Here is a 57351-nt window from a genome sequence, read left to right as displayed (position 1 = left end):
AACCTCGGGCTGAACCCCGAGGCTTGCCGCTCAATCTGGGTCAAACACATTCGCCGCACAACCGGCGCCAGCGCGCGCGCCATGAGCCGACAATCACGCCATGGCACGCACACCCTCCCGCACATCATCGCCGCTTTCCGGCACGCCCGATACCCCAATCCTCCACGACACCAGCGAACCCGACACCCCCCTGCGCGGCCCACGCGGCATCCAGAGCGTGGAAGTCGGCGGCCAGCTGCTCAAGGCCTTGGCCCACCACGGCCGCCCAATGGCATTGAAAGACCTGGCCCGCGCCGCCGACATGACCCCCGCCAAGGCGCACCCCTACCTGGTCAGCTTCGGCAAGATCGGGCTGGTGGCGCAGGACGACGCCAGCGGCCATTACGGCCTGGGGCCACTGGCCATGCAACTGGGCCTCATCAGCCTGCAACAGCAAGACCCGATCCGGCTGGCCATTGCCCAGCTGCCGCTGCTCGCCTTGCACGCCAACGCCACGGTGGCCATCTCGGTCTGGGGCACGCGCGGCCCTACCATTGTGCGGGTGGAGGACGGCCCCACCGACGTGCACGTGGCCATGCGCCACGGCACCAACGCCTCGGTGCGCCACACCGCCTCGGGCAAGGTGTTTGCAGCCTTCATGCCCACGCTGCAAGTGCAGCCCATGCTGGCCGCCGAAGGTCACCCCCACGCGCTGGACGACCCCACCCTGCAGGCCGAACTTGCCGCCATCCGGCGCGATCACTTCAGCGTGGTCGAAGGCGGGCTGGTGCCCGGCATCAGCGCGATTGCGGTGCCGGTGTTCGACGGCTTTGGCCGCCTGGTGCTCAGCCTGTCGGCCATCGGCCCCAGCGCCGCCATGGACACCCGCCCCCACGGCACCGCAGGCACCGCCCTGCGCCAATGCGCCCAGACCCTGGCTGGGCAACTGGGCGCCACGCCAACCAGCGGCTTTCAGCCACCCGAAAAATAACGCAATACCCCCTGCCCCGCTACGCGTCCACTGGCCAGGCACGCCGTGAGCAAATAGCCGCCCGTGGGGGCTTCCCAGTCCAGCATCTCGCCGGCACAGAACACACCGGGCAAGGTGTGCAGCATCAGGTCGTTGGTCAGGACTTCCAGCGCCACGCCACCGGCACTGCTGATGGCCTCGTCCAGCGGGCGCGCTGCCGCCAGCGTGATGGGCAAGGCCTGGATGGACTGCGCCAGCCGCAGCGGGTCGTGCAGCGCGTCCTTGTCCAGCAATTCGTGCAACAGGCCCACCTGCACCGGCGTCAGGCCGACCCGACCCTTGAGCACGCTGGACAAGCTGCGACCAGCGCGTGGGCGCTGCAACTCGGCCAGCAGGCGCTCGGCGCTCCAGTCCGGCTTCAGGTTGAGCTGCAGGGTGGCACTGCCGCTGCGCTCAATCTCATCGCGCAGCAGCGCCGACACCGCGTACACCACGCTGCCTTCCAGCCCGGTGGCGGTCAGCACACACTCGCCCTTGCGCTCGAACACCGTGCCATCGGGGCCAGCGCAGCGCAACACCACGCCCTTGAGCGGCTGCCCGGCGCAGCGGCTGGCCAGATGCTCGCTCCAGCCACGGCGGCCCTGCACCTGCACCTCAAAACCGCAGTTGGCGGGCCGCAGCGCACGCACCGCCACCCCTTGCTGCTGCAACCACGGCTGCCACGCACCATCCGACCCCAACTTGGCCCAGCTGCCGCCGCCCAGCGCCAGCACCACCGCCTGCGCCTGCACCACTTGCGGGCCGTATGGGGTATCAAACGTCAGGGTATGCACCACCGCGCCTGACGGGATCGCCACGTTCGTATCGGTAGCAACTTGCCAGCACCCGTTCCAGCGGTGCCGCATGTGGAACATCACCGGCACCGCCCCGGCCTGCACCGGGTGGCGCAAACGCTGCAGCCAGGCACGCAACAGCGGCGCGGCCTTCATGTCGGTCGGGAACACCCGCTGCGAGCTGCCCACAAACGTCTCCACCCCCAGGCCAGCGGCCCAGTCGCGCACCGCCTGCGGCCCCATCGCCTGCAGCCAACGCTCGCACTCGGTGGCGCGTTCGGCGTAGCGCGTCACAAACCGCTCGGGCGCTTCGGCGTGGGTCAGGTTCAGGCCACCAATGCCCGCCAGCAAGAACTTGCGCCCCGCCGTGGGCATGGCATCGAACACATGCACCGCCACCCCGGCGGCGCTCAACACCTCCGCCGCCATCAGACCCGCCGGGCCTGCGCCCACCACGGCCACCGGACACACCAGCGGCGCGTTGCCGTTTTCAGATTCCAAGGCTGGCTGCATGGCCACGCTTCCTGTTCAAACCCATGAAAAAAGCCATGCAGACAACTGCATGGCTTTTGGAACATTCAAACAACAGCGGTCAAACGACCGCAGTCATTAGAAAGTGTGCTTCACGCCCACGGCGAAACGGCTTTCCGGCACGTTAGCACGGTTGGCAACAGCTTTCTTGTCAGCGTCAAAGTAACCGCCGTACACGGTGGTGCGCTTGGACAGCAGGTAAGCGGCGCCAAAGGAGAAGGCGTCGGAAGAATCGGTCTCGTAGTCGGCTTCAGAAGAAGCGTAACCGGCCGACAGGATCAGGTTCGGGGCCAGGGTGTAATCCACGCCGATGTGGTACTCGTCCACGTCGTTGTTCTTGACACCCGAGTTCACGTTGCCATAACCGGCCTTCAGCTTGAAGGCGCCAAAGGTGTAGGCACCGTTCAGGCGGGTGTACTTGACATCGGCGGCATCACCTTCGTCTTGGAAGGCCAGGTCGGCGTAGAACGGACCACCTTCGTACACCACGTTGAACGCGGTCACGTTGTCGCTCACGCCTTTTTGCTCGTCAAAATTGGTGGTGACGGCAGCACGGAAACCAGCGAAGGACGGGGTGGTGTAGCCAATGCTGTTGTTCGGGCGGGCGGTGTGGTTGCCGCTTTCGAACACCAGGGTCGGGGACAGCACGGAGTCAAACACAGCGTAGGTGTTGCCAGAGATCTGCTCGTAGGCGCTCTCGAAGCGGCCCAGCTTGACGGCACCGAAGCCACCCGAGAAACCCACGCTGGTTTCGCGGCTGAAAGCGGCAGAAGTATCGTTACCATTGCTGTCCTTGATTTGACCGGCAGCGCCAGTGTCAATCTCCAGACCTTGTTCCAGCACGAAGTGGGCCTTCAGACCACCGCCCAGATCTTCGGTACCCTTGAAGCCGATGCGGCTGGAGTCCACGGCGCCATCGATCATGGCGGCGTCAGCGTTTTTGTCTTTGTGGATAGCAGCGTCAACGATACCGTAGATGCTAACGCTGGATTGGGCCATAGCGGCACCCGAGGCAGCCAGCACGGCCAGAGCAATCAGAGTCTTTTTCATGACATACATCCTTGAAAAAAGTGGCCGCACAGATTGCGCAACCACGGTGTTAAACCAGAACAGGTTTAATCCTAGCGCCGATTGGGGCCAAACTCTAGGGATAACCCGCAAATAGCGCGCTCAGGCCGGGCAGGTGTCGGATTCATACAACAACCGCAAAACGACACAGCCACCGGCAAAGCGGTGGCTGTGGGGGGCGGGCCAACCGGTGCGCACCGGCTGGCCTCAGCGTACGGTGAACACCGATCAGAACATGTGCTTCACGCCAAATTCGTAACCGGTCTTGTCGGCATCGCCAGCGGTCTTCTTGCTGTCGCGGGCAAAGCTGGTGTACAGGTCGGTACGCTTGCTCAGAGCGTAGCGGGCACCCAAGCCCAGTTGGGAAATGGTGGTGGTCTTGCCACCCACAACCACCTTGGCAGCGTTGATGCGCTCTTGCTTCAACTGTGCGTACGACGCTTTGAAAGTCCATGGCCCCATAGGTGCCGTCAGGCCCAACACGGTGGCACTGGAGTCGCGGCCATTGGCGTCCACCTCACTCGTGGAAACTGCCAAATTGGCACGCAAGAAGCCAAAGTTGTAGGCAAAATCGGCAATGGCAAAAGAGTCATCCGCTTGGGTTCTCAAGCCAGCCACGCTGACACTGAACGGACCCGTGGTGTAGTTCAACTGCGCGGAGACCGGCGCCTTGGCACCAGCAGCACCACTTTCTTCGGCAGAAACCGACACGCGAGCCGAGAAACCGCTCCAGTTCGGGCTGGTGTAGAAAATACCGTTTTCAAAGCGACCCACGCCAAAGTGATTCGGATCGGTGGCCTTAGCGCCTGTGGCATTGCTGGGCAACACGGCATTGGCGCTGCTCGAAGTGCCAATGCTCAAACCTGCGGTGGTGGTCAGGTGGTTGCTGGCAATGCCATCATAGGAAAACACGTCGGCGCCGCCAGCGGTGTAGTAGGCCGCCGGGAAAGCGCGACCGAACTCGACCGTACCCAATGCTGCACTGCTCAGACCCACGGTGCTGTTGCCGTGCCAGAAGGCGGTCGGGTGAGATTGGGCGCCAGTGTCGGGCTTGAAGCGGTGCTCCAGACGGAAGACAGCCTTGAGGCCACCGCCCAAGTCTTCGGTGCCACGGAAACCAAGGCGGCTGGCAGCGGCTTCGTTGATACCAGTCTGTGCATCGGTAGCACCACCGATGGCGTTGGAAATACCGGCATCCACAATGCCGTAAATGGCCACGGAAGACTGGGCGAAAGCACCGGTGGTGGCGGCCACGGCGGCCAAGGCAATCAAGGTTTTTTTCATAGGGTTATCTCCTGGGGTCTGGACAATTTCTTGGCAACCAGCACACGCTGGCTGAGTTCCTTGACGGAAGCTGACGCTATTGCAACAGAGCGCCACAGGGGCGTAAAGTTTTTCCGTGTCCGGACTGCGTTTTCAGGGCCTTTTTGTTGTTGTCATACAACGCACTTTTAGGATTATTGGGGTAAACCCTTATCAGTTTGAAAAAAGTGTGACGGGCAAAATTTGCACGTGGCCGCCCCTTGAAAACCCCACCCCCCGCCCTTATGATTAGCACTCGACGGGGTTGAGTGCCAACAGCGCCGCCCCCCGCTTCCCCTTTTTTTGTGTTGTTCCTTTCCTTTTTTCAGGAGTGCTCCTCATGAACCTTCGTCCCCTCGCCGATCGCGTGATCGTCAAGCGTCTGGAAAATGAAACCAAAACCGCTTCGGGCATCGTGATCCCCGACAACGCCGCCGAAAAGCCTGATCAAGGTGAAGTGCTGGCCGTCGGCCCGGGCAAGACGAACGACAAGGGCGAAACCAAGGCCCTGAGCGTGCAAGTGGGCGACCGCGTGCTGTTTGGCAAGTACAGCGGCCAGACCGTCAAGGTCGATGGCAACGAACTGCTGGTGATGAAAGAAGACGACCTGTTTGCGGTCATCGTCAAGTAATCCGGCCCGGCCCCCTCTTTTTACTGAACTGAATCTGGAGTTAATCACATGGCAGCAAAAGACGTAGTGTTTGGCGGCGAAGCGCGCGCCCGCATGGTGGAAGGCGTGAACATCCTGGCCAACGCGGTCAAGGTGACCCTGGGCCCCAAGGGCCGCAACGTGGTGCTGGAGCGCTCCTTCGGCGCCCCGACCGTGACCAAGGACGGTGTGTCCGTGGCCAAGGAAATCGAACTCAAGGACAAGCTGCAGAACATGGGTGCGCAGATGGTCAAGGAAGTGGCTTCCAAGACCTCCGACAACGCTGGCGACGGCACCACCACCGCCACCGTGCTGGCCCAGGCCATCGTGCGCGAAGGCATGAAGTACGTGGCCGCCGGCATGAACCCGATGGACCTCAAGCGCGGTATCGACAAGGCCGTCGAAGCCCTGATCGCCGAGCTGAAGAAGGCCTCCAAGCCGACCACCACCAGCAAGGAAATCGCCCAAGTGGGTTCGATTTCCGCCAACTCCGACTCCAGCATTGGCGAAATCATCGCCACTGCGATGGACAAAGTCGGCAAAGAAGGCGTGATCACCGTGGAAGACGGCAAGAGCCTGCAAAACGAACTGGATGTCGTGGAAGGCATGCAGTTTGACCGTGGCTACCTGTCGCCCTACTTCATCAACAACCCGGAAAAGCAAGCCGCGATCCTGGACAACCCGTTCGTGCTGCTGTTCGACAAGAAGATCAGCAACATCCGCGACCTGCTGCCCACGCTGGAAGCCGTGGCCAAGGCCGGCCGTCCGCTGCTGATCATTGCCGAGGACGTGGAAGGCGAAGCCCTGGCCACCCTGGTGGTCAACACCATCCGTGGCATCCTGAAGGTGGTGGCCGTCAAGGCCCCGGGCTTTGGCGACCGCCGCAAGGCCATGCTGGAAGACATCGCCATCCTGACCGGTGGCAAGGTCATCGCCGAGGAAGTGGGCCTGGCACTGGACAAGGTGACGCTGGCCGACCTGGGCCAGGCCAAGCGCATCGAGATCGGCAAGGAAAACACCACCATCATCGACGGTGCCGGTGCCGAAGCCGACATTGAAGCCCGCGTCAAGCAAATCCGCATCCAGATCGAGGAAGCCACCAGCGACTACGACCGCGAGAAGCTGCAAGAGCGCGTGGCCAAGCTGGCCGGCGGCGTGGCCGTCATCAAGGTGGGGGCTGCCACCGAAGTCGAGATGAAGGAAAAGAAAGCCCGCGTGGAAGATGCCCTGCACGCCACCCGCGCTGCGGTGGAAGAAGGCATTGTGGCCGGTGGTGGCGTGGCGCTGCTGCGTGCGCGTCAGGCCGCTGGCACCATCAAGGGCGACAACCCCGACCAAGACCACGGCATTGCGCTGGTGCTCAAGGCGATTGAAGCCCCGCTGCGCGAGATCGTGTCCAACGCCGGTGGCGAGCCGAGCGTGGTGGTCAACGCCATCCTGGCGGGCAACGGCAACTTCGGTTTCAACGCCGCCAACGACACCTACGGCGACATGATCGAGATGGGCATCCTGGATCCGACCAAGGTGACCCGCACCGCGCTGCAAAACGCCGCCTCCGTGGCCAGCCTGATGCTGACCACCGAGTGCATGGTGGCCGACAGCCCGAAGTCTGAATCCGCCCCGGCCATGCCCGATATGGGCGGCATGGGTGGTATGGGCGGCATGGGCATGTAATACGCCCACGCGGCTGACTCCACAGCCCGTACAAGGCAAAAGCCCGCTGGCACTGCGCCCGCGGGCTTTTTTGTTTTGGCATCACAATACGTCTGTTTTTTCACCATTTTCACGTTCAGCCTGCGATGCACAATCCCCAATCCGACCGTATTCTGGCCATGCTGGCATGGACGCTGCTGGGGTTGGGGTGTCTGCTGGTGCTGCGCCCGTTCCTGACGGCGCTGGTGTGGGCCGCGATCCTGGTCTCGACCAGTTGGCCTGCGTTTGTGCGGCTGGACCGGCTGGTGCAGCGGCGGCGGCTGGTATCGGCCAGCTTGATGACATTGCTGGTCACGTTGGTGCTGATTGGCCCGATTGTGGCGGTGGCGCTGATGCTGGCCGAGGACGTGGCCGCCCTGGGCGCAGCGACGCAGAACCTGTTCCGCCACGGGTTGCCCGATGCGCCCGCCTGGTTGGGCAACGTGCCGCTGATCGGGCAATGGCTGCTGGACTACTGGCAACGCTTCACGCACAACGGCCAGAACCTGCTGCTGGAGCTGCAACGGCTGGCCGAACCGGCGCAGGCCTTGGCCCTGACGTGGGGCCGGGTGCTGGGCCAGGGCGCGGTGGACATGGCGGTGGCGGTGTTCCTGGCGTTCTTCTTTTTTGCCAATGGCGAGGTGCTGGCGCTGCGCCTGCGCGTGGGGCTGGAGCGGCTGGCTGGCGAGCGCGGCATCTTTTTGCTGACGGTGGCGCAGAGCACGGTCAGCGGCGTGATCTACGGCATTCTCGGCACTGCGCTGGCGCAGGGCATTCTGGCCGCCATCGGCTTTGGCATTGCGGGGGTGCCGGGTGCGGTGCTGCTGGGCATGGTGACGTTCTTTTTCTCGGTGATTCCGGTGGGGCCGCCGCTGATCTGGGGTGGCGCCGCGCTGTGGCTGTTCCAGCAGGGCGAGGCGGGATGGGCCGTCTTCGTGGCGGCATGGGGCTTCTTCCTCGTCAGCACGGTGGACAACGTGATCAAGCCCTTCATCATCAGCCGGGGCGCCAGTTTGCCGTTCGTGGTGGTGTTCCTGGCCGTGCTGGGCGGCGTGCTGGCGTTTGGCGTGATTGGCGCCTTTCTGGGCCCGACGCTGCTGGCGGTGGGCTACCGGCTGCTGGGGGAATGGACGCACCCCTACGTGCGCCGCTGACGGACAGCCAGGAGGCCCGTGATGCCCCACCACCCCGCCCCACCCCACCCACAGGCCAGCGCCACGCCGCTGCGGTGGCTGTTTGTGGCCGTGGTCGCGCTGCACGCCGTGTACGCGCTGCTGGCACAACGGCTGCAATGGCCCACCGCTCTGGTGTGGCTGGTGCCGCTGCTGCTGCAACTGGGCCACGCTGCGGCAAGCGGTGGGTTGTACCGCGACGCGGGCATGGTTGTGCTCGGGCGCACGGGCGCGCAGCTGGGCGTGGTGCTGGCCTTGAGCACACTGGCGGCCAGCGCACTCACTGGTGCTGGCGCGGCGGCAGAGGTAACGCCCCACCCGGTGCCTGCCTGGGGGCTGGCCGCCCTGCAAGCGGCGCTGGGCGTGGCCACACAGGCGCTGTGGGCCGGTTTTGAGGCCGACACCACTTCTTCCTTGCCTATGGCAGCATCTGGCCCCGATGCCCATGCCGACACGCCCCCCATTGCAGCGGCGGCACAAGCCCTGACACAGGCCCTGCAGAGCTGGGCCACGCAGCCCCCGGTCTGGCTGAATGACGCCAGCGCCGCCGTGCAGCCGCTACAACGCGAACTCCAGACCCTGACGCGCGCCCTGGCCGCGCACAACGCCGCCACCGCTACAGCCAGCGACGTCAGCCCCAACGCTCACGCGGCATCGCACTGGCAAGCCACCGCCGCCCCGCTGACCGAAGCCCTGCAACGCCTGCACGACCAGGCACGCAGCCACACCCACGGGCTGGAGGCACTGCCGCAACTGGCGCAACACCAGCAAGCCCTGCTGCACCTGGCCCAGCAGCAGCTCAAAACCCTGGACGCCCTGGGCGGTACGCTGGCGCGGCTGGATGCCACATTGCAACGCCCCTCCGCCGGTGACACGCCGCAGCGCCCCGTTACCGAACTGCCACCCGAACTGCAAGCCCTGCTGGCCGACAGGGCACAGACCCGCATGCAGCTGGACATCGCCCTGACCGATCTGGCACACAAACTGGAGGCCAACACCCTGGCCACGCGCGTGGCCGCCACCACGCTGGGCCACAAGCTCGACGCCAGCGCGCAAAGCACCGCCCACATCAGCCAGAAACTGCACGACGCGGCCACCGCCAGCGCGCTGGTGGCCCACAAGCTCAACGCGGTGGCGCTGGCCGATATTGAGGCCGCCAGCACGCTGCACGCGCTGGGCCAGCACGCCAGCGACGGCCTGGGCAAGCTCGACCACACGCTGGATCTGATGCAGGTGGTGGTGCAGCAGCTCACCGGGCTGGACCGCGCCCTGCGCGCACAAAGCGCCCAGCTGACGCAAGTGGCGCAGCGCATCCAGGATGTGAAAGTGGTGGTGGAATCGCCCAGCGCCACACCGCCCGTGACGCGCATCCACCACCTGCACGACGAGCCGGTGCTGGCAGCGGCAGCGGCAGCCGCGATCCACCCGGCCCCGCCCGCAGCGCCCCACGGCCAGGCGCACGCGACCACGGACGCCGTGCCGACACGGGTCTGGACGGTGCCGACCACCTCACTGTCCACGGCGGCGGTGCGCCAGCCGCCCACGGAGGCACCCGCACCCGACGCTACGGCTTGACCCACAACAAGATGCCCGGTGAACAGCAGGGCTTCCTGCGCAAACTGGGACACGCGTGTGCCACTGCCTCGCGGTAGCTGCACCCGGCAAACAGACAACAAAAAAGCACTTAGGCCTACGCGCTAAGTGCTTGGTATTTTTGGTGGCCTGGGGCGGAATCGAACCACCGACACGCGGATTTTCAATCCGCTGCTCTACCGACTGAGCTACCAGGCCAACAGGATGAATTGTAGCAGAGAAACCGTCGATTATGGCCCATGACGCTTGCTGCGCGACAAATCCACCCCCAGCTGCTTGAGCTTGCGGTAGAGGTGGGTGCGCTCGAGGCCGGTTTTTTCGGCCACGCGGGTCATGGAGCCGTTTTCCTGCGCCAGGTGGAACTCGAAGTAGGCTTTCTCGAACGCATCGCGCGCCTCGCGCAGCGGCACGTCGAGCATGAACACGCGCTGGGCGGGCGGCAGGTCGTGGCCAGGGGGCAGCGGCTCGGCCATGGCCAGCGCAGCACCAGAGGCCGACGCAGCGCCTACCGGCGACAACATTGCGCCATCCACCGCCTGCAACGACGGCATCGGTGTGACAGCGGCGGTATCGCGCGGGCTGCTGCGGGCCGTGTCGGGCGGCATGGCCATGGCGCGGGCCAGGCCCTTGTCCACCGCCTGCAGCAGTTTTTGCAGGGTGATGGGTTTTTCCAGGAACGCCATCGCGCCGATGCGGGTGGCCTCGACTGCGGTGTCGATGGTGGCGTGGCCGCTCATCATGATGACGGGCATGGTCAGCAGCCCGTTGGCCGACCATTCCTTGAGCAGGGTCACGCCGTCGGTGTCGGGCATCCAGATGTCAAGCAGCACCAGGTCGGGCCGGTAGCTGGCGCGCAGGGCGCGGGCCCGGGCGGCGTTTTCGGCCAGTTCGACCGCGTGGCCTTCGTCGTTCAGGATTTCGGACAACAGGTCGCGGATGCCCAGTTCGTCGTCAACCACCAGTATGTTTGCCATGGTGTGGTGCCAAAACTTTCACTGCTCGGAGTTGTTGTGTTGCGAATTTGCAACCCTGAATGATAGCGAGACTTGCGCGCCCAGCACGCGCTCGTCCTCGCGGCGGTGCGTGATTTCGATGCGGCCGCCGTGCTCGTCCATGATTTTCTTGACCACGGCCAGCCCCAGGCCGGTGCCTTTGGCCTTGGTGGTGACGTAGGGCTCGAAGGCGCGCTTGAGGATGTGCTCGGCAAAGCCGGGGCCGCAGTCTTGCACCAGCAGGCGCACGCGCTGGCCGTCGTCGCTGGTGCGGCTTTGCAGCAGCACGGGGCCGGCACCCGCGGGGGTGGCGTCCTGGGCGTTCTGCACGAGGTTGTGGACGACCTGGCGGATTTGCTGTGCGTCGGCCTGCACCGGCGGGCATGCGGGGTCGAGCTCCAGCCGCACAGGCACGGTGGAGGCGTCGTACAGGGGCACGATGTCCTTGAGCAGGGCGTTGAGATCCAGCGGCGCCAGCTGGGCGGCGGGCAGGCGGGCGTAGTCGCGGAATTCGTTGACCAGGCGCTTCATGGCATCGACCTGGTCGACGATGGTCTTGACGGACTTGTGCAGCAGCGCCTGTTCGGTCGGCTGGAGCTTGTCGTCGAGCTTCATGGCCAGGCGTTCGGCGGAAAGCTGGATGGGGGTGAGCGGGTTCTTGATTTCGTGCGCCAGACGGCGCGCCACTTCGCCCCAGGCCTGGGCGCGCTGGGCCGAGATCATGTCGGACACGTCGTCGAGCACCAGCAGGCGTTCGTGGTCGGGCAGCAGGGCGCCGCGCACCATGAGGGTGACGGCGCGCGCTTCGGCCCCGTGGCCGCTGGCGGCGCCAGGCACCTCGTGCCATTCGAACGCCTGTTGCCAGTGGTCGTCGTCGTGGTGCTGCTGGTCGACCAGGAAGGCGTCGAACTGCCGCTGCACCCAGCGCGCCAGTTCGGCCGCACCCGGCACGGTGTGCAGCGGGTGGCCCAGGTGCGCATCCAGCGGCGAGCGCAACACGCGCGCAGCACCGGGGTTGGCACTGAGCAGGCGCATCTGGCCATCCAGCGCCACCACGCCGGCGGTGAGGTTGTCGAGGATGGTTTGCAGGTTGGCGCGCGCGCCATCGACCTGGGCCATGCTGTGCTGCACCGCCTGGCGCGCGTCGGCCAGCTCCTGCGTCATGTGGGCGAAGGTGCGGGTCAGGCCAGCCAGTTCGTCCTTGGCGGGCAGGGCGAGCTTGGGCGTGAGGTCGCCGCGGGCCACGTCGCGCATGCCTTCGGCCAGCACCAGCAGCGGCTGCATGAGCTGGTTGCCCAGCAGCACGGCCAGCAGCACAGCGCCAAACACGGCCAGGAACAGGGTCAGCGTCAGGGTGCCGATGTACATGCGGCGCAGGCCTTCGCGGCCCAGCGCGCGTTCCTGGTATTCGCGGTAGGCCTGCTGCACCGCCAGCGCATCGGCCACCAGCGCGGCGGGCAGCGGCGCCGTCACCTGCAAGTAGCGCGACTCACCACCGAACTGGAAGTGGGTGGCAGTGACCAGCGCCAGCACGCGGATGCGCGGTGCAGCGGTGGCTACCACGGCGCTGCTGGCCGCCGGGGCGGGACGGGCGGTGGTGCCGCCCTCTTCTTCCAGCCCTTCGATGGTGGTGAGCACCTGGCCGTTGCGCGCCTGGCGCAGCTGGGCCGCGCTGGGGCGCTCGGGCGTGAGGTTGAAGCGCGATTCGCCCGCGCTGGCCAGCGCCTGGCCCTGTTCGTTCCACAGCACCACGTCGCTGGCCACCAGCTGGTCGCGCAGGCGCTCCACCGCCAGCCCGGCCCCGGCCTGGCTCGTGGCGGACAGGCTGTTGGCGGCGGCGCGGGTCTTGGCCGCCAGGTCGGCGCTGAGGGCATCGAGCGTGGTGCGGCCCAGGTTGAGCCCGGCGCTGAGGGCGGATTCGACCCGCACGTCGAACCAGGTCTCGATGGAGCGCGACACGAACTGGTACGACACGGTGTAGATCAGCACCCCCGGCAGCAGGCCCACCAGCGCAAAGATGGCCGCCAGCTTGACCAGCAGGCGGCTACCAAACCGCTGGCGGCGCCAGCGCGACACCAGGCGCCACAGCAGCAGGCCGATCAGCAGCAGCAGCACCAGCGCCACCGCACCGTTGATGAGCACCAAGCGCTGGAAGTGGCTGTCGTCGAAATAGCTGTGGCGGGTGGACAGGGTCAACAACAGCAGCAGCACGACCGTGACGCCCGAGACAAACACCGCACCCAGCCCCAGCGCCCAGGGCCGGGAGATGCGCAGGCGCAGGGGCCGCATGTGGGGCGGCCACCAGGGGTGGGGGTCGTGGTTCATGGGGCGCTGCGCCCGGTGGGGGCCGGATTGGAGGTGGTGTCGGCGTTGAGGGTCTGGACGGTGGCGTCGCGCGCGGGCTGGCCCAGCTCGCTGGTGCCGCCCAGCGGCGGCAGCAACAGGGTCTGGCTCAGGGCCAGGCCCCAGTCCTGGGTCGGCAGCAGGCCGATTTGCAGTGGGCCGGGCAAGGCCGCCACCTCGAGCCGGAAGCCCACCTGCACCCGGTAGTCGTCGTCCGGCGCGAGCCGGGCCGCATCGGCCAGCTTCCAACCCGCCACACGGCTCACGCTGGGCCAGGCGTGGGCCAGGCTGTCAAAATTCTGGTGCAACGCGCTGGCGGCAGCGCCGTTGGGCAGGCCGTCGGTCACGCTCACGCGCCAGCGGCGGGTCAGGGGCTGGTAGGCCAGGCGCACCGTGCGGGCGGCGCGCAGGACGACCTTGTCGCGCCAGTACCAGCGGCGGCGCAGCAACGTGCTGTCCCACACAAAATGCAGCGGCACGCCCTTGTGCAGGGCTTCTTCCAGCGCCGGGGTCAGGGTGAACGGGGCGCGGGCCGACAGCAACACCCCGTCGGCGGAGTGCTGCACCGTCACGGGCCAGGCGGGAGGCGCGGCCTCGGCGGCGTACAACCGGCCACTGGTGGCACCGAGCAGCAGGGTTGCCCACAGCAGCGCCCAGCCCCCGCACAGGCGGCACACAGCCCACAGGCCCGGCCAATCGTCCGGGCGCAGGCACACAACCCACTCAAGCCAGCGGGGCTTTTTGCAGCAAAGCGTAGAAGAATCCATCCAGTCCCCCTGCCGCATTGTCGTTGATGCCATCTAGCGGCACCGCCCCGCCCGGCAGCAAATGCCCTGGCGCTGGCAGCACCTTGGCCTCGGCGGCGTGGCGCGCCACAAAGGCTGCGACTTGCTGCTCGCCTTCGGCCTTGAACACGGAGCAGGTGCAGTACAGCAAGCGGCCACCGGGCTTGAGCAGCGGCCACAGGGCTTGGAGCAAACGTGCCTGCTGTGCCGCCAGTTGGGCGATGTCGTCGGGGCGGCGCAGCCAGCGCACGTCCGGGTGGCGCCGCACAATGCCCGAGGCGGTACACGGCGCGTCCAGCAAGATGGCGTCAAACGCGCGCCCGTCCCACCACTGCGCGGGCAGGGCGGCGTCGGCGGCACGCACCTGGGCCTGCAGGCCCAGGCGCTGCAGGTTGTCGTGGATGCGGGTGCAGCGCACCGGGTCCACGTCCAGCGCCAGCACGTCCAGGTCGGCGTATTCCAGCAGGTGCGCGGTCTTGCCGCCGGGAGCGGCGCAGGCGTCCAGCACGCGGGCGCGGGCGGGTAACGCGGCGCCTTGCAACAGCAGCGGGGCCGCCAGTTGCGCGGCAGCGTCCTGCACCGAGGCATGGCCCTGCGCCCAACCGGGCAGGCGCTCCACCGGCACGGCGCGCGCCAGCACCACGCCGTCCTCGCCCACCGGAGTGGCGGTGTAGCCTTCGGCCTGCAGCTGCGCCAGGTAGGCGTCGCGCGCCACGTGGCGCCGGTTTACGCGCAGCGTCATGGGTGCGGCCTGGTTGTTGGCCGCCAGCACCGCTTGCCAGTGCTGCGGGTGGTCGCGCCGCACACGCTGCACCCACCAGAACGGGTGGTTCCAGCGCGCCACGGCGTCCTGGGCCGCCTGCGCCTCCAGCTCAGGCCGCTCGCGCAAGAAACGGCGCAAACAGCCGTTGACAAACCCGGCTTGCGCGCGTGGCACTTTCAACGCCGCCAGCGCGGCCACGGCCTGGTCTACCACGGTGTGCGGGGCGTAGTCGGGCTGCGCACCGGGGGTGGCAGGCGTACACAGCAGCGTCAGCGCCACGCCCAGCAAGGCGCGCACCAGCAGCGGCGGCGCACGCTGCGCCAGCAGCTGGAGCACCACCGTGGCCTGGCCCCAGTGGCGCAGGGCGTGGAAGGTGAGCGCCTGCACACCCGGACGCAGCGCGGCGGGCACCGTGGGCAGGGCATCGGCCAGCGAACGGCCCTGCTCCACCGCGTGCAGCATGCGCGCCGTCCAGGCCAGTTGTTGCGACAGGGCCACCGTGTTCTTGGCGGGGGTAGAAGTCATGAGAGCGGGCAACCTTTCAACAAAAAACCCCAGCCAACTTGCGCCGGCTGGGGTGGATCGGGCACAGGCCCTAACGGGCCTGTGGGCGCTGGCGTGTGCTTATTCGGCGGCCACGTCGGCGCTGGCGCTGGCTTCGGCCTGGTCGGCGGCCAGGGCCACCGCATCGGCTTCGGCGATGGCGCGACGCTCTTCGTCGTCCATATCTTCCTTGGCGCGGCGGGCGTCGTGGAAGGCCATGCCGGTACCGGCCGGAATCAGGCGGCCCACGATCACGTTTTCCTTCAGGCCACGCAGCTCGTCGCGCTTGCCCATGATGGCCGCTTCGGTCAGCACGCGGGTGGTTTCCTGGAAGGAAGCCGCCGAGATGAACGAGTCGGTGGACAGCGAGGCCTTGGTGATGCCCAGCAGGATGTTGCTGTAGGTGGCCGGGATCTTGCCTTCGGCGCGCAGCGCGTCGTTGGTGTTGAGGATCTCGGAACGCTCGATCTGCTCGCCGTTGATGTAGGTCGAATCGCCCGCGTTCTCCACCACCACGCGGCGCAGCATCTGGCGCACGATCACTTCAATGTGCTTGTCGTTGATCTTCACGCCCTGGAGTCGGTACACGTCCTGCACCTCGTCCACGATGTAGCGTGCCAGCTCTTCCATGCCCAGCAGGCGCAGGATGTCTTGCGGGTCGGCCGGGCCGTCCACAATGCTCTCGCCCTTGTTGACCACCTGGCCTTCGTGCACCAGGATGTTCTTTTCCTTGGGGATGAGCTCGTCCCACACCTTGCCGTCCGGGTCGGTGATTTGCAAGCGCACTTTGCCTTTGGTTTCCTTGCCAAACGACACTGTACCGGTCATCTCGGCCAGCATGCCCTTGTCCTTGGGGCTGCGGGCCTCAAACAGCTCGGCCACACGCGGCAGACCGCCGGTAATGTCGCGCGTCTTCTGACCTTCGACCGGGATACGGGCCAGCACCTCGCCGGGGCCCACGTCCTGGCCGTCGCGCACCTGGATCAGCGCGCCGACCTGGAAGCCAATCGTCACCGAATGGTCGGTGCCGGGAATCTTGACTTCTTGGCCATTGGCGTCGATCAGCTTGACCTGCGGACGCACCACCTTGGCAGCGCCACGGCGTTTCGGGTCGATCACCACCAGCGTGCTCAAGCCGGTCACATCATCGACCTGCTTGGCCACGGTCAGACCTTCTTCCACGTTCTCGAACTTGGCCACACCGGCAAATTCGGTGATGATGGGACGGGTCAGCGGATCCCAGTTGGCCAGAATGGTGCCAGCCTTGATGGTCTGGTCGGGCTTGATCGACAAGATCGCACCGTACGGCACCTTGTGACGCTCACGCTCACGGCCCAGGTCGTCCTGGATGATGATTTCGCCGGAACGGGAAATCACCACCAGCTCGCCCTTGGTGTTGGTCACGTAACGCATGGTGGCGTTGAACGCAATGTTGCCGCTGGACTTGGCTTCCACGCTGGAAGCCACCGCCGCACGCGACGCCGCACCCCCGATGTGGAAGGTACGCATGGTCAGCTGGGTACCCGGCTCACCGATCGACTGCGCTGCAATCACGCCCACCGCTTCGCCCACGTTCACCAAACCGCCACGGCCCAGATCACGCCCGTAGCACTTGGCGCACAGGCCAAAACGGGTTTCGCAGGTCAGCGCGGTGCGCACCTTGACTTCATCGACGCCAGCGGCCTCGATTTCGTCAATCGCGTCCTCGTCCAGCATCTTGCCGGCCGGGAAGATCAGCTGCTGGTTCTCGGGGTTGAGCACCTCGTCGGCGGTGGTGCGGCCCAGAATGCGCTCGCGCAGCGACTCGATCACTTCACCGCCTTCGACGATGGCGCGCATCAGCGTGCCGTTGTCGGTGCCGCAATCGTCCTCGGTCACCACCAGGTCCTGCGTCACGTCCACCAGACGGCGGGTCAGGTAGCCCGAGTTGGCGGTCTTCAACGCCGTGTCGGCCAGGCCCTTACGCGCACCGTGGGTGGAGATGAAGTACTGCAACACGTTCAGCCCTTCACGGAAGTTCGCCGTGATGGGGGTCTCAATGATGGAGCCGTCCGGCTTGGCCATCAGGCCGCGCATGCCCGAGAGCTGGCGGATCTGGGCCGCGGAACCCCGCGCGCCCGAGTCGGCCATCATGTAGATCGAGTTGAACGATTCCTGGTCAACTTCGTTGCCCGCGCGGTCGATGGTCTTTTCCTTCTTCAGGTTGTCCATCATGACGCGCGAGATGTCGTCACCGGCCTTGCCCCAGATGTCCACCACCTTGTTGTAGCGTTCACCAGCGGTCACCAGGCCCGAGGAATACTGCTGGGCAATTTCCTTCACCTCGGCTTCGGCGCGCTCGATGATGGTCTGCTTTTCCTTGGGCACCAGCATGTCGTCCACCGCAATGGAGATGCCGGCGCGCGTGGCCAGACGGAAGCCGTTTTGCAGCAGCTTGTCGGCAAACACCACGGTGTCTTTCAGGCCACACTTGCGGAAGGAGGTGTTGATCAGCTTGCTGATTTCCTTCTTCTTGAGCGCCTTGTTGATGTTCTCGAACGCCAGGCCCTTGGGCAGGATTTCGCTCAGCAACGCACGGCCCACGGTGGTTTCCACACGCTTGGTCACCTGGGTGAACTCGCCGCTGTCCTTGTCCTTGACGTACTCGGTCAGGCGCACGCTGATCTTCGCGGTCAGCTCCACCACACCGGCGTCCAGCGCGCGCTGCACTTCGGCCACATCGGCAAAGTACATGCCTTCGCCCTTGCCGTTGGTGCGCTCGCGGGTGGTGTAGTACAGGCCCAGCACCACGTCTTGCGACGGCACGATCGACGGCTCGCCCGAGGCCGGGAACAGCACGTTGTTGGAGGCCAGCATCAGCGTGCGGGCTTCCATCTGCGCTTCCACCGACAACGGCACGTGCACGGCCATCTGGTCGCCGTCAAAGTCGGCGTTGAAGGCGGAACACACCAGCGGGTGCAGCTGGATCGCCTTGCCTTCGATCAGGATGGGTTCGAACGCCTGGATGCCCAGGCGGTGCAGCGTAGGGGCGCGGTTGAGCAGCACCGGGTGTTCGCGGATCACCTCTTCCAGGATGTCCCACACCACGGGCGTACCGGCTTCCACTTCCTTCTTGGCCGCCTTGATGGTGGTGGCAATGCCCATTTGCTCCAAACGGGCAAAGATGAAGGGCTTGAACAGCTCCAGCGCCATCAGCTTGGGCAGGCCGCACTGGTGCAGCTTGAGGGTCGGGCCCACGGTGATCACGGAACGGCCCGAGTAGTCCACGCGCTTGCCCAGCAAGTTCTGGCGGAAGCGGCCGCTCTTGCCCTTGATCATGTCGGCCAGCGACTTGAGCGCGCGCTTGTTGGCGCCGGTCATGGCCTTGCCACGGCGGCCGTTGTCCAGCAGGCTGTCCACGGCTTCCTGCAGCATGCGCTTCTCATTGCGCGCAATAATTTCCGGGGCCTTGAGCTCCAGCAAACGGCGCAGACGGCTGTTGCGGTTGATGACGCGGCGGTACAGGTCGTTCAGATCGGACGTGGCGAAGCGGCCACCGTCCAGCGGCACCAGCGGGCGCAAGTCCGGCGGCAGCACCGGCAGCACCTCCAGCACCATCCACTCGGGCTTGATGCCGGATTTCTTGAACGCTTCCAGCACCTTGAGGCGCTTGGCGTTCTTCTTGACCTTGAGCTCGGAGCCGGTCAGGTCGCCGCGCAGGCGCTCGATCTCGGACTCGATGTCGATCGACTCCAGCAGATCCTTGATGCCCTCGGCGCCCATCTTGGCGATGAACTCGTCGCCGTACTCGGTGAGCTTGGCTTCGTAGTCGTCCTCGGTCATGATGCTGAACTTCTTCAGCGGGGTCATGCCCGGGTCCACCACCACGTAGGCTTCAAAGTACAGCACGCGTTCGATGTCGCGCAGCGTCATGTCCAGCACCATGCCCAGGCGCGACGGCAAGGACTTGAGGAACCAGATGTGGGCGCACGGCGCGGCCAGATCGATGTGGCCCATGCGCTCGCGGCGCACCTTGGTCTGGGTCACTTCCACGCCGCACTTTTCGCAAATCACGCCACGGTGCTTGAGGCGCTTGTACTTGCCGCACAGGCACTCGTAGTCCTTGATCGGGCCAAAGATCTTGGCGCAGAACAGGCCGTCGCGCTCGGGCTTGAAGGTGCGGTAGTTGATGGTCTCGGGCTTCTTGACCTCACCGAACGACCAGGAACGGATCTTCTCGGGCGACGCCAGGCCGATGCGGATGGCATCGAAGTGTTCGTCGGGCGTGAACTGCTTGAACAGGTCGAGCAAAGATTTCATGTGACTCTTTCCTTTTCAACGAATTAAGAGCGTTCCAGTTCGATATCGATACCGAGCGAACGGATTTCCTTGACCAGCACGTTGAACGATTCTGGCATGCCGGCGTTGATGGCGTGTTCGCCCTTGACGATGGACTCGTAGACCTTGGTGCGGCCCTGCACGTCGTCGGACTTGACGGTGAGCATTTCCTGCAGGATGTAGGAAGCGCCGTAGGCTTCGAGCGCCCATACTTCCATCTCCCCGAAACGCTGGCCACCGAACTGCGCCTTGCCGCCCAGCGGCTGCTGCGTCACCAGCGAGTACGGGCCGGTGGAGCGCGCGTGCATCTTGTCGTCCACCAAGTGGTGCAGCTTGAGGTAGTGCATGTAGCCCACGGTGGTCATGCGCTCGAACGGGTCGCCCGTGCGGCCATCGTGCAGCTGCGCCTGGGTGCGGGTCGCGCTCAGGCCCTTGGCCTGGGCCACGTCGTCCGGGTAGGCCAGCTTGAGCATGTCCATGATTTCCTGCTCGGAGGCACCATCGAACACCGGCGAGGCAAACGGCACGCCCTTGGTCAGCTCCTGCGCCATGGCGCGGATTTCGCCGTCGTTCAACTGCGACAGGTCTTCCTTGCGGCCCGCGCGGTTGTAGATCTGGTCCAGGAACTCGCGCAGCTCGGCGGTGGCGGCTTCGCGCTGCAGCATGTCGCCAATGCGCTGGCCCAGGCCCTTGCCGGCCCAGCCCAGGTGGACTTCCAGCACCTGCCCGATGTTCATGCGCGACGGCACGCCCAGCGGGTTGAGCACGATGTCCACCGGCGTACCGTCGGCCAGGTAGGGCATGTCTTCCACCGGGGTGATCTTGGAGACCACACCCTTGTTGCCGTGGCGGCCGGCCATCTTGTCGCCCGGTTGCAGGCGGCGCTTGACGGCCAGGTACACCTTGACCATCTTGAGCACGCCCGCCGGCAGCTCATCGCCTTGCGTGAGCTTCTTGCGCTTTTCCTCGAAGGCCAGGTCGAAGCTGTGGCGGGTCTGCTCCATCGCGTTTTTCATCGATTCGAGCTGGGCGGCCACGTTCTCGTCCGCCGGGCGGATGTCGAACCAGTGGAACTTCTCGACCTCGGCCAGGTAGGCCTCGTCGATGGTGGTGCCCTTGGCCAGCTTCTTGGGGCCGCCGTTGGCGGCCTTGCCGACCAGCAGCTTCTTGATGCGGTCGAAGGCGTCGGATTCCACCAGACGCAGCTGGTCGTTCAAGTCCAGACGGAAACGCTTCAATTCATCGTCGATGATCTGCTGCGCACGCTTGTCGCGCTGGATGCCTTCGCGGGTGAACACCTGGACGTCGATCACGGTGCCGCTCGAGCCCTGGTCCACGCGCAGCGAGGTGTCCTTCACGTCGGACGCCTTCTCGCCAAAGATGGCGCGCAGCAGCTTCTCTTCCGGCGTCAGCGTGGTCTCGCCCTTGGGCGTGACCTTGCCCACCAGCACATCGCCCGGCAGCACTTCGGCGCCGACGTAGATGATGCCGGACTCGTCCAGGCGGTTGAGCTGCTGCTCGGCCAGATTCGGGATGTCGCGGGTGATTTCCTCGGCACCGAGCTTGGTGTCGCGCGCCATCACCACCAGCTCCTCGATGTGGATCGAGGTGTAGCGGTCTTCCGACACCACGCGCTCGCTGATCAGGATCGAATCCTCGAAGTTGTAGCCGTTCCACGGCATGAACGCGATCAGCATGTTCTGGCCGATCGAGATCTCGCCCAAATCGGTCGAGGCGCCGTCGGCCAACACCTCACCCTTGGCCAACTGGTCGCCCTTCTTGACGATGGGGCGCTGGTGGATGTTGGTGTTCTGGTTGGAACGCTGGTACTTGATCAGGTTGTAGATGTCCACACCCACTTCACCGGCCACGGCTTCCTCGTCATTGACGCGGATCACGATGCGGGTCGCGTCCACGTAATCGACCACGCCGCCACGGCGCGCCGTCACCACGGTACCGGAGTCCACCGCCGCCACACGCTCGATGCCCGTGCCGACCATCGGCTTCTCGGGGCGCAGCACCGGCACCGCCTGACGCGACATGTTGGCACCCATCAACGCGCGGTTCGCGTCATCGTGTTCCAAGAATGGCACCAGCGAGGCCGCCACCGACACGATCTGCGCCGGCGACACGTCCATGTACTGCACCGTTTCGGGCGGGGTCAGGATGGATTCGCCCTTTTCACGCGCCGACACCAGCTCGCCCGTCAGGCGGCCTTCGGCATCCAGCATGGCGTTGGCCTGCGCAATGACGTACTTGCCTTCCTCGATCGCCGACAGGTAGTCGATCTCGCTCGTGACCTTGCCATCCACCACGCGGCGGTACGGGGTCTCGATGAAGCCGTACTCGTTCAGGCGCGCGTACAGGGCCAGCGAGTTGATCAGGCCGATGTTCGGGCCTTCCGGCGTCTCGATCGGGCACACGCGGCCATAGTGGGTCACGTGCACGTCGCGCACTTCGAAGCCAGCGCGCTCGCGGGTCAAACCGCCCGGGCCCAGGGCCGACACGCGGCGCTTGTGGGTGATCTCGGCCAGTGGGTTGGTCTGGTCCATGAACTGCGACAACTGCGACGCACCAAAAAACTCCTTCAGCGCCGCAGAAATCGGCTTGGAGTTGATCAGGTCGTGCGGCATCAGCGGCTCTTGTTCAGCTTGGCCCAGACGCTCCTTCACGGCCTTCTCGATCCGCGCCAGACCGGTGCGGTACTGGTTTTCGGCCAGCTCGCCCACGCAACGCACACGGCGGTTGCCCAGGTGGTCGATGTCGTCCACCTCGCCCTTGCCGTTGCGCAGATCCACCAGGATCTTGACCACAGCCAGAATGTCTTCGTTCGACAACACCATCGGGCCGGTCGATTCGTCGCGGCCCACGCGGGCGTTGAACTTCATGCGGCCCACGCGCGACATGTCGTAGGTGTCGGGGTTGTAGAACAGGCGGTGGAACAGCGCCTGCACCGCGTCCTCGGTCGGCGGCTCGCCGGGGCGCATCATGCGGTAGATGGCCACGCGCGCGGCAAACTCGTCGGCGGTCTCGTCGGTGCGCAGCGTCTGGCTGATGTAGGCGCCCTGGTCGAGCTCGTTGGTGTACAGGCAGGCCAGATCCTGGATGCCCGCGCTGCGCAGCTTCTTGAGCAGCGTCTCGGTCAGTTCCTCGTTGGCCTTGGCGATGATCTCGCCGGTGTCCGGGTCGATGATGTTCTTGGCCACCACGCGGCCCAGCAGGAAGTCTTCCGGCACGCTGATGTGCGTGGTGCCCGAGTGCTCCAGCTCGCGGGTGTGGCGCGCGGTGATGCGCTTGTCTTTCTCCACCACCACCTTGCCCGACTTGTCGGTGATGTCAAAGCGGGCCACCTCACCACGCAGGCGCTCCGACACGTAGGCCATCTGCGCGCCGCTGTCCATCAGGCGGAAGTGGTCGTTGACAAAGAAGTTGGCCAGGATGGTTTCCGGCGTCAGGCCAATGGCCTTGAGCAGGATCGTGACCGGCATCTTGCGGCGGCGGTCGACACGGAAATACAGCAGATCCTTGGGGTCGAACTCGAAGTCCAGCCACGAGCCGCGGTACGGGATGATGCGGGCGCTGAACAGCAGCTTGCCCGAGCTGTGCGTCTTGCCCTTGTCGTGCTCGAAGAACACGCCCGGCGAGCGGTGCAGCTGCGACACGATCACGCGCTCGGTGCCGTTGATGATGAAGGAGCCCTTGTCCGTCATCAGGGGCACTTCGCCCATGTAGACTTCCTGCTCCTTGACTTCCTTGATGACCTTGGACTGCGAGGTCGAGGACTCGCGGTCGTAGATGATGAGCTGCACGCGCGCGCGCACCGCCGAGGAGAACGTCAGGCCCCGGGTCTGGCACTCGCGGACGTCGAAGGCGGGCTTGGCGAGGTTGTACTCGACAAACTTCATCTCGACGAAGCCGTTGTGCGACACAATCGGGAAGGCCGACTCGAACGCCGCTTGCAAGCCCTCGGGTGCGCGTTTTTTGGGGGGCACATCGGCTTGCAGAAACGCTGTGTAAGCGTCCTTTTGCATCTGCAGCAGGTAAGGAATTTCCAGCACGTTTTCGCGGCTGCCAAAACTCTTGCGGATGCGCTTGCGTTCGGTGAATGAATATTGAGCCATGAGATCTCCGGGCTTGAGGTCTGCGGCGACTGTCGTGTGCAATGTCCACGCAGGTTGTGCGTGCCATTTCAATCTTGGTGACTGGCCTCTACCAGTCTGTGGCGGACGGCGGGTGTGCAACACAACCCACCCGAACCAAGTGGTTTTCTGCAGTCGGGGTCAGAAAACGCGGCAAAGCAAACTGGCGCCAGTTTGCTTTGCGGCATTGTCTCAAGAAAACGCCAAAAGGCTGGTCTTGCAACCAGCCTTGGAGCGTAATTCTGCGGGGGCTTGGCACCCCCGGCACGAATTACTTGATTTCAGCCTTGGCGCCAGCTTCAACCAGCTTCTTGACAGCGGCTTCAGCGTCAGCCTTCGGCAGGGCTTCCTTGACGGTCTTGGGAGCGCCGTCGACCAGGTCCTTGGCTTCCTTCAGGCCCAGACCGGTGATTTCACGCACAGCCTTGATGACGCCAACCTTCTGGGCGCCAGCGTCGAGCAGCACGACGTTGAATTCAGTCTTCTCTTCAGCGGCAGCGGCGGCACCACCACCAGCAGCAGCCGGAGCGGCCATGGCGGCAGCGGACACGCCGAACTTCTCTTCGATGGCCTTGACCAGGTCGTTGAGTTCCATGACAGACATGCTGTCCAGGGCGGTCAGGAATGCGTCTTTATCGAATGCCATTTTGATTTCCTAAAACTTGGGGTTGGTTTCCAGCACGCCTCAGGCGGGCTGCGCCTCGGCGGCCTCGGCCTCTGCGGGCTGAGCGCCACCGCGCTGCTCGGCCAGAGCGGCCAGCACACGGGCGGTGCGAGAGATCGGGGATTGCATCAAGCCCAGCAATTGGGCCAGCAGCACTTCCTTGGTGGGGATGCTGGCCAGTTGCTTCACGCCGTTCGCGTCCAGGGCCTTGCCGGCATAGACACCACCGCGAATCACCATCTTGTCGTTGGTTTTCGCGAAGTCGGCCACCACCTTGGCGGCAGCGACGGCGTCTTCCGAGAAGCCGTAGATCAGCGGACCGGTCATCTGGTCAACTGCCGCCTCGAAGCCGGTACCGGCCACAGCACGGCGGGCCAGGGTGTTCTTCAGAACACTCAGGCTCACACCTTGACTGCGGGCGGCAACGCGCAACTGGGTCAGGGCAGCGACCGTGATGCCGCGGTATTCCGCCATCACGAGCGTTTGAGCTTTAGCTGCGAGTGCCGACACCTCATCGATGACGACTTGCTTCTCACTGCGATTCAGACTCAAGGTCTACTCCTTAAAAAGCACGGTTGGCGGATTGCCGTCCATGCACCTGTTTGCAGCGATCAACCGTTTCAGGAAACAACCTGTTGCGGTGGGATCGCCATCTGCGCTGGCGAAAACGCTTTAAGTGCATTGCGTCGGACGCAAGCCACACCAGCGGTCTTGGATGGCCCCGGGCAGCGCATGCCGCCTGGGCCCACCACTTTCAGGCACCGGGGTGCCCAAAGATTCTTGTGACTGCGGTATCAGACCGCGATCGACTGCACGTCCACGCGCACGCCCACACCCATGGTGGACGACACGGCGACCTTGCGCAGGTACTGGCCCTTGGACGAAGCCGGCTTGGCCTTGTTCAGGGCGTCCAGCAGTGCGGACAAGTTGCCTTGCAGCTTGTCGCTGTCGAACGAGCGGCGACCGATGGTGCCGTGCACGATACCGGCCTTGTCAACGCGGAACTGGACCTGGCCAGCCTTGGCGTTCTTGACAGCGGTGGCGACGTCCGGGGTCACGGTACCGACCTTGGGGTTGGGCATCAGGCCGCGCGGGCCCAGCACCTGACCCAGGGTACCGACGATGCGCATCGCGTCCGGCGAAGCAATCACGACGTCGAAGTCCATCTTGCCAGCCTTGATATCGGCGGCCAGGTCGTCGAAACCAACGATGTCGGCGCCAGCGGCCTTGGCTTCCTCAGCCTTGGCACCCTGGGCGAACACGGCCACGCGCTTGGTCTTGCCGGTGCCGTTGGGCAGCACCACGGCGCCACGCACCACCTGGTCCGACTTCTTGGCGTCCACGCCCAGCTGCACGGCCACGTCGATGGATTCATCGAACTTGGCATTGGCGAATTCCTTCACCAGGGTCAGCGCGTCGGCGATGGGGTACAGCTTGGTCGATTCGATCTTGCCTTGCTGCGCTTTTTGTTTCTTGGTCAATTTGGCCATGTCACACGCCCTCCACAATCACGCCCATGGAACGGGCAGAGCCAGCCAGGGTCTTGATCGCGCCTTCGATGTCGGCGGCGTTCATGTCCTTGAGCTTGGTCTTGGCGATTTCTTCCAGCTGGGCGCGGGTGATCTTGCCCACCTTTTGCTTGTTCGGCACCGAAGAGCCCTTGTCCAGCTTGATCGCTTTCTTGATCAGCGTGGTGGCCGGGGGGGTCTTGATGATGAAGGTGAAGCTCTTGTCCGCGTAGGCGGTGATGACCACCGGCAGCGGCAGGCCCGGCTCAACGCCTTGGGTCTGGGCGTTGAACGCCTTGCAGAATTCCATGATGTTCAGACCGCGCTGACCCAGCGCCGGACCGATCGGGGGAGAGGGGTTGGCCTTGCCAGCTGGGACTTGCAGCTTGACGAAGCCGACGATTTTTTTCGCCATATTGATGCTCCTGCGAGTTGTAGCGGCGGCCGCAGCTGCCTCCTCGCGGTTGATGACCCAAAATGTACACAGACATCGGCACAGGGTCTGACACTGCCGACGTCAACAACACAAAAGCGCCGACGGCATCGGCGCTCAAGGCAAGTCTTTGATTCTAACTTTTGTGCAGCGGAAATGCAAGCCTCAGGTCTTCTCGACCTGATTGAATTCCAGCTCCACCGGCGTGGCGCGACCAAAGATGGTGACGGAGACGCGCAGCTTGCTCTTCTCGTAGTTGACCTCTTCCACCGTGCCATTGAAGTCGGTGAAGGGGCCTTCCTTGACGCGCACATACTCGCCAGTAACAAACTCGACCTTGTGGCGCGGCTTGTCGAAGCCTTCCTGCATCTGGCTGACGATTTTCTGCACCTCGGCCTCGGAGATGGGGGCCGGGCGGTTCTTGGCGCCGCCCACAAAACCGGTGACCTTGCTGGTGTTCTTCACCAGGTGCCAGGTCTCGTCGTCCATCGCCATTTCCACGAACACGTAGCCCGGGAAGAACTTGCGCTCGGTGGTGCGCTTCTGGCCGTTCTTGATCTCCACCACCTCTTCGGTGGGCACCAGCACGCGGCCAAACTTGTGCTGCATGCCAGCGCGCTGCACGCGCTCGGCGATGTTGCGCTCGGCGGCTTTTTCCATGCCCGAGTAGGCGTGCACCACATACCAGCGCATACCTTCGGCAGGCGCGGCGCTCATGGCCACTGCGGCCTCAACGTGTTCGGTCATTTTTATCTCCAACCCAGCAAGACACCGTACAACAGCCACTCCAGGGTTTTGTCGGTGAGCCACAAAAAGAGCGCCATCAGCACCACGAACGCAAAGACGTAGCCTGTCATCTGCGTGGCTTCACGCCGAGATGGCCAGACCACTCTCTGGACTTCCTTCCAGGAATCGCGGCCATAGGCCTGCAGTTGCCGCCCGGTATCGGACAGCGCAAACAGCACCACCGCACCCACCACCGCCAGCAGCAACACCGCCCACTGCACCCACGGCCCTTGGGCCGCCAACGTGTAGAACGCGACAAAACCCGCCAGCACCAGCGCACTGGCCATGGCCAGCTTGGCTTTGTTGGCACCTGTGCCTACGGTCTCGATTTCGGATGTTGCCATGGGATCGCTTGGGCTCGTTCAACACGCTTACAAGAAACATAAACCCACCGAAAGCCTTGCGACTTTGGCGGGTCTATCAAACCACTTAGTATTTAAGTGGCAGGGGCAGTAGGAATCGAACCTACAACCTTCGGTTTTGGAGACCGACGCTCTGCCAATTGAGCTATACCCCTACACGAACTGATCAGTCCAGAATCTTGGCCACCACGCCGGCGCCGACGGTACGGCCGCCTTCACGGATGGCGAAACGCAGACCTTCTTCCATGGCGATCGGGGCGATCAGCTTGACGGTGATCGACACGTTGTCGCCCGGCATGACCATTTCCTTGCCTTCGGGCAGCTCGATGGAGCCGGTCACGTCGGTGGTGCGGAAGTAGAACTGCGGACGGTAGTTGTTGAAGAACGGGGTGTGACGGCCGCCTTCGTCCTTGGACAGCACGTACACTTCGCCGGTGAAGTGGGTGTGCGGCTTGATGGAGCCGGGCTTGCACAGCACCTGGCCGCGCTGCACGTCTTCGCGCTTGGTGCCGCGCAGCAGGATGCCGACGTTGTCGCCAGCTTGGCCTTGGTCCAGCAGCTTGCGGAACATTTCCACGCCGGTGCAGGTGGTCTTCTGGGTGTTGGAGATACCGACGATTTCGATTTCTTCACCGACCTTGACGATACCGCGCTCGATACGGCCCGTCACTACGGTACCACGACCGGAGATGGAGAACACGTCTTCCACGGGCATCAGGAAGGCACCGTCCACGGCGCGCTCAGGGGTGGGGATGTAGCTGTCCAGCGCGTCGGCCAGGGCCATGATGGCTTGCTCGCCCAGCGGGCCGGTGTCGCCGTCCAGGGCCAGACGTGCCGAGCCCTTGATGATGGGGGTGTCGTCGCCCGGGAAGTCGTACTTGGACAGCAGCTCGCGCACTTCCATTTCGACCAGTTCCAGCAACTCTTCGTCGTCCACCAGGTCGGCCTTGTTCAGGAACACGATGATGTAGGGCACGCCCACCTGACGCGACAGCAGGATGTGTTCGCGGGTTTGGGGCATCGGGCCGTCGGCGGCGGAACACACCAGGATCGCGCCGTCCATCTGGGCGGCACCGGTGATCATGTTCTTGACGTAGTCGGCGTGGCCGGGGCAGTCCACGTGGGCGTAGTGGCGGTTGGCCGTTTCGTATTCCACGTGGGCGGTGTTGATGGTGATGCCGCGGGCTTTTTCTTCCGGAGCGGCGTCGATCTGGTCGTAGGCCTTGGCTTCGCCGCCGAATTTCTTGGACAGCACGGTCGCGATCGCAGCGGTCAGGGTGGTCTTGCCGTGGTCGACGTGACCGATGGTGCCGACGTTGACGTGCGGCTTGGTCCGCTCGAATTTCTCTTTTGCCATTATTCAGCTCCGGTTCGAAAAAATATGCCGAAATACCAACAAGGAAATTGGTGCCCATGGGCAGGATCGAACTGCCGACCTCCCCCTTACCAAGGGGGTGCTCTACCACTGAGCCACATGGGCAATAACAACCTGACGGCTGCTATTGAAATTGCGCGCAACCAAAAACCGGTGCTGGAGCGGGAGACGGGAATCGAACCCGCGTCATCAGCTTGGAAGGCTGGGGTTCTACCATTGAACTACTCCCGCGCTTAGCCCTGCAGGACAAGGCCAGATGCAGATCAACCGCTGCTCAACATGCAATTTTTGGTGGAGAGGGCTGGATTCGAACCAGCGTAGGCGTAAGCCAACAGATTTACAGTCTGCCCCCTTTAGCCACTCGGGCACCTCTCCGTCTAAGCCTTGAATTATGCCATCAGTTTTTGGGCTTTTGCAACCACGCGATGGTTTTTTGGTTTTTTTTCTGCAGCCAGGCGTTGGCGGCCCGGAAGTGGCCGCAGCCGATGAACGGCGCGGGCGGGCGCAGGGCCGACAGCGGCGACGGGTGGTTGGCCGTCAGCACCAGGTGGCGCTGGGCGTCGAGCAGCGGCGCCTTGGCCTGCGCGTGCGCGCCCCACAGCAGGAACACCTTGGGCGCGGGGTCGGCGTTGCAGGCGCTCAGGAGGTGGTCGGTCAACACCTCCCAGCCGCAACGGGCGTGGCTGGCAGGGGCGCCCTGCTCCACCGTCAGCACGGTGTTGAGCAGCAGCACGCCTTGGCGCGCCCAGCCTTGCAGACTGGCGCTGGCCGGGGCCGTGCCACCGTATTCGCGCACCAGCTCCTTGAAGATGTTGCGCAGCGAGGGCGGCACCTTGCCGCCCGGCGGCACCGAGAACGCCAGCCCTTCGGCCTGGCCGGGGCCATGGTAGGGGTCTTGCCCCAGGACGACAACGCGCACATCGGCCAGCGGTGTCAGCTCCAGGGCACGCAGGGGCGTGGCGGGGTAGATGGTGGCGCCGGCGGCCAGGCGCTGCTGCAGGTGCTGCGCCAGCCGCCGCCCCGCCAGGCTGTGCCAGAACGGCTGCAGCACGGGTTCCCAGTCCGGGGCCACGGGCCAGCGCTCGGGCGCCCAGGCCATCAGGCTGGGGGCAGCCGCTGACGGCATCGGCACGGCGATGGGGTCAAAGGGCAACGGCAAGGAGGCAGCAGGCGGCATCGGCAGGGGACACCCGCACCTTAGGCGGGCAACTCGAACAGTTCGGCCAGCGCGAGGCCAGGCTCCGGGGCGCGCATGAAGGCTTCGCCGACCAGGAAGGCGTTGACACCGGCGGCGCGCAAGGTGCGCACGTCGTCGCGGGTCAGGATGCCGCTTTCGGTGATGAGCAGTTTGTCGGCGGGCACGTCGGCCAGCATGCCCAGCGTGGTGTCGAGCGTGACTTCGAAGGTGCGCAGGTTGCGGTTGTTGATGCCCAGCAACGGGGTCTTGAGCTGGAGCGCGCGTTGCAGTTCGTCGCGGTCGTGGACTTCGACCAGCACGGCCATGTTCAGGCCCAGCGCGATGGCTTCGAGTTCGGCCAGCTGGGCGTCGTCCAGGCAGGCGGCGATCAGCAGGATGCAGTCGGCGCCCATCGCGCGGGCTTCGTAGACTTGGTAGGGGTCAACGATGAAGTCTTTGCGCAACACCGACAGGTGGCACGAGGCGCGGGCTTGCTTGAGGTAATCGGGGCTGCCCTGGAAATATTGGCGGTCGGTCAGCACCGAGAGGCAGGCGGCGCCGAACTGAGCGTAGCTTTGCGCGATGTCGGCGGGGATGAAGTCGGGCCGGATCACGCCCTTGGAAGGGCTGGCCTTCTTGACTTCGGCGATGACAGCGGGCAGGCCCGCCGTGATTTTGCTGCGCAGGGCGCCCACGAAGTCGCGCGTCAAGACGCGGGATTCGGCATCGGCGCGCATATGGGCCAGCGGGGTCTTGGTCAGGGCTTGCGCGATTTCCTCGCGCTTGGTGGCCACTATTTTTTGCAGGATGTCACTCATGGGGGCGGTCTTGAAGGGGGTCTTGGGGTGGAGCGGGCGGGGGCGCACCGTTCTTGAGGATACGGATGAAAACACGGTGCATGGCCCAGCCCGCCACCAGAAACAGCACCGAGATGCCAATGGCGATCCAGGTACCGGGGTCTTGCCACAGCGGGTGCATCAGGCGGCTGCGCTGGCGAGGGCGTGGGCCACGGTAACGAGTTGGTCGAGCTTGGCCTTAGCGGCGCCGCTGGCCAGCGCCGCGCGGGCACGATCGATGCCGGTGGCAATGTCGTCCACCACGTTGGCGGCGTACAGGGCCACACCGGCGTTGAGCAGCACGATGTCGCGCGCGGGACCGGGCTGGTTGTCCAGCACGCCCAGCAGCATGGCGCGCGATTGTTCGGGCGTCTCGACCTGGAGGGCACGGTGGCTGGTCATGGTGAAGCCGAAGTCTTCGGGGTGGAGTTCGTATTCGGTGACAACACCATTGCGCAGTTCGCCCACCAGGGTGGCGGCACCGAGGCTGACTTCGTCCATGCCGTCCTTGCCGTGTACCACCAGCGCGTGCTGTGCGCCCAGACGTTGCAGCGCGCGCACCATGATGCCGACCAGATCGGGATGGAACACGCCCAACACGATGTTGGGCGCGCCCGCCGGGTTGGTCAGTGGCCCCAGAATGTTGAACAGGGTGCGTACGCCCAGCTCCTTGCGCACGGGGGCTACGTTTTTCATGGCTGGGTGGTGGTTGGGCGCAAACATGAAGCCGATGCCGGTCTGTGCGATGCAGGTGGCGATCTGGGCCGGGGTCAGGTTGAGGCTGATCCCGAGGCTTTCCACCACGTCGGCGCTGCCGGATTTGCTGCTGACGCTGCGCCCGCCGTGCTTGCTGACCTTGCCGCCCGCCGCCGCCACCACAAACATGGTGCAAGTGGAGATGTTGAAGGTGTGCGAGCCGTCACCGCCGGTGCCGACGATGTCCACCATGTGGGTGGTGTCGGCCACATCGACCTTGACGGAAAAGTCGCGCATGACCTGGGCGGCGGCGGTGATTTCGCCAATGGTTTCCTTCTTGGTGCGCAATCCGGCAATGAGCGCGGCGGTCATGACGGGCGACATCTCGCCACGCATGATGAGGCGCATGAGGTGCAGCATCTCGTCGTGGAAGATTTCGCGGTGCTCGATGACCCGTTGCAGCGCCTCGGGCGGGGTGATGAGGTGGGGTTGTGGCGTGGTCATGGCATCAGGCCTGGTCGAGGAAGTTTTTCAGCATGGCGTGGCCGTGCTCGGTCAGGATGGATTCGGGGTGGAACTGCACGCCCTGGATGGGCAGTTCGGTGTGGCGCACGCCCATGATCTCGCCGTCGTCCGTCCAGGCGGTGACTTTGAGCACCGCCGGGCAAGTGGCACGCGCGATGGCCAGCGAGTGGTAGCGGTTGACGGTGAACTGTGCGGGCAGCCCGGCAAACACGCCTTCTTGCGTGGTGGTGATGACGCTGGTCTTGCCGTGCATCAGTTCCTGAGCACGCACGATCTCGCCGCCAAAGGCGGCCCCGATGCTCTGGTGGCCCAGGCACACGCCCAGAATGGGCAACTTGCCCGCAAAGTGCTGGATGGCGGCCACCGAGATACCGGCCTCGGCGGGCGAACACGGGCCGGGCGAGATGACCAATCGGTCAGGCTGGCGGGCGGCAATGCCTTCGAGGGTGATGTCGTCGTTGCGGAACACCTCGACCTCGGCCCCCAGCTCGCCAAAATACTGGACGATGTTGTAGGTGAACGAATCGTAGTTGTCCACCATCAGCAGTTTGATGCGGCTCATTGCAGACCCTCCTCGACCAGTTCGCTGGCACGCAGCACGGCGCGGGCCTTGTGTTCGGTTTCTTTCCATTCCAGCTCCGGCACCGAATCCGCCACCACGCCAGCGCCAGCGGCCACGTGCAGCAGGCCGTTCTTGAGCACGCCGGTGCGGATGGCGATGGCCACGTCCATGTCGCCCGCGTAGCTGAGGTAGCCGCACGCGCCGCCGTACACGCCGCGCTTGGTGGGTTCGAGTTGGTCGATCAGCTCCATGGCGTGGACTTTGGGTGCGCCGCTTAAGGTACCCGCCGGGAAGCTGGCCTTGAGCACGTCCATGCTGCTCAGGCCCGGCTTGAGCAGGCCTTCGACGTTGCTGACGATGTGCATGACGTGGCTGTAACGTTCGATGGCAAAGGCTTCGGTGACTTTGACGCTACCGGTCTGGGCGATGCGGCCAATGTCGTTGCGGGCCAAGTCGATGAGCATGACGTGTTCAGCGCGTTCCTTGGCATCGGCCAGCAGGTCTTTTTCAGCGGCTTGGTCCAGCTCGGCGGTGGCACCGCGCGGGCGGGTACCGGCCAGCGGGCGGATGGTGACCTTGGTGCCCGCAGCGACTTGTTCTTGCCGCACCAGAATTTCGGGCGAGGAGCCCACCACTTGGGCATCGTCCAAATGGTAGTAGTACATATAGGGGCTGGGGTTGAGGCTGCGCAAGGCGCGGTACAGGCTCAACGGGCTTTGCGTGTAGGGCTTGCTGATGCGCTGGCCCATGACGATTTGCATGAAATCACCGGCGCGGATCAGGGCTTTGGCGCGCTCCACCGCCGCCACAAAGTCTGCTTGCGTGCGGTTGTGGGTCTGGAGCGCGTGTGGGCCGGGGTGGACTTCGGGCACTTGCACCGGCACCAACAGGCGGGCCTTGAGTTCGTCCAGCCGCGCCTGAGCGCGTTCGTAGGCCTCGGGTTCTGCCGGATCGGCGTAGACCATGAGGTGCAGTTTGCCGGAGAGGTTGTCGATGACGGCCAGCTCCTCGCAGTGCAGCAAGTGGATGTCGGGCATGCCGATGTCGTCGGGCGGGCAACTGTGCGCGAGTTTTTTCTCGATATGGCGCACGGTGTCGTAGCCGAAGTACCCCGCCAAACCACCACAAAAGCGCGGCATGCCGGGGCGCAGCGCGACCTTGAAGCGTTGCTGGTAGGCCTCGATGAAGTCCAGTGGGTTACCGGGCACGGTTTCCACCACCACGCCATCGCGCACGATGTCGGTCTTGGCCTGATCGCCAAAGCCACTGGCCTTGAGCGCCACCCGCGCGGGCAGGCCAATGAAGCTGTAACGGCCAAAACGCTCGCCACCGACCACGGATTCGAGCAGGAAGCTGTTGCGGCCACCGTCTTGCACGTGGGCCAACTTGAGGTAGAGCGAGAGTGGGGTTTCAAGGTCCGCAAAGGCCTCGGCGGTGAGGGGAATGCGGTTGTAGCCCTGGCGGGCCAAGTCCTGGAATTCGGTTTCGGTGATCAAGGGGAGCCTCCTGCAGCTCAAGGCCCGCGCGGCGCGGGACGTTCATCCAAGCATTGCTCCAGGCTGGAGCACGAAGGCGCGGGATCGACAGCACACGACCACACGCCAGAAAAAACAAGCGCGGTTTATGGCTTGCGCCAAGGCCAAGCCCCCTGACCCCATTGCAGGGTCAGACACGGACGGCAAGCGTGACATGGGATGAACATGCGGCAAGTGTAGCAAACCGGGCCGGGCGGGTCGGGGCGTCCGTATGATGGCGGCATGTCCACAGAAACCGGCCGCTATTTGCACGACGCCCTGCACGCCCCCGCCCTGCTGCGGGTGCGCGGTGCCCGCACGCACAACCTGAAGAACATCGACCTGGACATTCCCAAGCAGGCGCTGGTGGTGATCACTGGGCTGTCGGGGTCGGGCAAGTCAAGTCTGGCGTTCGACACACTGTACGCCGAGGGCCAGCGGCGCTACGTGGAAAGCCTGAGCACCTACGCGCGGCAATTTTTGCAGGTGATGGACAAGCCCGATGTGGACAGCATCGACGGCCTGAGCCCGGCGATAGCGATCGAGCAGAAGGCCACCAGCCACAACCCGCGCTCCACCGTGGGCACGGTGACGGAAATCCACGACCATTTGCGGCTGCTGTTTGCGCGCGCCGGCACGCCGCACTGCCCCGAGCACGGGCTGGCGTTGCAGGCGCACAGCGTGGGCCAGATGGTGGACCAGCTGCTGGCGCTGCCCGCCGACACGCGACTGATGGTGCTGGCCCCGCTGGCGGCCGACGGCCAGGGCGCTTTTGCCCAGACGCTGACCACGCTGCAAACGCAGGGCTATGTACGGGTGCGGCTCAACGGCCAGGTGCTGGACTTACACGATCTGCCCGAAATCTCCGCCGATGAAAAATACACACTGGAAGTGGTGGTGGACCGCCTGAAAGTGCGCCCGGACGCGCGCCAGCGCCTGGCCGAAAGCCTGGAGACTGCGCTCGGGCTGGCGCAGGGCCGCGTGTTGGCGCTGGACATGGACAGCGGCACCGCGCACCGCTTCAGCGCCCACTTTGCGTGTCCGCTGTGCCGCTACACATTGGGGGAGCTGGAGCCACGGCTGTTCTCGTTCAACTCGCCACAAGGGGCCTGCCCCACCTGCGACGGCCTAGGGTACACCGAGGTGATGGACCCGGCCCGCGTGGTGGCGCAGCCTGCGGTCAGCCTGGCCGACGGGGCCATTCCCGGCTGGGGCCAGCGCCATGCGCTCTACTTTGCGCTGGTGCAGAACCTGGCCGCGCATTACGGCTTTGACCCCCACGCACCGTGGCAGACGCTGCCCGCCAACGTGCAGCAGGTGCTGCTGTACGGCTCGGGCGATGAGGCGATCGCGTTCGATTACGCACTCGACCGCAAGGGCGGCCGCGCAGGCAAGAGCGTGCGCAGCCACCACCCGTTCGAAGGTATCCTGCGCAACATGGAGCGCCGCTACCGCGAGACCGACAGCGCCACCGTGCGCGAGGAACTGGCGCGCTACCGCACCACCCAGACCTGCCCCGGTTGCCACGGAGCACGGCTGCGCACCGAGGCACGGCACGTGTTCATCGGCACCGGCGCGGCGCAACGTTCCTTGTTCGAGATTGGCCGCCTGACGCTGGCCGAGGCGCAGGCGTATTTCCAGCAGCTGCAACTGCAAGGCGCCAAGGCCGAGATCGCCGACAAGGTGGTGCGCGAGATAGCGGCGCGGCTGCAGTTTCTCAACGACGTGGGCCTGCACTACCTGTGCCTGGACCGCAGCGCCAGCACACTCAGCGGTGGCGAGGCCCAGCGCATCCGGCTGGCCTCCCAAATCGGCTCGGGCCTGAGCGGGGTGATGTATGTGCTGGACGAACCCAGCATCGGGCTGCACCAGCGCGACAACGACCGCCTGATGGCCACGCTGCAACGCTTGCGCGACCTGGGCAACAGCGTGCTGGTGGTGGAGCACGACGAGGACATGATCCGCAGCGCCGACCATGTGATCGACCTGGGGCCGGGCGCGGGCGTGCATGGCGGCCAGGTGATGGCTCAGGGTACCCCGGCGCAGGTGATGGCCAATCCGGCCTCGCTGACAGGGCAGTACCTCTCGGGCCAGCGCCAGATTGCGGTGCCGAAGCAGCGCACGCGCTGGCAACCGGGCACAGAATCATCGCCCACGCTGCGTGTGGTGGGCGCGTGCGGGCACAACCTGCAGCGCGTAACGGTAGACATTCCGGTTGGACTGTTCACCTGCGTGACCGGGGTCAGTGGCTCGGGCAAGTCCACGCTGGTGAACGACACGCTGTACCGCGCGGTGGCGCGCCAACTGCACCGCAGCCACGACGAGCCGGAACCGCACACCACCGTTGAAGGCATTGCGCACTTTGACAAGGTCATCAACGTGGACCAAAGCCCCATCGGACGCACGCCGCGCAGCAACCCCGCCACCTACACCGGGCTGCTGACCGGCATCCGCGAGCTGCTGGCCGAGGTGCCCACCGCGCGCGAACGCGGCTACGGGCCGGGGCGCTTCAGCTTCAACGTGGCCGGGGGCCGCTGCGAGGCCTGCCAGGGCGACGGCGTGCTGAAGGTGGAGATGCACTTTCTGCCCGATGTGTACGTGGCCTGCGACGTGTGCCACGGCCAGCGTTACAACCGCGAGACGCTGGAGGTGCGCTACAAGGGCCTGCACATTGCCGAGATCCTGGCCCTGACGGTGGAGCGGGCGCACGCCTTCTTCAGCGCCGTGCCCGCTCTGCAGCGCAAGCTGCAGACGTTGCTGGATGTGGGGCTGGGCTACCTGCAGCTGGGCCAGAACGCCACCACCTTGTCGGGCGGCGAGGCGCAGCGCGTCAAGCTGGCGCTGGAACTGAGCAAGCGCGACACCGGGCGCACGCTCTACATTCTGGACGAGCCCACCACCGGCCTGCACTTTGCCGACATCGAGTTGCTGCTGCACGTGCTGCACCGGCTGCGCGATGCGGGCAACACCATCGTGGTGATCGAGCACAACCTGGACGTGATCAAGACCGCCGACTGGCTCATCGACATGGGGCCCGAAGGCGGTGCGGGGGGTGGCACCGTGGTGGCCACCGGCACGCCGGAGCAGGTGGCGGCACACCCGGCCAGCCACACCGGGCACTACCTGCAGCGGCTGCTGGCAGGCTGATCAGCGACCGCTGCGGTACGCAATGCCCGCGCTGGCGCCGTAGCTGGTGCGGTCGCTCACCAGCGGGCTGCGCGCGGCCCGGCCTTGCAGCTGCGACGCGCTCAGGCCCGCAAAGGCGACCCAGTTGCGGTTGACCACGCGGGTGATCGTCCAGCCCAGCGACACGCTTTCCCAGCCGCTGTCGGGCACGTAGGCGGCGCGCCCGGTGCGGGCCGCATCGGCGGGGGCAATGCCGAAATGGGTCTGTAAATAGGTGTGGTTGCCCGCCGAGGCGCCCAGACCGGCCTCCCAGTAGGTGCGCTGCGACACCGGGTGCCGGTAGCGCAGGCGGGCGTTGACTTGCATGCCCACCTGGCGCCCCAGCAAGTCCTGCGTGGCGCTGCCCCCACCGACCAGCGCGGGTGCAGCACGTAGTTGACCGACAGGCGGCCCACCACGGTGTCGGGCACATCGGGCAAGCCCTGCAGCAGCGGGTCGTCGCCCGAGGAGCGGCCACGGCGCAGCCGCAACGCGGTGCTGATCGACCAGCGGTCGTCCTGCAGCAACGCCGCGCTGAGGCCAGGATCGACCGGACGCCGCCCCAAGCTGAGCAAACCGCTGGCACCGCCAGTGGACACGCGCACCTGCCCGAGCTGGAACGCCAGCATGGGCCGCAGCTTGAGGCTGGGGCTGCCGTCGAGCGAGGTGCTGGCCGTCACGCCGATGAGGTAGTCGCGGCTGGCCTCCAGCGTCACCGGCTCGGCCTTGGGCTGGGCGGTGGAAGACGCGGCGGCCAACAGCGTGGTGTCGGCGTTGGCAGCACCCAAGCGATCCGCTGGCGCGGGGGACAACAGCAAGGGCGACGCCGCTACCAACGGGCTGTCGCCCAGGGCCAGTACAGGCCAGGGCCAACCGGCCAACAGCGCCAGCGGCAGGCAACACCGGGCGGCGTACGGGGGCAAAGAGGCAACCTTGATCATGGGGGCATGATAACGGCCAGCCCCGTGGCCTGGGCCGAATGGCCGCACAATGGCCGCATCAACCCATTCTGGAGGAAACAGACAACCATGCGGCAATTTGATTTTGATTTTCTGGTGATCGGCGGTGGCAGCGGCGGCGTGCGGGCGGCGCGCATGGCGGCCCAGCGCGGCGTGCGGGTGGCGCTGGCCGAGGCGCAAGGCGTGGACGGGCTGGGTGGCACCTGCGTCAACGTGGGCTGCATCCCCAAAAAGCTGTACAGCTACGCGGCGCACTACGGCGAAGGGTTTGCCGAGGCGCACGGCTACGGCTGGGAAGGCGAAGCCCCGCGCCTGAACTGGGCCACCCTCAAGGCCAACCGCGCGCGCGAGATCACCCGCCTCAACGGCGTGTACGCCAACTTGCTGCGCGGCAGCGGCGTGACGCTGCTCAACGGCTTTGCCCAGTTGCAGGATGCTCACACCGTGCGCCTGGCCACCCTGAACGCCGACGGCAGCCCCGGCCACACGCAGTACCGCGCCGAACGCATCCTGATCGCCACCGGTGGCACGCCCTATGTGCCGCACTTTCAGGGCAGCGAACACGTCATCACCTCCGACGACATCTTCGACCTCGACACCTTCCCGCAGCGCCTGCTGGTGGTGGGCGGCGGCTACATCGCCAGCGAATTCGCGTCCATCTTCAACGGCCTGGGCGCGCACGTGACGCAGCTGTACCGGGGCGAGCAGATCTTGCGCGGCTTTGACGACGAAATCCGCCACTTTGCCGCCGCCGAGCTGCAAAAAGCCGGGGTGGACTTGCGCCTGAACGCGGGCGTGCTGTCGATTGAACGTCAGACCGACGGCCTGCACGTGCAACTGGAGGACGGCAACCTGCTGGTGGTGGATGCGGTGCTGTACGCCACGGGCCGAGTGCCCAATGTCCACGGCCTGGGGCTGGACACGGTGGGCGTGGCACAGGGCGAGCAAGGCGCGGTGGTAGTCGATGCCGACTACCGCACCAACGTGCCCAGCATCTACGCCCTGGGCGACGTGACGCACCGGGTGCAACTGACCCCGGTGGCACTGGGCGAAGCCATGCAACTGGTGGATCACCTGTTTGGCCCGGCGGCGGGCAAGGCACCGCGCCAGATGCGCTACGAGCTGATTCCGACCGCCGTGTTCACCCACCCCAACATCGGCACCGTGGGCCTGACCGAAGCGCAAGCGCGTGAACGCTACGGCAACATCACCGTGTTCCGCTCCGAATTCCGCGCCCTCAAGCACACCCTGAGCGGCAACCCCGAGCGCACGCTGATGAAGCTGGTGGTGGACAGCGCCAGCGACCGCGTGGTCGGGCTGCACATGGTCGGCGCGGAAGCGGGCGAGATTGTGCAAGGCTTTGCCGTGGCCATGCAAGCCGGTGCCACCAAGGCCGTATTCGATGCCACCTTAGGCATCCACCCCACCGCCGCCGAGGAGTTCGTGACCATGCGCGAACCCGTGCGGGGCGGTTGAAGGTTGAGGATCAGCCGCGCGCGGCGTGCAGCAAGTCGCGTGTCTTGAGGGCCTCTTGCCGTGCGACCTGGGCGAAGTCCGGGCCTGCACTGGCGTACAGGATGGCGCGCGAGGAGTTGACCACCACCGAGCCAGTGGTTTCGCCGTTGTGGCCGCGCCAGCCCGCTTGCACGGTGGCGTGGGCATCACCTCCTTGAGCGCCCACACCCGGAATCAACAGCGGCACGGTGGGGGCCAGTTCACGCACCCGCGCAATTTCTGCCGGATAGGTCGCGCCCACCACCAGGCCCAGTTGACCGTTCAGGTTCCACGGCCCTTGCGTTAACGAAGCGATGTGTTCGTACAAACGCGGCTGGCCCTCCACATTGGTCAAATGCTGGGGCTGGAAATCGTCGCCCCCCGGATTGCTGGTGCGGCACAGCAAGAATGCACCCTTGCCGGGGTAGCGCAAATAGGGCTGTACCGAGTCAAAACCCATAAACGGTGACAGCGTGACCGCATCGGCACCGTAACGCTCGAACGCTTCCTTGGCGTACTGTTCGGCGGTGCTGCCAATGTCGCCGCGCTTGGCGTCCAGAATGATGGGCACCTGCGGTGCGGCCACGCGCATGTGCGCCATCAGGCGCTCCAGCTGGTCTTCGGCGCGGTGGGCGGCAAAATAGGCAATTTGCGGCTTGAAGGCAATCACCAGGTCGGCGGTGGCATCGACAATGGCGGCACAGAAATCGTAAATCTTGGACGGATCGTTGCGCCAGTGGTGCGGAAACTTGGCCGGTTCCGGGTCCAGCCCCACACACAGCATCGATTGGTTTTGGCGCTCGGCCGCGCGCAGCATGTCAAGAAAGTTCATGCGCGGATTGTAGGGACACGCCCGTTTTTTTGGTACCGTAGCGGCACGCGCCTGCGTGCTTCGTTCCTCTTCTACCCCACCCCGCCACCATGTGCCAACTGCTCGGCCTCAACTGCGCCACCCCCACCGATGCCACCTTCAGCTTCACGGGCTTTAGCCAACGCGGCGGTGGCACCGACAACCACGCCGACGGCTGGGGCATCGCGTTCTTTGAGGGCAAGGGGCTGCGGCTGTTTGTCGATCACCAAAGCGCCGCTCAGTCGCCCATGGCCGACTTTTTGAAACACTACCCCATCAAGAGCACCAACACCATTGCCCATGTGCGCAAGGCCACGGTGGGGCAAGTGTGTCTGGAAAACGCCCACCCTTTTACGCGCGAACTGTGGGGCCGGCACTGGGTGTTTGCCCACAATGGCGATCTGAAAGACTACCACCCTCGGCTGCACAGCCACTTTCACCCAGTGGGCAGCACCGACAGCGAACGCGCTTTTTGCTGGTTGATGCAAGAACTGGCCAAATCGCACGCCGGGGTGCCCAGCGTGCCAGAGCTGACCCTGACCTTGCAAGAATTGGTGCCCCAAGTGCGGCGCTTTGGCACCTTCAACTTTTTGCTGAGCAACGGCGAGGCACTGTGGGCGCATTGCAGCACCAAGCTACATTATGTGGTGCGGCAACACCCCTTCAGCCAAGCCACGCTGATGGACGAAGACTGGACGGTGAACTTTGCCGAGATCAACCAACCCAGCGACCGCGCCGCCGTCATCGTCACCGCCCCGTTGACACGCAACGAACAGTGGACCGCATTTGCCCCCAACGAGCTCAAAGTGTTCGTCGATGGCCTACCGCTGGCACTGTGAGCGCCCACACACCACTTGCAACAAACGCCACACCGTGTAGGCTGCGGCCACGCCCACAGCATCGGCCACCCAGTCCAGCACATCGCCGTAACGCCAGCCGGTGGCAGCCTGTGCTAACTCAATGCCCACCCCCAGCGCCAGCATGGCGGCCAGCAGCATCATGGCCCGTTGTGGGTAGGCCCACAGCCCCAGCAGCGTCAGCACCGCAAAACCGCCCGCGTGCTGGGCCTTGTCCCACAGGCTGAGGACTTGCGGCGGCAACTGCTGCACCGGCGTGAGCGACAGTGCCACCACCGCCAACAAGCAGGCCCAGAACGCCAACCGGGCCACCACGACAGCGCGCGGCAACATCACGCCAACGCCGCCTCCAGTGCGTCCACAAACATGGCAGGCACGTCAAAACCGGTTTGCTGCTGGATTTCCTGGAAACACGTCGGGCTGGTCACGTTGATCTCGGTCACCTTGTCGCCAATCACGTCCAGCCCCACCAGCAACAAGCCACGCGCGGCCAGCCGGGGCGCGATGGCGCGGGCAATCGCCCAATCGCTCTCGCTCAACGGTTGTGCCACGCCTTTGCCGCCAGCGGCCAGGTTACCGCGCACCTCGGTGCCCTGCGGAATGCGCGCCAGGCAGTAGGGCGCAGGCTCGCCGCCAATCAACAAAATGCGCTTGTCGCCCTGCGCGATGGCGGGCTGGTAACGCTGTACCATCACACTGTTGCTGCCATCTTGGTTGAGCGTTTCAATGATGCTGCCCAGGTTCAGGCCATCCTCGCGCACACGGTAGATGCCCATGCCACCCATGCCGTCCAAGGGCTTGAGGATGATGTCGCCGTGTTCGGCGTGGAAGGCGCGGATGTCGTCGGCGCAGCGCGTCACCAGTGTCGGTGGCGCAAACTCGGCAAATTCCAGCAGCGCCAGCTTTTCGGGGTGGTCGCGCAAGGCCTGCGGGCTGTTGAACACGCGCGCGCCTTCGCGTTCGGCCTGACTGAGCCAGTGCGTGGCGTAGAAAAATTCGCTGTCGAACGGTGGATCTTTGCGCATGAGCACAGCGTCAAAATCCTTCAGCGCCACGTTGCGCTGGCCGGTCACTTCAAACCACGGCTCATGCGCTCCCGTCAGCCGAATGTCCTGCACACGGGCGCTGACATGGCCACCGCTGCGCCAGCTTACGTCACTCGGCTCGCACGCCGCCACAGTGTGACCACGGCGCTGCAATTCGCGCATCATGGCGAAAGTGGTGTCCTTGTGGATTTTGAACGATGCCAGCGGATCGGCGACAAACAGCACGTGCATAAGGGTGGGCTTTCCGGTTCAGATTTCGATCTTGCTGCCCAGCTCCACCACCGCGTTGTTGGGCAGGTTGAGGAATTCGGCAGCGGCACTGGCATTGTGGTGCATTTGCGCAAACAGTTTCTCGCGCCACTGCGCCATGCCGCCGTGCGTGGTCGGAATCACGATGTCGCGCGACAGGAAGTAGCTCGTGTTCATCGGATCGAGCACCACGCCCTGCCCCTGCAGGCGTGCCAGCGCCAGCGGCAGGTTCGGATTGTCCTTGAAGCCGTAGTTGACGATCACCTGCCACGCACCGTGGCCCAGCGGCGCCATCTCCAGCTGCTGCTCGGGCGCCATCCACGGCACCTCGTGGCTGCGCACGGTCACGAACAGGTTGTGCTGGTGCAGCACCTTGTTGTGCTTGAGGTTGTGCAACAAGGCGTTGGGCACTGTGCCGGGCTGTGCGGTCAAGAACACCGCCGTGCCCTCCACGCGCGCCGGTGGGCACAGAAACACCGAATCCAGAAACTCGCGCAGCACCAGCGCATCCGCGCGCAGCGACACATTGAGCAGCTCGCGCCCGTCCTTCCACGTCACCATCAGCACAAACACCGCCGCGCCGATCAGCAGCGGAAACCAGCCGCCATCGGCCAGCTTGAGCAAGTTGGAGCTGAAGAACGCCAGATCCACGACAAAAAAGAATCCGGTGGCGCCCAGACACAGCGCCAGCGGGTAGTTCCAGCCATAGCGGATGACGAAGAACGTCAGCACGGTGGTGATGAGCATGTCCAGCGTCACCGCAATGCCGTAGGCGGCGGCCAGGTTGGTGGAGGACTTGAACAGCATCACCGCCAGCACAATGGCCGCAAACAGGCCCCAGTTGACAAACGGCATGTAGATCTGGCCAGTGTCCTTGACGCTGGTGTGCAGCACCTGCAGACGCGGCAGATACCCCAGCTGGATCACCTGCTTGGTGACGCTGAAGGCGCCCGAGATCAGCGCCTGTGACGCAATCACCGTGGCCGCCGTGGCCAGGCCCACCAGCGGCAGCAAGGCCCATTCCGGCGCCATGTTGAAGAACGGGTTCTTCACCGCCTCGGGTTCGGCCAGCAGCAGCGCACCCTGGCCAAAGTAGTTCAGCGTCAGCGCGGGCATCACCACCGAGAACCACGCCAGCCGGATCGGCTGCTTGCCAAAGTGGCCCATGTCGGCGTACAGCGCCTCGCCGCCCGTCACGCACAGTACCACCGCGCCCAGGATGATGAAGGTCGTGCCCGGGTTCTGCAGAATGAAGACCAGCGCGTGATGCGGGCTCAGGGCCCACAGAATCTCGGGGTGGGTCACAATCTGCGCCACGCCCAGCGCCGCAATGGTGGCAAACCACAGCAGCGTCAACGGGCCAAAGAACTTGCCTATGCCCGCCGTGCCGTGCTTTTGCACCGCAAACAGCCCGAACAGGATCACCAGCGTGAGCGGAATCACCGCCTTCTTGAAGTTGGGCGACACCACCTCCAGCCCCTCCACCGCCGACAGCACCGAGATGGCGGGCGTGATCACGCCATCGCCGTAGAACAGGCAGGTGCCAAAGATGCCGATCAGCAGCATCCACTTGCGCAGCACGGGCCGGTCTTTCACCGACTGCGACGCCAGCGCCAACATGGCCACCAAGCCGCCCTCGCCGTGGTTGTCGGCGCGCAGCACCAGCACCACGTACTTGAGCGAGACGATGACGGTCAGCGTCCAGAACAGGATGGAGAGCACGCCGTAGATGTTGCCGGGCGTGAACTCCACGTGCCCCGAGTGGAACACCTCCTTGAGCGCGTACAGCACACTGGTGCCAATGTCGCCGTACACCACGCCAATGGCGCCCAGCGTGAGCGCACCGAGAGAAGATTTTGAGGCCGACACGTGACTTACAGGGCGGCCTGGGGCCGTCCCGGGTTGATGCAAAGGCCGCTATTGTGCGCCCGATTTGTGTCGGCAATGCACGCACTTTTCGGGTGCGCGCAACCTGCACCAACAGGGTGCAAAAACCCTGCCCCTGGCGGGCTTAATCGTAGCTTTCGGCGTTGGGGTCGGTGGCTTCGAGCTCGTAGCTGGCGGCCAGCATGGCCAGGCGGCCAATCACGCCGTACATGTAGAAGCGGTTGGGTACGCTCGCCCCCGGCTTCTGGCCCGGTTGCGGCTGCTGCGCGCTCTTCTCGAACGCCAGCGGCACAAAGCTCGCACCCGGCGCGTTGAGGTTCTCGTCCACACCGCGCTCGGCGTGCACGCGGTAGAAGCCGCCCACCACGTAGCGGTCCATCATGTACACCACCGGCTCGGCCACCGCGTCGTTGATCTGCTCGTGCGTGAGCACGCCTTCCTGGATGATGACGTCGGAGACCTGCTGGCCGTCCTTGATGACGTTCATCTTGTTCTTGGTCTTGCGGTTGAGGCTGTCGAGCTCCTTGGCGTCGCGCACCGTCATGATGCCCATGCCGTAGGTGCCGTTGTCGGCCTTGACCACCACGAACGGCTTTTCGGTGATGCCGTACTCCTTGTACTTCTTGCGGATCTTGCCCAGCAGCGCATCCACATTGGTCTGCAGGCACTCCATACCGGTGCCTTCGGCAAAGTTGACCTGGCCGCAGCTGTTGAACATCGGATTGATCAACCACGGGTCCATGCCCAGCAGCTTGCCAAAGCGCTTGGCCACTTCCTCATAGGCCTTGAAGTGCAGGCTCTTCTTGCGCACGTGCCAGCCCGCGTGCAGCGGCGGCAGCAAAAACTGCTCGTGCAAGTCCTCCAGCATGCCGGGCACACCGGCGCTCAAGTCGTTGTTGAGCAAAATGGTACACGGGTCAAAATGCTTGAGCCCGATGCGGCGCCCGTTGCGGATCAGTGGCTCCAGCGTCACCTGCTCGCCATTGGGCAGGTTGAAGGTGGTGGCCTCCTTGATCTCGGGATTGAGCGAGCCCAGGCGCACGTTGAGCCCGGCCTGGAAGAAGATCTTCTGCAGCTGCGCCACGTTCATCAGGTAGAACATGTTGCGCGTGTGGTTCTCGGGCACCAGCAGCAGGTTCTTGGCCTCGGGACAGATCTTCTCGATCGCAGCCATGGCGGCCTGCACCGCCAGCGGCAGCATTTCGGGCGTGAGGTTGTTCCAGCCGCCGGGGTAGAGGTTGGTATCGACCGGCGCGAGCTTGAAGCCCGCGTTGCGGATGTCCACCGACGAGTAAAACGGCGGCGTGTGCTCCATCCATTCCAGGCGGAACCAGCGCTCGATCACCGGCGTGGATTCCAGAATACGCTGTTCGAGTTCGTTGATGGGGCCGGTCAGGGCCGTGACGAGATGGGGAACCATGGGCAGGTCGCTCTCAAATAAAACGGGCACAGCGCCCGGGAGGTTGCACAAAGGCCAATTGTAGGAACTGGGGCCAATGGCCTGCATTTTCAACCGCCCCACGTACCCCGCCCGGTATGATGACGCCCCATGAACCGCAACCTGTGGCTGCTGGCCGCCCTGCAAGGCCTGTTTCTGACCAACAACGTCGTCTTCATCGCCATCAATGGCCTGGTGGGCCTGAGCCTGGCCCCGCAAGGCTGGATGGCCACCCTGCCCGTGATGGGCTATGTGGTGGGCGGGGCCTTGTCCACCGGGCTGGTGGCGCGCAGCCAGGCACGCTGGGGGCGCAAGGTGTCGTTCCAGCTCGGGCTGGTGGTGGCGGTGCTGTCGGCACTGCTGGGGGCCTGGGCCGTCAACGCCGGGCAGTTCTGGGCGCTGGTGCTGGCCACGCTGATTGCGGGCTACTACAGCGCCAACGGCCAGCTCTACCGCTTTGCCGCTGCCGAACTGGCCGCGCCCGCGTTCCGCGAGAAAGCCGTGTCGCTGGTGCTGGCCGGCGGGCTGCTGGGCGCGGTGCTGGGGCCCAATCTGGCCAACCACACCAAGGATGGCTGGGGCGCGCCGTTCACCGGCGCCTACCTGGCGTTGGTGCTGGTGGCGTTGCTGTCGCTGGGCATCTTGTCGCTGGTGCAATTCCCCACCGAAGCCACCCGCCAGGCCCAGGGCGCCTCGGGCCGCCCCTTGCGCGAGATCGTGCGCCAGCCCGTGTTCCTGGTCGCCACCGTGGGCGCGGCGCTGGGCTATGGCGTCATGAACCTGCTGATGGCGGCCACGCCGCTGGCCATGCAGGTGTGCGGCATGCCGTTTTCCGACGCCGCGCTGGTGCTGGAATGGCACGTGATCGGCATGTTTGCGCCGGGCTTTTTCACCGGGCACCTCATCAAGCGTTTTGGCACCCTGGTGGTGATGGGCGTGGGTGTGGTGCTCAACGCGCTGTGCATTGCGATTGCGCTGTCGGGCCAGGACTTGCACCAGTTCCTGCTGGCGCTGTTTGTGCTGGGCGTGGGCTGGAACTTCCTGTTCACCGGCAGCACCACGCTGGCCATGCAGGCCTACCGCCCCGAGGAAAAGGACAAGGCGCAGGCCGCCATCAACTTTGCGGTGTTTGCCACCATGGCCTTCACCTCGTTTGCCTCCGGTGCGCTGGTCACCACCCAGGGCTGGACGCTGCTGAACTGGGGCTCGCTGCTGCCGGTGGGCCTGACCGGACTGGCGCTGCTGTGGCTGGCCGCGCTGCGCCGCCAGGCGGCCTAGGCCACGTCCACACGCTGACGGCCCGACAACGCCCCCTGGACCCCCTCAACCCTCCCCGATGAACGTACAAGTTCAGGACGACCGCTGGCGCCGCTCCGAGCCGTGGTAGCCGGTGCCACCACTGCGGTGACGGCGCGTGGCCGCAGGCGGCAGCGGCGGGTGCTCGCCCACATCGCTGGCCAGGCGGAACACGGCCACCGTCTCACCCAAGCGCTGCGCCTGCGCGCGCAGGCTCTCCGATGCGGCGGTGCCTGCCTGCACCAGTGCCGCATTCTGCTGCGTCGCCTGATCCAGCTGCCCCACCGCCACATTCACCTCGGTGATGCTGCCCGACTGGGCAGTGGTGGTGGCGGTGATGTCGTCGATCAGCGCCGCCACCTGCTGCGCCTTGTCCACAATGTCGCCTATCGTCAGCCCCGCCTGGTGCACCAGCCCGGCGCCAGATTCGACCTGCGCCACGCTGTGGCCAATCAGGCCCTTGATCTCGCGCGCCGCCTCGGCGCTGCGCTGCGCCAGGCTGCGCACCTCGCCCGCCACCACCGCAAAGCCACGCCCCTGCTCGCCGGCGCGCGCCGCTTCCACCGCCGCATTCAGCGCCAGGATGTTGGTCTGGAACGCGATGCCGTCGATCACGCCAATGATGTCGTGGATCTTGCGGCTGCTCTGGTTGATGGCGTCCATGGTGGCCACCACCTGGCCCACCACCTCGCCGCCACGCTGAGCCACGGCGGCGTTGGCGGCGGCCATGTCGCTGGCCTCGCGCGCCTTGTCCACCGCGCGCTGCACGTTGCCGGTGAGCTGCTGGATGCTGGCCGCCGTGGCCTCCAGGCTGTGGTTGGCCTGCTCGGTGCGCTGGCTCAAGTCCTGGTTGCCGCCGGCCACCTCGGCGCTGGAGCTGCGGATGTGGTCCGACACCTGGCGCACCTCGCCCACAATGCGGGCTATCGAAGCCTGCATGTCAAACAGGCTGCGCATCAGGTCGCTGATTTCGTCGCTGCCCTGCACCGCAACACGCGTGCTCAGGTCGCCGCGCGCAATGGCCACCGCCACCGCCTCGGCTTCCTGCAGCGGGCGGCAGATGCTTTGCATGTTGGCCACCGTGGTCGGCACCACCACCACCACCGCCAGCCCCACCAGCACCGCAAAGAACACCAGCAGCCGCTGCCCGGCCGCTTGGGCCTCCTGCTCGGCCAGCGCCACTTCCTGCGCCAGCGTTTCCTCCAGGCGCAGCATCTGGGCGTCGATCTGCTCGAACGCCTGGTGCGCCGTGGCCAGCAGGGCGTTGGCATCACCCAAAGTGGCGTAGCCGCCACTGGCCAGCTGCTGCGCCACCGGGACCACGGCCTGGGCGTAATGCTGCAACTGGCGCTCCACCTCGGCCACGATGGCGTTGTCGGCATCGGCCGCCCCGGCTTGCACCGCCTGCAGCTGCGCTTGCACGGTGCGCAGCACCGCCTGCCAGCGGCCCTGGGTCGCCTGCACCTGGGCCGGGTCGGTGTGCTGCAGCAGCATGTCGCGCTCGTGGCGGCGTAACGCCCCCAGTCCCGCCAGCAGCCTGGACTGCACCGCCATCTCGGCCACCGAATGCTGCACCAGCTGGCCGTGCAGGCGCTGCATGTGGAACAAGCCCCACAGACCGGCCACGCCCACGCCGCACAGCAGCAGCAGCACCACGCCTATCGCGCCCACCATGCGCAGTCGGATCGAGAACCGGCGCATCAAAAACATCAGATTCATTTCCCAGCCCCGGACACCCACCACCACACCGCTCATCCAACGCTGGCCACCCAGGCGGCGTTGGTGAGCACAGCTTTAGAAATTGCCGTCCAGCAACCCCATGTCCGGGCTGCTCATCAGCGCCTCAATGTCCATCAGGATCAGCATGCGCTCGCCCACGCTGGCAATGCCGGTGATGTAGGCGGTATCGACCTGGCTGTTCATGTCGGGCGCGGGCTTGATGTTCTCGCGCTGCAGCTCCAGCACGTCCGACACCGAATCCACCACCGCCCCCACCACACGCCCCTTGACGTTGAGCACAATCACCACGGTGAAGCTGTTGTACTCCACCAACGCACACCCCAGCTTGATGCGCAAGTCCACCACCGGCACGATCACGCCGCGCAGGTTCACCACCCCCTTGATGAAGGGCAGCGAGTTGGCAATGCGGGTCGGCTCCTCGAACGAGCGGATCTCCTGCACCCGCAAGATATCGATGCCGTACTCCTCGGCACCCAGACGGAACGTCAAAAACTCAGCACTGCCCTGGGCACCGGCACCACTGGCGGACAGCGCATGACCACCGCGCATCGACACATTCATGTAAGCTCCTTTGCTACTTCAGGCTTGGACAGCCAAGTATCGGCCAAAACCCGCCACGGGCTGATGGTGGTGGCCGCGTTTTTTCACAGCAGGGTGAACACCGCCAGACCGTCGGCCTGCAGGCGCTGCACCCCGCCCAGTTGCGGCACGGCCAGAATGGCGGCGGCCTCCGTCACCTGCGCGCCCAGCGCCTGCAACAGGTGCTTGCCCGCCAGCAGGGTGCCGCCAGTGGCAATCACGTCGTCCACCAGCAGCACGCGCTGGCCAGGCCGCACCGCGTCGGTGTGCAGCTCCAGCGTGGCACTGCCGCACTCCAGCTCGTAACTCTGGGTGACCGTATCGTAGGGCAAGCGGCCCTGCTTGCGTATCGGTACAAAACCTACACCCAGCGCATAGGCCAGCGCCGCGCCCAGCACAAAGCCGCGCGCGTCCAGCGCTGCCACCGCCTGCGGGGCGTGCTGCGGCGTGCGGTAACGCTGCGCCAGCGTGTCGATGAGGGCACGGAACGCCGCCGCATCCTGCAGCAGCGGAGTGATGTCGCAAAACTGCACCCCCGGCACCGGCCAGTCGGGCACGGTGCGCAGGTAGGCGCGCAAATCCAGGGTCAGGTCGTTCATGGTGCGATTATGGCGCCGCGCCTCAGCGCCCCGACACCAGCAACGCCTCGGCCTGCCCCAGCACCTCGGGCACGCCCGACAGCATCAGCGTGTCACCGCCCTGCAGCACCAGCCCGTCCTGCAGCGCCACCGCCTTGCCGTTGGCCCGGCGCACGCTCAACACCCGCACCCCCATCGCCTCCAGCGGCAGCTCGGCCAGGCGCTGCCCCACGGTCTGGCTGGCCAGCGGCAGCGTCACCTTGGCCAGGCGACGCTGGTCCAGCTCGTCCTGCGCCTCATCGCCACTGTTGTAAAAATGCCCGCGCAGCAGGCTGTAGCGCGCCTCGCGCTGCTGCTGCACCAGCTTGAAGACGCGGCGCATCGGCACCCCCACCAGCGCCAGCGCGTGCCCGGCCAACATCAGACTGGCCTCGATCGCCTCGGGCACCACCTCGGTGGCACCAGCGGCCTGCAGCTTTTCCAGGTCGTGGTCGTCCAGCGTGCGCACCACCACCGGCACATTGGGCGCGTGCTCGTGCGCGTGGTTGAGCACCTTCATCACGCTGGGCGTGTCCAGGTACGTGATCACCACCGCGCTGGCGCGGCTCAGACCCGCCGCCTTGAGCGCCTGCAGGCGCGCCGCATCGCCAAACACCACCGAGCGGCCCGCTGCCGCCGCGTGGCGCACCCGGTCAGGGTCGAGGTCCAGCGCCATGTACGCAATGCCCTCCTGCTCCAGCATCTTGGCCAGGTTCTGGCCACAGCGGCCATAGCCGCAGATGATGACGTGCTTGTCCGCCACCAGCGCCTTGCTGGCAATCTTGGTCATCTGCACCGACTGCATCAGCCAGTCGCTGCCCGCCAGCTTCATCACCACCCAGTTGCTGGCCATGATGACGAACGGCGCCAGCAGCATCGAAATCACCATCGACGCCAGCACCGGGTTGAACAGCTCCGGCGGCACCAGCTTGTTCTGGTTGGCCAGGCTCAACAGCACAAAGCCAAACTCCCCCGCCTGCGCCAGGTACAGCCCGGTGCGCAGCGCCGTGCCCGCCGTGGCGCCAAACGCCTTGGCCAGCAGCGTGATCAGCCCGAACTTGAACAGCAGCGACAACACCAGCAACAGCAGCACCAGCGGCCAACGCTCCACCACCAGCCACCAGTCCAGCAACATGCCAATCGTGATGAAAAACAGCCCCAGCAGCACATCGTGGAACGGCCGGATATCGGTCTCCACCTGGTGCTTGAACTCGGTCTCGGCAATCAGCATCCCGGCCACAAACGCGCCCAGCGCCAGCGACAGGCCCGCGTGCTCCGTCAGCCACGCCAGCCCCAGCGTGATCAGCAGCAGGTTGAGCATGAACAGCTCGTCGCTCTTGTGCCGCGCCACCAGCGTCAGCCACCAGCGCATCACCTTCTGGCCCCCGGTCAGCAGCACCGCCAGCAGCACCACCGCCTTGAGCAGCGCCAGCCCCAGCTCGGTGAACAACTCCTGCGGCGGCGCGCCCAGCGCCGGAATCAGCACCAGCAGCGGCACCACCGCCAAGTCCTGGAACAGCAAAATGCCCACCACGCGCTTGCCGTGCTCGCTCTCGAGCTCCAGCCGGTCCGACACCAGCTTGACCACGATCGCGGTCGAACTCATCGACATCACCCCGCCCAGCGCCAGCGCGGTGTACCACTCCAGCTTCCACCACTGCGGCAGCAGCCAGTCCAGCGCCAGCGACGCCAGCGTCGTCAGCACCACCGTCAGCACCACCTGCGCCAGCCCCAGCCCGAACACCAGCCGCTTCATGGTCTGCAACTTGGGCAGGCTGAACTCCAGCCCAATCACAAACATCAGGAACACCACCCCGAACTCGGCCAGATAACGCACCCCAGCCGAATCCTGCGCCAGCGCCAGCGCATTGGGCCCGATCAGCACCCCCACCGCCAGATACCCCAGCATCGGCGGCAACTTGAGCGAACGGCGCGCCACCACCCCCACCACGGCGGCCAGCAAATACAACAGGGCAATATCAAGCGAATTCATCAACCTATCTTAACCAGCGCACGGCGGCGATTACCACGCAACAACACCACCTTCGCCGATAATTGCCCCATGAATACCCCCATTGCCGTGGACACCGCCAGCGCCCTGGCCCAGGCGCGCACCGCACTCGACATCGAAGCCCAGGCCATCCAGCGCCTGGCGCAGCGTCTGGACGCCCGCTTTGCCCAGGCCGTGCAGCTCGCCTTGGGCTGCCAGGGCCGCATCGTCGTCACCGGCATGGGCAAGAGCGGCCACATCGGGCGCAAGATCGCCGCCACCCTGGCCTCCACCGGCGCGCCCGCCATGTTCGTCCACCCGGCCGAAGCCAGCCACGGCGACCTGGGCATGATCACGCGCCACGACGTGGTGCTCGCCATCAGCAACAGCGGCGAAAGCGAAGAACTTACCGCCATCCTGCCCCTCATCAAGCGCATGGGCGTGCCGCTGCTGGGCATGACCGGCCAGCCCGACTCCAGCTTGGGCCGCCACGCCGACGTCGTGCTCGACACCAGCGTCGAAAAAGAAGCCTGCCCGCACAACCTCGCCCCCACCGCCAGCACCACCGTGCAACTCGCGCTGGGCGACGCGCTGGCCATCGCGCTGCTCAACGCGCGCGGCTTCCGCCCCGACGACTTCGCGCGCTCCCACCCCGGTGGCGCGTTGGGGCGGCGCTTGCTGACGCTGGTCTCCGACGTCATGCGCAGCGGCGACGCCGTGCCCCGCGTTGGCCCGGAGGCCACCCTGAGCGAACTCATGCGCGAAATCAGCGCCAAGGGCCTGGGCGCCAGCGCCATCGTCAACCCGCAGCAGCAGCCCATCGGCATCTTCACCGACGGCGACCTGCGCCGCCTGATCGAATCCGGCAGCGACCTGCGCAGCGTGCGCGCCGCCGACATCATGCACCCCCAACCCCGCACCATCACCGCCAGCGCCTTGGCCGCCCAGGCCGCCGAACTGATGGAAACCCACCGCATCAACAGCCTGCTGGTCGTCAACAGCGCGGGCGAACTCTGCGGCGCCGTCAACAACCACGACCTCATGCGCGCCAAAGTCATCTGAAGCCTCCCCCACCATGAGCACCCTTCCGCCCCTGCAGCCCACCCTCCACTTCGCACCCGAACTGCTGCTGCAGGCCCAGTCCGTGCGCGTGGTGTTCTTCGATGTCGATGGCGTCCTCACCGACGGTGGCCTCTACTTCACCGAAGCGGGCGAAACCCTCAAACGCTTCAACACCCTGGACGGCCACGGCCTCAAGCTGCTGCAACAGGCGGGCATCACCCCCGCCATCGTCACCGGGCGCGACTCCCCCGCGCTGCGGCTGCGGCTCCAGGCGCTGGGCATCACCCACGCACGCTTCGGCACCGAAGACAAACGCCCCGCCGCCGAAAGCATCCTGCAAGAATTTGGCCTCACCTGGGCTGATGCGGCTGCCATGGGCGACGACTGGCCCGACCTGCCCATGCTGCGCCGCTGCGCGCTGGCCATCGCCCCACCACACGCGCACGCCGAAATCCGGGCCCTGGCCCACCACACCACCCAGGCCGCTGCTGGCCAGGGTGCGGTGCGCGAATGCTGCGACCTGTTCCTCGTCGCCAGCGGCCACTACGCCCACCTGCTGCAAGCCGCTGCGGCATGACGCCCAGTGCCCGCGCCCGCCGCTACGGCTGGAACCGCCTCTCCATCTACCTGCCCGTGCTGCTGATGGGGAGCTTGGCGCTGGGCAGCTACTGGATCGTGCGCCTCAACCCCACTACCGCCACCACACCGGCAACGCCCCAAGCCAGCCAGCACCCCGACTACTTCATGCACGGCTTTGCCGTGCGCACCTTCGGCCCCGACGGTGCCTTGCAACAGGAACTGCGCGGCACACAAGCCCAGCACTTTCCCGGCACTGGGCAACTTGAAGTGCAGCAAGCCCGGGTGCGCAGCCTCAACGCACAAGGGCAAGCCATCACCGCCCAGGCCCGGCAGCTGCACAGCAACGCCGACCACACCGACTACCAGCTCCAGGGCCAAGTCCGCGTCACACGCGGCACAGACGACACCACAGCCCCCACGCTGCAGTTGGAGGGCGAACACCTGCAACTCAACACGCAGACCCAGCAACTGCAATCCAACCAGCCCGTGCACCTGGTGCGCGGCCACAACCACATGTACGGCAACCAGCTGCACTACGACCACCAGCAAGGCATCGCCACCCTGCAAGGTCAAGTGCGCGCCACCCTGCAAAGCCAGTAGATCCGCCCACCATCAGGTGGCAACAAAAAAGCCCCGGCGCTTGCGCACCAGGGCTTTTTTTCAGAACACTGGGCGGCTGGCCAAGGCCAACCGCCACAAATCTGGATCAGTAACCGCCGCGGCTGCCACCGTCACGACGACCACCGCCGCCGTAGGGGCTGCGGAAGCCACCTTCATTGCCGCCACCGAAACCGCCTTCGCGACGGGCACCGCCGCCGAAGCCGCCGGTGCGGGGGGGACGCGCTTCCATCGGACGCGCTTCGTTCACCACCAGGCTACGACCACCCAAGGATTGACCGTTCATGCCTTCGATGGCGCTTTGTGCATCGGCGTCGCTGCCCATTTCCACAAAGCCAAAACCCTTGGAACGGCCGGTGTCGCGCTCCATCATCACCTTGGCGCTGGCAACATCGCCAAAAGCCGAGAAAGCTTGGTTCAGATCTTCATCACGAACGGTGTAAGGCAGGTTGCCGACGTACAGTTTGTTGCCCATGGCGGGACTCCTCAAAAAACAAAAACAAAAGCGATGGGGCCCCGAAAGCACAACAAAACTGCATTGGCCGCTGTGGCACACGAAACTGACCTATCACCTGTCACCGCATGCGAGTGCATGCGTATCGGCATTATGCGCGCTGCACAGGCTGGCGGCACACTTTTTTGTACTTTTTAAAGCCCTCCCAAGCAAGTAGGTACCGGCTGGCTGCCCATTTCGCGCTAAAACCACCACAGTGTTGTGCAAACGCGACGCTCTGGCGACCAAAACGCCGACCGGCTCCCCACCCAGCGCCTGACCGCACACCGCACCCGCGCCAGCCGACACATTTATACTAGGCTCCAGTGCGCCGATTTGCTTCCAGCTTGCGGGCGCGTTACAAATACCGCTAAACAGGAGACACCCGGTTCTGACGCCCCGTCTCTGGTTTGGCGGTACCGGGTTTTTTCTTTGCAGGGGCGCTCGGCCCCAAGGTGAAACAGTTTGATCGTCACGCCCCAAACCTTACGCTTCCATGAGCCGCTACCGCTGCAAAGCGGCGCTGTGTTGCCAAGCTACGAACTGGTGTTTGAGACCTACGGTCAATTGAACGCCGACCGCTCCAACGCCGTGCTCATCTGCCACGCCCTCAACGCCTCGCACCATGTGGCCGGGTTGCACGCCGACGCCAGCGGCCAGCCCATCGCCAAAAGCGAGGGCTGGTGGGACAACATGATCGGCCCCGGCAAGCCCGTCGATACCGACCACTTCTTCGTCATCGGCGTCAATAACCTGGGCTCCTGCTTCGGCTCCACCGGCCCCACCCACACCAACCCGGCCACCGGCCAGGCCTGGGGCGCCGACTTCCCCGTCGTCACCGTGGAAGACTGGGTCAACGCCCAGGCCCGCTTGCTCGACGCACTGGGCATCGAGCAACTCGCTGCCGTCATGGGCGGCAGCCTGGGCGGCATGCAAACCCTGAGCTGGACACTGCAACACCCCGACCGCGTGCGTCACGCCGTCGTCATCGCCAGCGCGCCCAACCTCACCGCCGAGAACATCGCCTTCAACGAAGTCGCACGCCGCGCCATCGTCACCGACCCCGACTTCCACGGCGGCCACTACCTGCGCGCTGGCACCCTACCGCGGCGTGGCTTGCGCATCGCGCGCATGATCGGCCACATCACCTACCTCAGCGACGACGTGATGAATACCAAGTTCGGCCGCCAGCTCACCCAGCCATCTGGGGGCGATACCCGCAACGCCGCCGAACGCGCCTACCAGTACAGCACCCAGGCCATCGAGTTCCAGATCGAAAGCTACCTGCGCTACCAGGGCGACAAGTTCAGCGAATACTTCGACGCCAACACCTACCTGCTCATCACCCGCGCGCTGGACTACTTCGACCCCGCCCGCGCCTGCGGTGGCAACCTCAGTGCCGCCCTGGCACGCGCCCAGGCCAAATTCCTGCTGATCAGCTTCAGCACCGACTGGCGCTTCTCGCCCGTACGCAGCCGCGAAATCGTCAAGGCCCTGCTCGACAACCAGCGCGACGTCAGCTACGCCGAAATCGACGCCCCACACGGCCACGACGCCTTCCTGCTCGACGATCCCCGGTACCACGCCGCCGTGCGCACCTACTTCAACCAGCAAATCACCTCCAGCGTCACACGGAGCCCGGCATGAGCGACCCCGCCCTGCAACACCTCATCGCCCAATGGATCCCGCCCGGGTCGCGCGTGCTCGATCTGGGCTGCGGCAACGGCGACCTGCTGGCCTACCTGCAAACCCAGCGCCAGTGCAGCGGCTACGGGGTCGAGATCGACGACACCAAGGTACAGGCCTGCCTGCAACAAGGCGTCAACGTACTGCAATTCAACCTGAACGACGGGCTGGCCATCTTCGAGGACAACAGCTTCGATGTCGTGCTGCAAATCGACACCCTGCAGCACCTGCGCAACACCGAAACCATGCTGCGCGAGACCGCACGCGTGGGGCGCATGGGCATCATCGCGTTTCCCAACTTTGCGCACTGGCCCAACCGCCTGCGCGTGCTGCAAGGTCACATGCCCGTCACCAAGCGCCTGCCCTACCAGTGGTACAACACGCCCAACATCCGGGTCGGCACCTTCAGCGACTTCGGCCACCTCGCGCGCAACACTGGACTGCAAATTGAAGACAGCCTGGGCTTGCATGAAGGCCACCCCATCCGCTGGCAACCGAACCTGCGCGCCAGCACCGCCATCTTCAAGGTGCGCAAAACATAATGGCAGCGGCCATATCCGACCGCCGCCATCACCAGCTCAACCGCAGACAGACCAAGGCAGCGTCGTCGGCGTCTCAGCCCGGATATTTCACCGTA

The 57351-nt window shown here is 65.3% G+C and carries 48 protein-coding genes, 5 tRNA genes and 1 riboswitch; of the genes, 15 read left to right on the top strand and 38 right to left on the bottom strand.

The genetic code is table 11. From position 1 onward, the window contains the following. Positions 1-100 precede the first annotated feature (100 nt). Entirely contained in the window at positions 101-970 is an 870-nt protein-coding gene (locus CON76_RS08015) for an IclR family transcriptional regulator (protein WP_101102839.1), read from the top strand. Here the strand turns inward: CON76_RS08015 and CON76_RS08010 are convergent. From CON76_RS08010 to CON76_RS08000, 3 genes are all read right to left on the bottom strand, one after another. Continuing rightward, entirely contained in the window at positions 952-2295 is a 1344-nt protein-coding gene (locus tag CON76_RS08010) for a TIGR03862 family flavoprotein (RefSeq protein WP_101102838.1), read from the bottom strand. The two genes, CON76_RS08015 and CON76_RS08010, sit on opposite strands and share 19 nt — an antisense overlap. A 96-nt stretch (positions 2296-2391) precedes the next feature. After that, entirely contained in the window at positions 2392-3363 is a 972-nt protein-coding gene (locus CON76_RS08005; protein WP_169929017.1) for a porin, read from the bottom strand. A gap of 246 nt (positions 3364-3609) precedes the next feature. Continuing rightward, positions 3610-4665: a porin gene (locus CON76_RS08000; protein WP_101102836.1), complete on the bottom strand. Its 1056-nt coding sequence runs from the start codon at positions 4663-4665 to the stop codon at positions 3610-3612. A 358-nt stretch (positions 4666-5023) separates the two neighbouring features. Here CON76_RS08000 and groES point away from each other — a divergent pair, with 358 nt between their 5' ends. The 4 genes from groES (at position 5024) to CON76_RS07980 (ending at position 9771) form a co-directional block, all read left to right on the top strand. Further along, positions 5024-5314 carry a co-chaperone GroES gene (gene groES, locus CON76_RS07995; RefSeq protein WP_101102835.1) on the top strand — a complete coding sequence of 97 codons (291 nt, stop codon included), beginning with the start codon at positions 5024-5026 and terminating at the stop codon, positions 5312-5314. 48 nt (positions 5315-5362) lie between these two features. Beyond that, positions 5363-7006 carry a chaperonin GroEL gene (gene groL / locus CON76_RS07990; protein WP_101102834.1) on the top strand — a complete coding sequence of 548 codons (1644 nt, stop codon included), beginning with the start codon at positions 5363-5365 and terminating at the stop codon, positions 7004-7006. A 125-nt stretch (positions 7007-7131) separates the two neighbouring features. Further along, complete coding sequence (locus tag CON76_RS07985) at positions 7132-8178, top strand: AI-2E family transporter (protein WP_101102833.1); 1047 nt, start codon at positions 7132-7134, stop codon at positions 8176-8178. A gap of 21 nt (positions 8179-8199) precedes the next feature. Further along, positions 8200-9771, top strand: a complete 1572-nt coding sequence (locus CON76_RS07980) for a methyl-accepting chemotaxis protein (RefSeq protein ID WP_101102832.1) — start codon at positions 8200-8202, stop codon at positions 9769-9771. 140 nt (positions 9772-9911) lie between these two features. On the opposite strand, the gene CON76_RS07975 is transcribed toward CON76_RS07980, so the two are convergent. The 24 genes from CON76_RS07975 to CON76_RS07865 all read right to left on the bottom strand — a co-directional run bounded on the left by CON76_RS07975 (position 9912) and on the right by CON76_RS07865 (position 33971). Beyond that, a tRNA-Phe gene (locus CON76_RS07975) sits at positions 9912-9987 on the bottom strand. 32 nt (positions 9988-10019) lie between these two features. Then, positions 10020-10763 (bottom strand): response regulator, encoded by a 744-nt coding sequence (locus CON76_RS07970; RefSeq protein ID WP_101102831.1) that lies wholly within the window; start codon positions 10761-10763, stop codon positions 10020-10022. A gap of 18 nt (positions 10764-10781) precedes the next feature. Next, positions 10782-13070, bottom strand: coding sequence for a sensor histidine kinase (locus tag CON76_RS07965; protein ID WP_240592811.1), 2289 nt, complete (start codon positions 13068-13070; stop codon positions 10782-10784). A 32-nt stretch (positions 13071-13102) separates the two neighbouring features. Beyond that, positions 13103-13840, bottom strand: coding sequence for a DUF4390 domain-containing protein (locus tag CON76_RS07960; RefSeq protein WP_169929016.1), 738 nt, complete (start codon positions 13838-13840; stop codon positions 13103-13105). Positions 13841-13847: 7 nt separating this feature from the next. Continuing rightward, complete coding sequence (gene rsmB / locus CON76_RS07955; RefSeq protein ID WP_101102828.1) at positions 13848-15197, bottom strand: 16S rRNA (cytosine(967)-C(5))-methyltransferase RsmB; 1350 nt, start codon at positions 15195-15197, stop codon at positions 13848-13850. A 99-nt stretch (positions 15198-15296) separates the two neighbouring features. Further along, positions 15297-19514 carry a DNA-directed RNA polymerase subunit beta' gene (gene rpoC, locus CON76_RS07950; RefSeq protein ID WP_101102827.1) on the bottom strand — a complete coding sequence of 1406 codons (4218 nt, stop codon included), beginning with the start codon at positions 19512-19514 and terminating at the stop codon, positions 15297-15299. A 23-nt stretch (positions 19515-19537) separates the two neighbouring features. Further along, positions 19538-23653: a DNA-directed RNA polymerase subunit beta gene (gene rpoB / locus CON76_RS07945; RefSeq protein ID WP_101102826.1), complete on the bottom strand. Its 4116-nt coding sequence runs from the start codon at positions 23651-23653 to the stop codon at positions 19538-19540. 289 nt (positions 23654-23942) lie between these two features. After that, a complete protein-coding gene (gene rplL / locus CON76_RS07940; protein WP_101102825.1) occupies positions 23943-24317 on the bottom strand; it encodes a 50S ribosomal protein L7/L12 in 375 nt (124 codons plus the stop codon). A 39-nt stretch (positions 24318-24356) separates the two neighbouring features. After that, positions 24357-24887, bottom strand: a complete 531-nt coding sequence (gene rplJ, locus CON76_RS07935) for a 50S ribosomal protein L10 (protein WP_101102824.1) — start codon at positions 24885-24887, stop codon at positions 24357-24359. Positions 24888-25129: 242 nt separating this feature from the next. Next, complete coding sequence (gene rplA / locus CON76_RS07930; RefSeq protein WP_101102823.1) at positions 25130-25825, bottom strand: 50S ribosomal protein L1; 696 nt, start codon at positions 25823-25825, stop codon at positions 25130-25132. Position 25826: 1 nt separating this feature from the next. Further along, on the bottom strand, positions 25827-26258 hold the full coding sequence (rplK, locus tag CON76_RS07925) for a 50S ribosomal protein L11 (protein ID WP_101102822.1): 432 nt from the start codon (positions 26256-26258) through the stop codon (positions 25827-25829). A 183-nt stretch (positions 26259-26441) separates the two neighbouring features. Further along, positions 26442-27023: a transcription termination/antitermination protein NusG gene (gene nusG, locus CON76_RS07920; protein ID WP_101102821.1), complete on the bottom strand. Its 582-nt coding sequence runs from the start codon at positions 27021-27023 to the stop codon at positions 26442-26444. Positions 27024-27025: 2 nt separating this feature from the next. Continuing rightward, positions 27026-27406, bottom strand: coding sequence for a preprotein translocase subunit SecE (gene secE, locus CON76_RS07915; protein WP_101102820.1), 381 nt, complete (start codon positions 27404-27406; stop codon positions 27026-27028). 97 nt (positions 27407-27503) lie between these two features. Then, positions 27504-27579, bottom strand: a tRNA-Trp gene (locus tag CON76_RS07910). Between the two features lie 11 nt (positions 27580-27590). After that, a complete protein-coding gene (gene tuf, locus CON76_RS07905; protein WP_101102819.1) occupies positions 27591-28781 on the bottom strand; it encodes an elongation factor Tu in 1191 nt (396 codons plus the stop codon). A 48-nt stretch (positions 28782-28829) separates the two neighbouring features. Then, positions 28830-28904 (bottom strand) — tRNA-Thr (locus CON76_RS07900). A 52-nt stretch (positions 28905-28956) separates the two neighbouring features. Further along, positions 28957-29030: transfer RNA gene (locus CON76_RS07895), tRNA-Gly, on the bottom strand. A 58-nt stretch (positions 29031-29088) separates the two neighbouring features. Further along, a tRNA-Tyr gene (locus CON76_RS07890) sits at positions 29089-29174 on the bottom strand. A 22-nt stretch (positions 29175-29196) separates the two neighbouring features. Next, positions 29197-29925 carry a uracil-DNA glycosylase gene (locus CON76_RS07885; RefSeq protein ID WP_101102842.1) on the bottom strand — a complete coding sequence of 243 codons (729 nt, stop codon included), beginning with the start codon at positions 29923-29925 and terminating at the stop codon, positions 29197-29199. A gap of 71 nt (positions 29926-29996) precedes the next feature. Continuing rightward, complete coding sequence (gene trpC / locus CON76_RS07880) at positions 29997-30794, bottom strand: indole-3-glycerol phosphate synthase TrpC (RefSeq protein ID WP_101102818.1); 798 nt, start codon at positions 30792-30794, stop codon at positions 29997-29999. After that, positions 30787-30954: a hypothetical protein gene (locus CON76_RS13110; protein WP_169929014.1), complete on the bottom strand. Its 168-nt coding sequence runs from the start codon at positions 30952-30954 to the stop codon at positions 30787-30789. Before CON76_RS13110 ends, trpC begins: the two co-directional genes overlap by 8 nt. After that, a complete protein-coding gene (gene trpD / locus CON76_RS07875; RefSeq protein ID WP_101102817.1) occupies positions 30954-32012 on the bottom strand; it encodes an anthranilate phosphoribosyltransferase in 1059 nt (352 codons plus the stop codon). The genes CON76_RS13110 and trpD overlap by 1 nt, the downstream gene beginning before the upstream one ends. A 4-nt stretch (positions 32013-32016) precedes the next feature. Beyond that, on the bottom strand, positions 32017-32595 hold the full coding sequence (locus CON76_RS07870) for an aminodeoxychorismate/anthranilate synthase component II (RefSeq protein ID WP_101102816.1): 579 nt from the start codon (positions 32593-32595) through the stop codon (positions 32017-32019). Then, entirely contained in the window at positions 32592-33971 is a 1380-nt protein-coding gene (locus CON76_RS07865; protein WP_420812930.1) for an anthranilate synthase component I family protein, read from the bottom strand. Before CON76_RS07865 ends, CON76_RS07870 begins: the two co-directional genes overlap by 4 nt. 381 nt (positions 33972-34352) lie before the next feature. Between CON76_RS07865 and uvrA the strand changes: the two genes are divergently transcribed. After that, complete coding sequence (uvrA, locus tag CON76_RS07860) at positions 34353-37256, top strand: excinuclease ABC subunit UvrA (protein ID WP_101102814.1); 2904 nt, start codon at positions 34353-34355, stop codon at positions 37254-37256. Here the strand turns inward: uvrA and CON76_RS07855 are convergent, their stop codons facing one another. Then, entirely contained in the window at positions 37257-37652 is a 396-nt protein-coding gene (locus CON76_RS07855; RefSeq protein WP_276308998.1) for a MipA/OmpV family protein, read from the bottom strand. It abuts the gene before it with no gap. 18 nt (positions 37653-37670) lie between these two features. Between CON76_RS07855 and CON76_RS12875 the strand changes: the two genes are divergently transcribed. Next, on the top strand, positions 37671-37967 hold the full coding sequence (locus CON76_RS12875) for a hypothetical protein (protein WP_145995384.1): 297 nt from the start codon (positions 37671-37673) through the stop codon (positions 37965-37967). A gap of 335 nt (positions 37968-38302) precedes the next feature. Further along, entirely contained in the window at positions 38303-39709 is a 1407-nt protein-coding gene (gorA, locus tag CON76_RS07845) for a glutathione-disulfide reductase (RefSeq protein WP_101102811.1), read from the top strand. Between the two features lie 10 nt (positions 39710-39719). Here gorA and pyrF read toward each other — a convergent pair whose 3' ends face one another. After that, positions 39720-40559 (bottom strand): orotidine-5'-phosphate decarboxylase, encoded by an 840-nt coding sequence (gene pyrF, locus CON76_RS07840; protein ID WP_205758207.1) that lies wholly within the window; start codon positions 40557-40559, stop codon positions 39720-39722. An 89-nt stretch (positions 40560-40648) separates the two neighbouring features. Here pyrF and CON76_RS07835 point away from each other — a divergent pair, with 89 nt between their 5' ends. Next, positions 40649-41416: a class II glutamine amidotransferase gene (locus tag CON76_RS07835; RefSeq protein WP_101102809.1), complete on the top strand. Its 768-nt coding sequence runs from the start codon at positions 40649-40651 to the stop codon at positions 41414-41416. On the opposite strand, the gene CON76_RS07830 is transcribed toward CON76_RS07835, so the two are convergent. The 4 genes from CON76_RS07830 to gshA form a co-directional block, all read right to left on the bottom strand. Continuing rightward, positions 41399-41767, bottom strand: coding sequence for a VanZ family protein (locus CON76_RS07830; protein ID WP_101102808.1), 369 nt, complete (start codon positions 41765-41767; stop codon positions 41399-41401). The genes CON76_RS07835 and CON76_RS07830 overlap by 18 nt on opposite strands. Next, a complete protein-coding gene (gene gshB, locus CON76_RS07825) occupies positions 41767-42711 on the bottom strand; it encodes a glutathione synthase (protein WP_101102807.1) in 945 nt (314 codons plus the stop codon). The genes CON76_RS07830 and gshB overlap by 1 nt, the downstream gene beginning before the upstream one ends. Before the next feature lie 18 nt (positions 42712-42729). After that, on the bottom strand, positions 42730-44598 hold the full coding sequence (locus tag CON76_RS07820; protein ID WP_101102806.1) for a potassium transporter Kup: 1869 nt from the start codon (positions 44596-44598) through the stop codon (positions 42730-42732). 142 nt (positions 44599-44740) lie between these two features. Then, the gene (gshA, locus tag CON76_RS07815; protein ID WP_101102805.1) at positions 44741-46036 is read right to left on the bottom strand and encodes a glutamate--cysteine ligase; all 1296 of its coding nucleotides are present in this window, start codon (positions 46034-46036) and stop codon (positions 44741-44743) included. A gap of 129 nt (positions 46037-46165) precedes the next feature. Here gshA and CON76_RS07810 point away from each other — a divergent pair, with 129 nt between their 5' ends. Then, entirely contained in the window at positions 46166-47332 is a 1167-nt protein-coding gene (locus CON76_RS07810) for an MFS transporter (protein WP_101102804.1), read from the top strand. Positions 47333-47404: 72 nt separating this feature from the next. On the opposite strand, the gene CON76_RS13710 is transcribed toward CON76_RS07810, so the two are convergent. The 4 genes from CON76_RS13710 to CON76_RS07790 all read right to left on the bottom strand — a co-directional run bounded on the left by CON76_RS13710 (position 47405) and on the right by CON76_RS07790 (position 52279). After that, positions 47405-49060: a methyl-accepting chemotaxis protein gene (locus CON76_RS13710; RefSeq protein ID WP_276308996.1), complete on the bottom strand. Its 1656-nt coding sequence runs from the start codon at positions 49058-49060 to the stop codon at positions 47405-47407. An 84-nt stretch (positions 49061-49144) separates the two neighbouring features. Next, positions 49145-49639, bottom strand: coding sequence for a chemotaxis protein CheW (locus tag CON76_RS07800; protein ID WP_240592809.1), 495 nt, complete (start codon positions 49637-49639; stop codon positions 49145-49147). A 95-nt stretch (positions 49640-49734) separates the two neighbouring features. Continuing rightward, positions 49735-50268 (bottom strand): adenine phosphoribosyltransferase, encoded by a 534-nt coding sequence (locus CON76_RS07795; protein ID WP_101102802.1) that lies wholly within the window; start codon positions 50266-50268, stop codon positions 49735-49737. 22 nt (positions 50269-50290) lie between these two features. After that, positions 50291-52279 carry a monovalent cation:proton antiporter family protein gene (locus CON76_RS07790; protein WP_101102840.1) on the bottom strand — a complete coding sequence of 663 codons (1989 nt, stop codon included), beginning with the start codon at positions 52277-52279 and terminating at the stop codon, positions 50291-50293. Between the two features lie 69 nt (positions 52280-52348). Here CON76_RS07790 and CON76_RS07785 point away from each other — a divergent pair, with 69 nt between their 5' ends. From CON76_RS07785 to lptC, 3 genes are read left to right on the top strand one after another with little or no spacing between them, the layout of a single operon-like run. Then, positions 52349-53338 (top strand): KpsF/GutQ family sugar-phosphate isomerase, encoded by a 990-nt coding sequence (locus tag CON76_RS07785; protein WP_101102801.1) that lies wholly within the window; start codon positions 52349-52351, stop codon positions 53336-53338. Between the two features lie 13 nt (positions 53339-53351). Then, on the top strand, positions 53352-53915 hold the full coding sequence (locus CON76_RS07780) for a KdsC family phosphatase (RefSeq protein WP_101102800.1): 564 nt from the start codon (positions 53352-53354) through the stop codon (positions 53913-53915). Next, positions 53912-54517 (top strand): LPS export ABC transporter periplasmic protein LptC, encoded by a 606-nt coding sequence (gene lptC, locus CON76_RS07775; RefSeq protein WP_169929015.1) that lies wholly within the window; start codon positions 53912-53914, stop codon positions 54515-54517. The genes CON76_RS07780 and lptC overlap by 4 nt, the downstream gene beginning before the upstream one ends. Positions 54518-54623: 106 nt before the next feature. On the opposite strand, the gene CON76_RS07770 is transcribed toward lptC, so the two are convergent. Continuing rightward, on the bottom strand, positions 54624-55010 hold the full coding sequence (locus tag CON76_RS07770; RefSeq protein WP_101102798.1) for an RNA recognition motif domain-containing protein: 387 nt from the start codon (positions 55008-55010) through the stop codon (positions 54624-54626). 336 nt (positions 55011-55346) lie between these two features. Then, positions 55347-55423: riboswitch (SAM riboswitch) on the top strand. A gap of 70 nt (positions 55424-55493) precedes the next feature. On the opposite strand from CON76_RS07770, the gene metX reads away from it, so the two are divergent. Together metX and metW are read left to right on the top strand one after the other, a co-directional pair. Further along, positions 55494-56675 (top strand): homoserine O-succinyltransferase MetX, encoded by a 1182-nt coding sequence (gene metX / locus CON76_RS07765; protein WP_101102797.1) that lies wholly within the window; start codon positions 55494-55496, stop codon positions 56673-56675. Next, positions 56672-57256, top strand: a complete 585-nt coding sequence (metW, locus tag CON76_RS07760; protein WP_101102796.1) for a methionine biosynthesis protein MetW — start codon at positions 56672-56674, stop codon at positions 57254-57256. The genes metX and metW overlap by 4 nt, the downstream gene beginning before the upstream one ends. Positions 57257-57351 lie beyond the last annotated feature (95 nt).

This window comes from Macromonas bipunctata (genome assembly GCF_002837135.1).
GTDB lineage: Bacteria > Pseudomonadota > Gammaproteobacteria > Burkholderiales > Burkholderiaceae_C > Macromonas_A > Macromonas_A bipunctata.
The sequence above is the reverse complement of the archived record's forward strand: the minus strand, read 5'-3'. Positions and strand labels throughout refer to the sequence as shown.

Excerpts from the sequence above, each read along its gene's own strand:
- pyrF (WP_205758207.1), bottom strand. The coding sequence starts at position 40,559 with ATGAACTTTCTTGACATGCTGCGCGCGGCCGAGCGCCAAAACCAATCG.
- CON76_RS07885 (WP_101102842.1), bottom strand. The coding sequence starts at position 29,925 with ATGCCGTCAGCGGCTGCCCCCAGCCTGATGGCCTGGGCGCCCGAGCGC.
- trpD (WP_101102817.1), bottom strand. The coding sequence starts at position 32,012 with ATGACCACGCCACAACCCCACCTCATCACCCCGCCCGAGGCGCTGCAA.
- secE (WP_101102820.1), bottom strand. The coding sequence starts at position 27,406 with ATGGCAACATCCGAAATCGAGACCGTAGGCACAGGTGCCAACAAAGCC.
- uvrA (WP_101102814.1), top strand. The coding sequence starts at position 34,353 with ATGTCCACAGAAACCGGCCGCTATTTGCACGACGCCCTGCACGCCCCC.
- CON76_RS07790 (WP_101102840.1), bottom strand. The coding sequence starts at position 52,279 with ATGAATTCGCTTGATATTGCCCTGTTGTATTTGCTGGCCGCCGTGGTG.
- gorA (WP_101102811.1), top strand. The coding sequence starts at position 38,303 with ATGCGGCAATTTGATTTTGATTTTCTGGTGATCGGCGGTGGCAGCGGC.
- gshB (WP_101102807.1), bottom strand. The coding sequence starts at position 42,711 with ATGCACGTGCTGTTTGTCGCCGATCCGCTGGCATCGTTCAAAATCCAC.
- CON76_RS07965 (WP_240592811.1), bottom strand. The coding sequence starts at position 13,070 with ATGCGGCCCCTGCGCCTGCGCATCTCCCGGCCCTGGGCGCTGGGGCTG.
- CON76_RS08015 (WP_101102839.1), top strand. The coding sequence starts at position 101 with ATGGCACGCACACCCTCCCGCACATCATCGCCGCTTTCCGGCACGCCC.
- groES (WP_101102835.1), top strand. The coding sequence starts at position 5,024 with ATGAACCTTCGTCCCCTCGCCGATCGCGTGATCGTCAAGCGTCTGGAA.
- CON76_RS08005 (WP_169929017.1), bottom strand. The coding sequence starts at position 3,363 with ATGAAAAAGACTCTGATTGCTCTGGCCGTGCTGGCTGCCTCGGGTGCC.
- CON76_RS07985 (WP_101102833.1), top strand. The coding sequence starts at position 7,132 with ATGCACAATCCCCAATCCGACCGTATTCTGGCCATGCTGGCATGGACG.
- metW (WP_101102796.1), top strand. The coding sequence starts at position 56,672 with ATGAGCGACCCCGCCCTGCAACACCTCATCGCCCAATGGATCCCGCCC.
- trpC (WP_101102818.1), bottom strand. The coding sequence starts at position 30,794 with ATGAGTGACATCCTGCAAAAAATAGTGGCCACCAAGCGCGAGGAAATC.
- tuf (WP_101102819.1), bottom strand. The coding sequence starts at position 28,781 with ATGGCAAAAGAGAAATTCGAGCGGACCAAGCCGCACGTCAACGTCGGC.
- lptC (WP_169929015.1), top strand. The coding sequence starts at position 53,912 with ATGACGCCCAGTGCCCGCGCCCGCCGCTACGGCTGGAACCGCCTCTCC.
- rplA (WP_101102823.1), bottom strand. The coding sequence starts at position 25,825 with ATGGCCAAATTGACCAAGAAACAAAAAGCGCAGCAAGGCAAGATCGAA.
- CON76_RS08000 (WP_101102836.1), bottom strand. The coding sequence starts at position 4,665 with ATGAAAAAAACCTTGATTGCCTTGGCCGCCGTGGCCGCCACCACCGGT.
- CON76_RS07830 (WP_101102808.1), bottom strand. The coding sequence starts at position 41,767 with ATGTTGCCGCGCGCTGTCGTGGTGGCCCGGTTGGCGTTCTGGGCCTGC.
- CON76_RS07780 (WP_101102800.1), top strand. The coding sequence starts at position 53,352 with ATGAGCACCCTTCCGCCCCTGCAGCCCACCCTCCACTTCGCACCCGAA.
- CON76_RS07800 (WP_240592809.1), bottom strand. The coding sequence starts at position 49,639 with ATGCGCGGTGGTCATGCGCTGTCCGCCAGTGGTGCCGGTGCCCAGGGC.
- gshA (WP_101102805.1), bottom strand. The coding sequence starts at position 46,036 with ATGGTTCCCCATCTCGTCACGGCCCTGACCGGCCCCATCAACGAACTC.
- CON76_RS07770 (WP_101102798.1), bottom strand. The coding sequence starts at position 55,010 with ATGGGCAACAAACTGTACGTCGGCAACCTGCCTTACACCGTTCGTGAT.
- CON76_RS13110 (WP_169929014.1), bottom strand. The coding sequence starts at position 30,954 with ATGCACCCGCTGTGGCAAGACCCCGGTACCTGGATCGCCATTGGCATC.
- rplK (WP_101102822.1), bottom strand. The coding sequence starts at position 26,258 with ATGGCGAAAAAAATCGTCGGCTTCGTCAAGCTGCAAGTCCCAGCTGGC.
- rsmB (WP_101102828.1), bottom strand. The coding sequence starts at position 15,197 with ATGACTTCTACCCCCGCCAAGAACACGGTGGCCCTGTCGCAACAACTG.
- CON76_RS07970 (WP_101102831.1), bottom strand. The coding sequence starts at position 10,763 with ATGGCAAACATACTGGTGGTTGACGACGAACTGGGCATCCGCGACCTG.
- CON76_RS07810 (WP_101102804.1), top strand. The coding sequence starts at position 46,166 with ATGAACCGCAACCTGTGGCTGCTGGCCGCCCTGCAAGGCCTGTTTCTG.
- CON76_RS07980 (WP_101102832.1), top strand. The coding sequence starts at position 8,200 with ATGCCCCACCACCCCGCCCCACCCCACCCACAGGCCAGCGCCACGCCG.
- groL (WP_101102834.1), top strand. The coding sequence starts at position 5,363 with ATGGCAGCAAAAGACGTAGTGTTTGGCGGCGAAGCGCGCGCCCGCATG.
- rpoB (WP_101102826.1), bottom strand. The coding sequence starts at position 23,653 with ATGGCTCAATATTCATTCACCGAACGCAAGCGCATCCGCAAGAGTTTT.
- CON76_RS07835 (WP_101102809.1), top strand. The coding sequence starts at position 40,649 with ATGTGCCAACTGCTCGGCCTCAACTGCGCCACCCCCACCGATGCCACC.
- CON76_RS07870 (WP_101102816.1), bottom strand. The coding sequence starts at position 32,595 with ATGAGCCGCATCAAACTGCTGATGGTGGACAACTACGATTCGTTCACC.
- rpoC (WP_101102827.1), bottom strand. The coding sequence starts at position 19,514 with ATGAAATCTTTGCTCGACCTGTTCAAGCAGTTCACGCCCGACGAACAC.
- CON76_RS07795 (WP_101102802.1), bottom strand. The coding sequence starts at position 50,268 with ATGAACGACCTGACCCTGGATTTGCGCGCCTACCTGCGCACCGTGCCC.
- rplL (WP_101102825.1), bottom strand. The coding sequence starts at position 24,317 with ATGGCATTCGATAAAGACGCATTCCTGACCGCCCTGGACAGCATGTCT.
- CON76_RS08010 (WP_101102838.1), bottom strand. The coding sequence starts at position 2,295 with ATGCAGCCAGCCTTGGAATCTGAAAACGGCAACGCGCCGCTGGTGTGT.
- CON76_RS13710 (WP_276308996.1), bottom strand. The coding sequence starts at position 49,060 with ATGTTTTTGATGCGCCGGTTCTCGATCCGACTGCGCATGGTGGGCGCG.
- CON76_RS07785 (WP_101102801.1), top strand. The coding sequence starts at position 52,349 with ATGAATACCCCCATTGCCGTGGACACCGCCAGCGCCCTGGCCCAGGCG.
- nusG (WP_101102821.1), bottom strand. The coding sequence starts at position 27,023 with ATGACCGAACACGTTGAGGCCGCAGTGGCCATGAGCGCCGCGCCTGCC.